Raw genomic sequence first — 56,149 nt, 5'->3', positions numbered from 1 at the left:
GGCCAAGGAAATGGACGCGGTGTTCGGTCTGCTCAAGAACGTGAACACCATCGCCGAGGAAACCAACCTGCTGGCGCTGAACGCTTCGATCGAGGCGGCGCGCGCGGGCGAGGCCGGCCGCGGCTTCGCGGTGGTGGCGGGCGAGATCCGCAACCTGGCCAGTAATTCCAACCAGTTCAACGAGCAGATCGGCAGCCACGTGGAGCGCGCGCGCATCGCGATGGAGCAGCTGCGCGGGCTGGTCGGCGCGATGGCCTCGCAGGACCTGAACATGGCGCTGTCCACCAAGGGCGGCATCGACGCGATGCTGGCCCACGTCACCGAGAGCGACGCGCGCACCAGCCAGGTTGCCGACCAGGTGGTGGAGATCAACCGCGGCCTGGGCAGCGACGTGTCCACCACCATCCGCTCGCTGCAGTTCGAGGACATCCTGAGCCAGCTGATCAACCAGACCCGCACGCGCCTGGTGGAACTGCAGGACGTGACCGCCGAATGCACGCGCGACATCGAGGAGCTGGCCTGCGCCGACATGGAGGCCGCCGCGCTGGCCGAGCACGCGCAGCGCGTGCGCGCCCGCCTTGCCATGCAGCGCGAGAAGGCCCGCCTGCGTTCGCGCGGCCCGGCCCTGCAGAACTCGATGGACGCCGGCGAGATCGAGCTGTTCTGAGCACTTACCAGGAAAGCATGCCCATGAGCCTGACCATCCATCACGACACCGAGCAAGACTGCCTCACCCTGCAGCTGGGCGAGCGTTTCGACTTCACCGTGCACCGCGACTTCCACGATGCCTGCCTGGGCGGCCGCGCCGCGCGCAGCTATGTGATCGACCTGGGCGAGGTGAACCGCATGGACAGCTCCGCGCTGGGCATGCTGCTGCTGCTGCGCGAGCACGCCGGCGGCGAGCGTTCGGAGATCCGCATCGTCAACGCCGGCAGCGAGCTGCGCGGCACGTTGCGGGTGGCGGGCTTCGACAAATTGTTCGTGCTGCACTGAACGGGTAAACCGGTAGTTGGTGAGCGGGGCGGTCTCTGCCGGGGACCGCCTCTTTTTTTGCTTCAGGTTTCTCCGGGCGCAAAAAAAGGCCCCTTGCGGGGCCTCAAAGAAAAGCAATGGTTTCGGTGGGTTTGCGGTGCCGTATTACCAGGTCTTCACTTCGGAAACGCTGACGGTGTAGTCCTGCATGTCCGATTCGTAGCGGAACAGGCGGCCGAGGTCGAAGGTGACCGACTGGCCCGGGCCGATATTGGCGGTGCCGGCCGGCCAGCCCTGCTTGCTCTGCAGCACCTTGCCGCCGGAGTCCTTGGCTTCGATGCGGATCTGGGCGGCGGCGGCCGAGCCGCAATGGTTGGTCAGCTGGCCGGCAAGGCTCAGGCGCATGCCGGTGCCCGAGCCGGAGGACTTCATCTTGAAGTCCGAGATGGCGAAATCGGTGGCGGCGCAGGCCGCGTGCGAAGCGACGGGGGCCAGCAGCAGGGCGACGACGAGGAAGGTTTTCATGGGCGGGTCCGATCGATGGGAAATCGTTGATAAGGAACGACGTCCTAGAGATCGGCGGGGCCGGATGAAACTTTAGGGCAGCACATGGCGTAGGTTGGGGTGAGCCGCGGGCGAACCCCAACAATGCGCGACGTATGAGGTTCGCCATGTTGGGGTTCGCCTGCGGCTCACCCCAACCTACGCCGGTGGATGGGGCTTTCAGGCCTGGGGCCGGCCGTGTTCGATAAACCACAACCCCGCAAACAGCTTCGGATCGATCGAATACCCCTCCGCCGCCCGCGCGAACAGCCAGGCGCCGGCCTCGCGGCGGGGTACTTCGTGCACCACGATGTTCTCGTTTTCGTCGCCGCCGCCGGGGCCGACCTTGATCAGGTCCCAGGCGCGCACGAAGGCGATCATCTCGGTGCTCATGCCGGAGGAGGACGGGCCTTCGTGGATGAATTCCACGCGGGCGCAGCGGTAGCCGGTTTCTTCTTCCAGCTCGCGCTGCGCGGCGATCAGCGCGCTTTCGCCGTGGTGGCCGGCTTCGTCGCCGATCAGGCCGGCGGGCATCTCGATGGTGTGCTTGAGGATGGCCACGCGGTACTGCTCGACGAACAGCACCTTGTCGTCCGGCGTCACCGCCAGGATGATCACCGCGCCCGCGGGGTTGTTGCGCTCGGCGTATTCCCAGCGGCCGCGCTTGCGCAGGCTGAGCCAGCGGCCTTCGTAGAGCGTTTCCACCGGGGCCTGGGCGTCGTTGGGAAGGCGGTCGGTCGAGTGCATGGGGAGCCCGTCATGGAAGGAAGCCCCGCATGGTGCCGCCCTGGCATGACCGCTACAACCGTTCCGGCTCCAACCCTTCCACGGGCACCGGCTTCACCCGCGTCGCCCACGCCACGCCCATCACCAGCAGGCCGATGCCCAGCAGCGTCTGCGCACCCGGCGGCGTGCCGCGCAGCGCGAACGCATAGCTCAGCGCCGCCAGCGTCTCGAACACGATCAGCTGTCCGGCCAGCGCGGTAGGCAGGCGCTGGCTGGCCTCGTTCCAGCACAGCGTGCCGAGCCAGGAAGCGAACAGGCCGATCGCCGCCATCAGTGCGATGAAGAACAGCGGACGCGGGCCGAACGGCATCGGGAACGGGTTGCCGCTGGCGCCCATCAGCAGCCACAGCAGCGCATAGCCGGTCAGCGCCAGCGGCAGCGTGGCCACGCCCTGCGCGGTGGCCCAGGTGCGCGGGCTGCGGCCAGGGTGGTGGCGCAGCCAGTCGGCGTTGCGCAGCGGATACCAGGTCCAGCAGGCCACGGCGCCGAAGGCGAGCAGGGCGCCGGTGGCATAGCGGCTCAGGTTCGCGCCGGACTGCGCCTGCAATGCGGCCAGCTCGGCCTGGTTGACGCAGGCGATGCCGGCGCCGATCAGCAGCAGCGAAGGTGCCAGCCGCGCCCACGGCAGGCGGCCGTCGCGGCGCGCATTGCGCAGGTTGGCGCTGACCGCGATCACCACCGGCAGGGTGCCGATGATCATGGTCGGCAGCGGGCCGCCGGCGCGCTGGATCGCGCTGGCCAGGCACAGGTAATAGAGCAGGTTGCCCACCGCGGCGAGCTTGAGCGCTTCGATCCAGTCCTCGCGCGCGAGCTGGCGCAGCGCGGCGCGGTCCAGCCAGGCCAGCGGCAGCGCGATCAGGCCGAAGGCCAGATAGCGGCCGACCGATTGCAGCGCGGCCGGGTATTCGGGCACCAGCAGCGGGCCGACGAAGACCAGGCCCCACATCAGGCCGGCGACGAGTGCGTAGAGAGTTCCAGTCCACATGCGGCCAGCTTGCGGGCGCGGCGCGCGGCGGTCTTGTACGAGATTGCTATCGCTGCAGCTGGCGCTGGTAGCGCGCGGGCGTGACGCCGTAGCGGCGCGCGAAGGCGCGGGTCAGGTGCGCCTGATCGGCCAGCCCGGTGGCGGCGGCGACCTGCGCCGGTGCTTCGCCGGAGGTAAGGCGGCGCTTGGCTTCGGACAGCCGGAACGCCATCAGCATCTGCTGTGGCGTGGCGTGGTGGCGCGCCTGGAACTGGCGCAGGAAATGGAAGGGGCTGAGGCCGGCGACGGCGGCCAGCTCTTCCAGGGTGAGGCGTTCGGCCAGATGCTCGCGCAGGTAGTCGATCACCGGCTCGAAGCGCGACAGCGCCTCCGTCCGCAGCGGCTGCGGCGTGCGCGCGTGGCGGCGGAATTCCTGCAGCAGCTGCAGCATCAGGCCGTCGAAGGCCAGTGGCTCGCGTGTCTGCCACAGCGCATCGAGCAGCACGGTGATGCGCCGCGCGCCGTCCGCATCCGCGCGCACCGCGTCGCCGAACCACCAGCCCGCTTCACCGGTGATCGCGTCGACCGCGGACTGCTCGACGTAGACCATGCGGTAGTGCCAGCCGCCTTCGGTCTCGGCGCGGCCGGTGTGCAGCTCGTCGGGATTCATCATCACCAGCGAGTCGGGCGGCGCCAGGTGCTCGGCGCCGCGGTAGCGGAAGCGCTCCACGCCGGATTCGATCGCGCCCAGGCCGAAGCCGTCATGCACGTGCGGCTCGAACGCGTGCCGCACGATGTGCGCGCGATAGAGCTCGATGCCCTCGCGGTGGGAGGGCAGGCGGAACTCCGCGCAATCGCGGAGATGCTCGAATGCGTGAGGGACGCCTTGCACGTGGGTCGGGCTCTGCCGGGAAGATTTGGATATATACGCTCTATCGATTCGTTAGGAAATATCAAATGGGCATATCGATGCGGCTTGCGTAGTCTCGGGCAGGAGAGCTGGCAGTGGGAGAGCGCTGCCAAACCCAAGGATAAGAACCCCATGCCATTCCACCGCTACGTACGCGCTCTGGGCGCGTCGCTGCTAGGCCTTACCCTGCTCGTGGCCCACGCCCATGCGCAGAACACGCTGACCCGCGCCAACGGCGCCCCGGTCGGCGACAACCAGAACTCGCAGACCGCCGGCCCGGCCGGCCCGGCCCTGCTGCAGGACGCGCAACTGGTGGAAAAGCTGCAGCACTTCGGCCGCGAACGCATCCCTGAGCGGGTGGTGCATGCGCGCGGCACCGGCGTGCACGGCAACTTCGTTTCCGCCGGCGATTTCAGCGAACTGACTGCCGCCTCGCTGTTCGCCGCCGCCGGCAAGACCACGCCGGTCTTCGTGCGCTTCTCCACGGTGATCCATCCTTCGGGCTCGCCGGAAACGCTGCGCGACCCGCGCGGCTTCGCCACCAAGTTCTATACCGACCAGGGCAACTGGGATCTGGTGGGCAACAACCTGCCGGTGTTCTTTATCCGCGATGCGATCAAGTTCCCGGACATGGTGCATTCGCTCAAGCCCTCGCCGGTGACCAACCGGCAGGACCCGAACCGCTATTTCGATTTCTTCTCGCACGTGCCCGAAGCCACCCACATGCTGACCTGGGTGTACACCGACAACGGTACGCCGGCCTCGTACCGCACCATGGACGGCTTCGGCGTGCATGCCTTCAAGTTCGTCAACGCCAAGGGCGACGTGCATTACGTGAAGTTCCACTGGAAGAGCCACCAGGGCATCAAGAACCTCAGCGGCAAAGAAGCCGAGGCGATGCAGGGCAAGGACTTCAACAACCTCACGCACGACCTCTACGACGCCATCGCGGCGAAGAACTACCCGCAGTGGGATCTGTACGTGCAGGTGCTGAAGCCCGAGCAGCTGGCCGGCTTCGCCTTCGATCCGCAGGACGCCACCAAGGTCTGGCCGAACGTGCCGGAAACCAAACTGGGCACCATGACGCTCGACCGCGTCCCCGCCAACTTCTTCCAGGAAACCGAGCAGGCCGCGTTCGCGCCGGTGCGCATGGTGCCGGGCATCGAGGCCTCGGAGGACCGCCTGCTGCAAGGCCGCTTGTTCTCGTATGCCGACACGCAGACCTACCGCCTGGGCGTGAACAACCAGCAGCTGCCGATCAACCGTCCGCTGGTTCCGGTGCGCGCATATCACCAGGACGGCGCGATGAATGCCGGCGCCACGGATTCGGACGTCAACTACCAGCCCAGCGAAACCGCCGGTGCCTATGCCGACGATGCGCGCTACAAGGCCAGCCAGCTGCCCTTGAGCGGCACCACGCAGCAGCAGCGCATCGCGCGCAGCATGAACTTCGAGCAGGCCGGCGAGCTGTATCGCAGCCTGTCGCCGCAGCAGAAGAGCAACCTGATCGCGAACCTCGCCGGCGATCTCGGGCAGGTGAAGGACGCCCGCGTACGCGACACCATGCTCAGTTATTTCTACAAGGCCGACGCGGACTACGGCACGCGTATCGCCAAGGCCGTCGGCGCCCAGCCGGCACAGATCGAACGCCTCGCGCGAGCACTGTAAGCACTCTCGCTTGCAGTGGCCGCCGGCCCGGGAGTCACGCTCTCAGCTCCCGGGCCGTGCGGCACCTTTGATGGCTCTATGTCCAGGAGATTCGCGATGAAGCGCGCGCTGTTGCTCGCCTGTCTGTTGCTTGCCGCCTGCGGCTCGCCGCCGCCTCCTGCGGCCACGGCGACTGCCGCCACACCGGAAGCCGCGCGCCGCGTGGAAGCCGAGGCGGAACTGAAAACCTATTTCTTCGAAGCGGCGCGCCAGGGCGACGTGGTGCTGCTGCGCGAGTACGTGAAGTCCGGCTTTCCCGTCGACGTGCGCACGCCACAGGGCTACACGGCCTTGATCCTTGCCGCGTATCACGGCCAGGAAGCGGCCGTGCGCGAACTGATCGCACTCGGCGCCGACGCCTGTGCGCGCGACCACCGCGGCAGCACGGCGACCATGGGCGCGGCGTTCAAGGGCGAGCTCGCGGTGGCGAAGCTGCTGCTGGATCAACCCTGCGCGAAGGCGGACGACCGCAACAGCGACGGGCAGACGGCGGCGATGTATGCGGCGCTGTCGGGCAATGCGCGGCTGCTGGATCTGCTGCGCAAGCGCGGTGCGAATTTCGCCATGAAGGATGCGCAAGGGCGCACCGCCGCTTCCATCGCGCACGAGCAGGGCGCCGACGAGGTGGCGCGTTCGATCGAGCGCGCTGCACATTGACGTAGGTTGGGGTGAGCCGCAGGCGAACCCCAACATCGCGACGTTCCAGCGCCCCGATTGTTGGGGTTCGCCTATGGCTCACCCCAACCTACGCTAGCTACGCCAGCGCTTTCAGGCGCTGCCGCGTCAGCGGGCCGAAACGCAGGCGTTCGCTCAGATCGTCGAGCGCTGCCGCGTTCGCGCCGTTCCAGGCCAGTGCATCCGCCGCCATCGACACCGGCGCATCCAGTGCGATGCGCGTGAGGCGCCGGTACAGCAGCGCGGCGTCCTTGTGCTCGCGCAGTTTCTGCGCGCAGCTGGCGGCGCCGCGGATGCGCAGGAACGGCACTTCGTCCACGCGCTCCAGCAGCGCGTCGAGGCTGCCGAAATGCGAGAGCAGGGCGGCGGCGGTCTTGGCGCCGATGCCGGGCACGCCGGGGATGTTGTCGACCGCGTCGCCGCACAGCGCGAGGTAGTCGGCTACCTGGTGCGGATGCACGCCCAGGCGCTCGTGCACGCCGGCCGGGCCCCAGCGCAGGTTGCGCGCGTAATCCCATTGCTCGTCGTGCTCGCCGAGCAGCTGGCCGAAGTCCTTGTCGGCCGACACGATCACGCTGCGGAAACCATGCGAGCGCAGGCTCCACAGCGAGCTGCCGATCAGGTCGTCGGCTTCGTAGCTGTGGTCGATCAGGGTGACCAGGCCCAGCGCCGCGGTGATTTCGCGGCACAGCACGAACTGGTGTTCCAGGTCCGGCGGCGGCAGTTCGCGGTTGGCCTTGTAGGCCGGGTAGATGGCGTTGCGGAACGAGGTGGTGAGCGAGGCGTCGAACGCCACCGCGATATGTTCGGGCTTCGTGCGTTCGAGCAGTTCGCACAGGAAACGGGTGAAGCCGTGCACCGCGTTGACCGGGTGGCCTTCCGTGTCGGTGAACTCGTCCGGCATGGAATGCCAGGCGCGGAACACGTACAGGCTTCCGTCGACCAGATGGGCCGAAGGCGCGCTCATGCCTGCCACGTGCTGAGCAGGTCGTCGAGCGCGGGGCGGTCGCGGTCCGGCACGTCCAGTTGCAGCGTGCCCAGGTGCACGAAGCCGGTGATGTGTTCGTGCGCGGCCAGGCCGAGCATGCCGGCGACTTGTTCGTCGTAGGCGGCCCAGCCGGTCAGCCACTGCGCGCCCAGGCCCAGCTGCGAGGCGCCCAGCAGCAGGTTGTAGGCGACGCAGCCGGCGCTGAGGCGTTGTTCGATCTCGGGCACCTTGCTGCCGGCGTCGATGCGCGCGACCACCACGATCACCAGCGGCGCATAGGTGTAGCGGCGGCGTTCTTTCTCGCGCTTGGAATCGGGCAGGTCCGGATCGCGCGTTTCGGCCAGTGCGGCCAGGCGCTCGCCGAAGCGCAGCTTGTCGTCGCCGCGCAGCTCGATCAGGCGGAACGGCACCAGCTTGCCGTGGTCCGGTACGCGGATGGCCGCCTCCAGCAGGGCGCGCAGCGTGGCCGCGTCGGGCGCCGGTTCGCCCAGCTGGGCGGTGGGCGCGGAGTGGCGTTGCAGCAGCGGCTGGAGCGGGGAGGACATGCGGGATTCCTGCAAAAGCAAAGCGTCCATGCTAACCGCCGGCGACTCGGGAGGCGACTCGCGTTCGCTAGGCGGTGAGCGGCAGGCGGAACGAGCCGGGCAGCAGCTCCTTCACCGTGGTTTCCTGCAGCTTGCCGTGCAGGTTGGCCAGCAGCACGGGCATCGACTGGTCGCACAGCTCGTCCATCACCTGGCGGCAAGCGCCGCAGGGGCTGATCGGGCCTTCGGTGTCGCCGATCACCGCGAGGCGGACGAAATCGCCCGGCTTGCAGCCGGCGGCAATGGCGGTGAACAGCGCGGTGCGCTCGGCGCAGTTGCACAGGCCGTAGGAGGCGTTTTCCACATTGCAGCCGAGGAAATGGCGGCCGTCGCGGGTAAGCAGCGCGGCGCCGACCAGGAAGCGGGAATACGGGGCATAGGCGCGCTCGCGGGCTTCGCGGGCGAGTTCGACCAGGGGATCGGTCACGGGTTGCACAGGCATCGGGATCTCCGGATGGGACCCCCGCGGCAGGCCGGCGCACGGGCGCCGGGTGAACGGCGGTGGGCCAGTCTGCGCCATCCGGCGGCCGAGGGGCAAGCGCGCGCCACCCGCGAGGCCGCTCGCGTAAGATGCGCTGACCTTTCCGCAGGGGATGCACGATGCCGATCACCGTGGCCGCATTGCGAGAGACCGCCGCCGGCGAACGCCGCGTGGCGATCACGCCCGAAGTGGCGAAGAAGCTGCGCGGCAAGGGCCTGCGCGTCCTGCTGGAGCGGGATGCAGGGGCGTCGGCCGGGTTTCCCGATGCGAGCTATGCGGACGTCGATTTCGCCGACGCCTCCACCGTGCTGGCCCAGGCCGACCTGCTGGCCTGCGTGCTGCCGCCGGACGATGCGGTGTGGAGCGGCCTGCGCGAAGGCACCCTGGTGGTCGGCCAGTTGCGGCCCTACGGCGCGGCCTCGCGCATCGCGGCGCTCGGCGCGCGCAAGCTGACCTCGTTCGCGCTGGAACTGCTGCCGCGCACCACGCGTGCGCAGGCGATGGACGTGCTCAGCTCGCAGGCGGCGGTGGCCGGTTATCGCGCCATGCTGATCGCAGCGGAAGCGGCGCCGAAATTCTTTCCCATGCTCACCACCGCCGCCGGCACCATCCGTCCCTCGCGCGTGCTGGTGATCGGCGCCGGCGTGGCCGGCCTGCAGGCGATCGCCACGGCGCGTCGCCTGGGTGCGCAGATCGAGGGCTACGACGTGCGCCCGGAAACGCGCGAGCAGGTGGAATCGCTGGGTGCGAAGTTTCTCGATCTCGGTGTGAGCGCCGCCGGCAGCGGCGGCTATGCGCGCGAGCTGTCGGCGGAAGAGCGCGCAGCGCAGCAGCAGGCGCTGGCCGATCATCTGAAATCGGTCGACGTGATCGTCACCACCGCCGCCGTGCCCGGGCGTCCCGCGCCGAAGATTCTTTCCGCCGCGATGGTGCAGGGCATGAAGCCGGGCGCGCTGATCGTGGACCTCGCTGCGGAAGGGGGCGGCAACTGCGAGCTGACCCGTCCGGGCGAACGGGTGGAGCAGGGCGGCGTGGTGGTGCTCGGTCCGCTCAACCTGCCGGCGGGCGCGCCGCTGCATGCGTCGGAGATGTATGCGCGCAACGTCTACAACTTCGTCGAGCTGCTGGTGAAGGACGGCGCGCTGGCGCCGGACTTCGGCGACGAGCTGGTGGCGAAGAGCTGCGTGACGCAGGCCGGCGAGGTGCGTTTCAACGGATGAGCGCCGCGATCGGCGCGACAAAAAAAGCCCCGCTCGCGCGGGGCTTTTTTTGTCAGTGCTTGTTTTATCAGTGCTTGGGCCCGTGCGGCGGCGGTCCGAAGCCGCCCATCGGCCGTGGCATGCCCGGCGGCGGCGGGCGGTGCGGCGGGATGCCGTGTTCCTGGCGGAACTGGTGCATCAGCTGCTGGCGCTGTTCCTGCGGCAATTGCTGGTAGCGCTTGAAGGCGTCGTGCAGCTGGGCGCGCTGGTCGGGGCTGAGCTGCTGGAACTTGCGCATGTTCTCGCGCGCCTGGTCGCGCTGCTGCGGCGTCATCTGCTGCCACTGCTCGATGCGCTGGCGGATCTCCTGGCGCTTGTCCGGCGGCAGGGTGCTCCACTGGTGCACGCGGTCGAGCATGCGCGCCTGGCGGTCCGGCGGCGTGCTGTTCCATTCGTTGCGCAGCGGGCCGAGCATCTCGCGCTCGGAGGGCGAGAGGCTGTCCCACGAACGCGGCGCGGGCGGCGGGCCATGCGGCCCGCCGGGCGGAGGCGGCGGCAGGCCCTGCTGCGCCCAGGCGGGCGCGGCGAGGCTGCCGAAGAGCAGTGCGGCAAGCAGCAGGAAGCGGGCGATACGGCCTGGATGCATGGATCAGCGGCTCGCCTGGCTGGCGTCGTTGGTGGCCAGCCAATCGTAGAAGTCCAGGTTTTGCATCAGCGACGGATCGGTATTGCTCAGGTCCGGCGGCAGGTCGCCGTCGGCTTCCACCGTCTGCGCGGCGCCGGCGGGCGGCATCGGCACGCTGTCGCGCGGCGAGAACACCATCAGCGCGGCCACGGCGATGGCGGCGAAGGCGCCGGCCGGTACCAGCATGCGGGCGAAGCGTTCGTGCGCCGGCGCGGCCGCGGTGGCCAGCGCCTCGCGGCGGGCGGCGCGCAGCTTGCCGGCGGTGGCCGGGTCGATCTGCCGGCTGGCCTCGCGGTACAGCGCGCGGGCGCGGCGTTCCAGGTTGTCGGGCGCATTCATCGCCAGTCCTCCAATTGGTCGCGCAGGTTGTGCATCGCGCGCGACAGATGGGTTTTCACGCTTCCTTCGGAGCAGCCCATGGCCTGGGCCGTCTCCGCTACGTCCAATCCTTCGAGCACGCGCAGCATGAAGGCTTCCTGCTGGCGCCGCGGCAGCTTGCGCACGGCGGCGGCCATGTCTTCATAAGACTGCGCGTCCTGCAGCCGGTCCAGCGGTCCGGGGCCGTTATCGGCCGGTTCCCATGCCGGCAGCTCGTCGCCGTCGTCGTCGCGGCCTCCGCCCAGCCAGCCGACCACGATGGAGCGCACCTTGCGGCGGCGCTGCAGGTCCACGATGCGGCGGCGCAGGATGCCCCAGAACAGCGGGGTCCATTCCTGCGCGGGCTTGTCGCGGTAGTTGCGGACCAGGCGCAGCATCGCGTCCTGCACCGCGTCCATGGCGTCCTCGCGGTGGCCCAGGCTCATCTCGGCCAGGCGGAACGCGCGGCGTTCCACTTGGGCCAGGAAGGCATCCAGCGAGGTCGGGACTGCCTGGACGTCATTGGCCAGCAGTTCCGCTTCGAGCGTGGAGACGGCGCTGTTCATGGCGCTGTCGTCCGGTTCGTCGGATCGGACATCGGCAGACTCCATCGGTTCGACTCCCCGCCTCAACGCGGCACGCTCGCACGGGTTGACCCGCAACCGTATGATGCGCCGACAACCGCAGGCAGGCAGGGAGGGGTCATGATCGACGGGTTCCTGGCGCTTTACATCTTCATGCTGGCCGCGTTCACCGGCTACGAGATCATCGCGAGAGTGCCGGTGATCCTGCACACCCCGCTGATGTCCGGTTCGAATTTCGTGCACGGCATTGTGCTGGTAGGCGCCATGGTCGCGCTAGGGCATGCGCAGACATCGTTTGAACTTGCGATCGGCTTCATCGGCGTGCTGCTGGGCGCCGGCAACGCGGCCGGCGGCTATGTAGTGACCGAGCGCATGCTGGAGATGTTCAAGACCAGCAAGTCCGCCGGCGGCAAGGAGGCCAAGTGATGGCCTGGCTGCCGACCCTGATCAAGGCCTGCTATTTCCTGGCCGCCCTGCTGTTCATCCTGGGCCTGAAGCGCATGAGTTCGCCGCGCACCGCGCGCGGCGGCATCGTGTGGGCGGGAGTCGGCATGCTGGTGGCGGTGCTCGCCACCTTCGCGCTGCCGGACATGCACAACCGCACGCTGATCCTGGTGGCCGTGCTGCTGGGCGTGTCGGCCGCGTGGTGGTCGGGCCGCCGCGTGGCGATGACGGCGATGCCGCAGATGGTGGCGCTGTACAACGGCATGGGCGGCGGCGCGGCGGCGGCGATCGGCGCGGTCGAACTGATCGGTTACGCCAGCCGCAGCATCACCCTGCTGGACGGCGGCCGCTTCAGCGCCGACGGCGCCGCGCCGGGCACGGCGCAGCTGGTGCTGGCGGTGCTGGGCGCGCTGATCGGCGCGGTGAGTTTTTCCGGTTCGCTGATCGCCTTCGCCAAGCTGCAGGGCTGGCTGGACCGGCGCTTCGTGTTTCCCGGCCAGCGCACGGTGAACATGCTGGTGCTGGCCGCCGCGGTGGCGCTGGGCGTGGCGCTGGCCTGCGGGCAATTGGGTTTCGCGCTGATCGCCGCGTTCTTCGTGCTGGCCCTGCTGTTCGGCCTGATGATGACCTTGCCGATCGGCGGCGCCGACATGCCGGTGGTGATCTCGCTCTATAACGCCTTCACCGGCCTGGCCGTGGCCTTCGAAGGCTTCGTGCTGCAGAACGAGGCGATGATCATCGCCGGCACCGTGGTCGGCGCGGCGGGCACCTTGCTCACCCAGCTGATGGCCAAGGCGATGAACCGCTCGCTGGGCAACGTGCTGTTCGGCAGCTTCGGCGCGGGTGGTGGGGCGGCGCAGGCGATCGACGGCGCGCAGAAGCCGATCGAGCCGGCCGACGCGGCGGTGATGATGGCCTACGCCGAGCGCGTGGTGATCGTGCCCGGCTATGGCATGGCCGTGGCGCAGGCGCAGCACAAGGTGTGGGAATTCGCCCAGCTGCTGATCGCGCGCGGGGTGAAGGTGAAGTTCGCCATCCACCCGGTGGCGGGGCGTATGCCCGGGCATATGAACGTGCTGCTGGCGGAAGCTGGCGTGCCCTACGACCTGATCGCCGACATGGACGACATCAACCCGGAATTCCCGGCCACCGACGTGGCCCTGGTGATCGGTGCCAACGACGTGGTCAACCCGCTGGCCAAGACCGACCCGGCCTCGCCGATCTACGGCATGCCGATCCTGGACGTGGCGAACGCGCGCCAGGTGATCGTGGTCAAGCGCGGCAAGGGCACCGGCTTCGCCGGCATCGAGAACGCGCTGTTCTACGCCGACAACGCCCGCATGCTGTACGGCGACGGCCAGGCGGCCGCGGGCCAGCTGGTGGCCGAGCTGAAGACGCTGGATACCTGAGTCCGGCTTGCCGGCGCGGGCTCAGGCCCGCTTCGGCACCGTCTTCCAGGCCACCCAGGCCGACAGCGCGATACCCAGGGCGAACCACACCAGGTCCAGGCCGGCGAGGTTCAGCCACACCAGGTCGGTCAGCAGCCCGACGCCGGCGGTCTTGATGGCGTCGACCAGGCCCAGCCCCATCAGGCCGGCCACGCGCGCCGCGGCGGTGAGCAGGCATACATAGGCGCAGGAAAGCGCGGTGGCCAGGGCGGCCAGCACGGCGGCGCCGCGCGGTTCGGGGCGGACCCAGCCGCGGATCAGGCGGCCCAGCAGCCAGCCGATCAGCAGGGCCAGCCAGGGCATCACCCGCGAAAAGAACAGGGTCGGCAGCATCCAGACCGCGCCGAAGGCCAGGCCCAGCATCACCGCGCTGACCAGGGCGAAAAGCAGCGAAAACAGCGCGCGCGCGCTCATAGGGGGCGGTGACCGGTAAGCGGGGCTGGCACGTGCGGCTCTTCCCTGAGGGTGAAAGCCCCGAATCATAGCGCGGCCGCATCTTGAGATCGGCTCCCGGCGGCCTGATCTGGGTCAGCGGGCGGCATAATAGGCAGCTTGGCCCGGCCTTGAGCCCGGGTTTTCGACTTTTTCAGGATCGGCATGAGCGGTTTCAGTCTTAGCAGCGAACCTTTCACCCTGGAGCGCGATTGCGACGCCGTGATGGTGCCGCAGGGAGAAACGGTCAACCTGCCGGCCGGGCAGGTCGGCTACATCACCCAGGCGCTCGGCGGCAGCTTCACCGTGTACGTGGAGGGCAACCTGTTCCGCGTTGCCGGCAAGGACGCGGACGCCCTGGGCAAGGAGCCGCCCCCGCCGATCGAGCTGCCCGACGACGCCACCGACGCCGACGTGGAAAAACTGGTGTGGCAGCAGCTGCGCACCGTGTTCGACCCGGAGATCCCGGTGAACGTGGTGGAGCTTGGCCTGGTCTACGACGTCAGCCTCGACGCGGTCGAAGGCGGCGGCCGCAAGGTCTACGTGAAGATGACCCTGACCGCCCCGGGCTGCGGCATGGGCGACATCCTGATCGACGACGCCCGCACCAAGCTGGAGCTGATCCCCACGGTGAAGGAAGCCGACGTCGACCTGGTGTTCGACCCGCCGTGGAATCATTCGATGATGTCGGAGATCGCCAAGCTCGAAACCGGCATGCTCTGACGCACTGCGCTAGGAAAAAGACCTAGGAAAAAAGCGCCCCTTGCGGCGCTTTTTTTGTGGGTCGCGACACGTTTCGCGCGACCAATTCCTGCCTTCGGAAACCGCCCGATAGTCGCGGCTGCAACCATTATTCAGCATTCGTTTATCCATGACGGAAGTCATGCTTGCGGCTGCTTCGTTTCAAACGCAAGAAATCGAGGCGACCATATCGTCATACCGTGCGGGCATGACTTGTCGCCATCACGCATGCGCGTGCAACGCGTGTATGCGCAGGGTCGCGCCGCGCCGCGGCATCGTAAAAAGTTGCTGACGCGAAGGTGTCGGAAATCACTTATTTCCAGGGGTTTTGCGCGCATTGACGAAATCGTGCGCCGCCCCTTAGCGTCAATGAATCCGTCGGCGGGGAGGTTGACGGGTGATGCGTGAGCACAACCGCGGGGCAGCGGTTCGCTCCATAGCAACGCAGAGAGTCAGGCGCGTCTGGGTCAGGAGCGACCAGGGGACAGCGGGCCGGGCGTACACAGGATGGCTGGGCAATCACACACACCAAAGGCGCCGCACCCAAGCGCGGCATTTCCATCATGGGGCCGACCGGCCGCATCGGGTCCGTTCGTGCCTGAAAAATGTCTGGGGAGTCACGGAATGAGCAGTCTGAATCACTCGTGGGGCATGACCAACAAGCTGTATCGCAAGGCTCTTCTGCCGGCCGCCGTTTCACTGGCGATGCTGGCCGGTTCGGCGCAGGCCGCCGACAGCTGGGTCAGCACCAAGACCCATCCGGCGATCGACCGCGCCGGCGCCGGCGTTTCGACCCTTTCCACCGCCGGCAGCGCCGCGCAGTGGACCATCCGCATGCGCGGCAATCCCACCGTGGACAACGCGCTGGTCACCCCGCTGGAGCAGAGCAAGCCGCTGCACATCGCGGTCAGCCTGAAGCTGCGCAACGCCGACCAGCTGCAGCAGTTCCTGCACGAGCTGGCCACGCCGGGCAGCGCGCACTACGGCAAGTACCTCACGCCTGAGCAGTTCAAGGCGGCCTATGCGCCGACCGAGCAGCAGGTGCAGGCGGTGATCGCGCATCTGCGCGCCGCCGGCTTCAACAACGTCACCGTGTCGCCGAACAACCTGCTGGTCGAGGCCGACGGCAATGCCGGCCACGTGCAGGCCGCGTTCCGCACCACCATGAAGACCTTCCAGTTCCGCGGCCGCCAGCGCGTGGCCAATGACGGCGAAGTGCAGGTGCCGTCCTCGCTCGCCGACACCGTCGACGCGGTGCTGGGCCTGCAGGACGTCAGCGTCAAGCACACCATGCACCACGTGCTGAAGCAGCTGACCCCGGCCGAGATCCACCCGAACGCGACCAATGCCACCGTCGCCAGCCACAACCCGAAGGACTTCCCGGCGATCTACGACGTCGGCAGCGTGCCGGCGGCGACCAACACCACGGTCGGCATCGTCACCTGGGGCGCGACCACCACCACCATCAACGACCTCAACACCTTCACCAGCAACGCCGGCCTGCCGACCACCACCACGCAGACGGTGAAAGTGGGCACCGCCGCGCTGTGGGACGACACCGATGGCGACGGCGAGTGGAACCTCGACAGCCAGACCATCGTCGGCACCACCGGCGGCGTGCAGAAGCTGATCTTCTACACGGCGGCCAACGGCACCAACAACGCCTCGCTGACCGACGCCGGCATCACCGCCGCCTACAACAAGGCCGTGACCGACAACGTGGCCAAGGTGGTCAACGTGTCGCTGGGCGAAGACGAGACCGCCGCGCACAACGCCGGCACCCAGCAGGCCGACGACAACGTGTTCCAGCAGGCTGTCGCGCAGGGCCAGACCTTCTCGATCTCCTCCGGCGACGAAGGCGTGTACGAGTCGCAGGGCGGCGTGCTGACCAACTCTTCGGGCACCGTCACGGCCGACCTCACCGCCTACTCGGTGAGCGAGCCGGCGGCTTCGCCGTACGTGGTCGCGGTGGGCGGCACCACGCTGTCGACCAACGGCACCACCTGGGCCGGCGAGACGGTGTGGAACGAAGGCCTGGCCAACGTCAGCTCCACCGACACGCGCAAGCGCCTGTGGGCCACCGGCGGCGGCGTCAGCTCGTTCGAGACCGCGCCGACCTGGCAGACCGCAGCGCTCGGTTCCTCGGTGACCAAGCGCGTGCTGCCCGACGTCGCCTTCGATGCGGCGCAGTCCAGCGGCGCGCAGATCGTCTACCAGGGCAGCGTGTACGCCATCGGCGGCACCAGCCTGGCCTCGCCGATCTTCGTCGGCGTGTGGGCGCGCCTGCAGTCGAACAACAACAACTCGCTGCCGTTCCCGACCTCGAAGTTCTACGGCGACTTCCCGAACCACCCCGAGCTGCTGCATGACGTGACCTCGGGCAACAACGGCTACAGCGGCCACGGCTACAACGCCGCGGCGGGCTGGGACTACACCACCGGCTTCGGCAGCCTGGACATCTCCAAGGTCAACGCCTTCGCGGCGGCGAACTGGGCTTCCGGCGGCACCCCCACCGGCGGCACGCCCACGGCCAACTTCAGCTTCACCACCAGCGGCCTGACCGCCAACTTCACCGACAGCTCCACCGACGCCGGCGGCACCCTCTCGGCGCATTCGTGGACCTTCGGCGACGGCGGCACCTCGACCGCGACCAGCCCCAGCCACACCTACGCGGCGGCCGGCACCTACACCGTCACCGAGACGGTGACCGACAGCGTCAACGGGCACACCAGCTCGAAGAATTCGTCGGTGACCGTGTCCAGCGGCGGCGGCGGTGGTTCCAGCCAGCTGCTCGGCAACCCGGGCTTCGAGACCGGCACGGCCTCGCCGTGGTCGATCAGCTCCGGCGCGCTGTGCAGCAACTCCAGCTGCAGCGGCCAGACCGCCCACGGCGGCACCTGGTTCACCTGGCTGGACGGCTATGGCAGCAGCCATACCGACACCGTCTCGCAGAGCGTGGCCATCCCGGCCGGCAAGACCTCGGCTTCGCTGACGTTCTACCTGCACATCGACACGGCCGAGACCACCACCTCGACCGCGTACGACAAGCTCAACGTGCAGGTGCTCAACAGCAGCGGCACCGTGCTGAAGACGCTGGCGACGTACTCGAACCTCAACAAGGCTTCGGGCTACTCGCTGAAGACGTTCGACCTGAGCGCGTACATCGGCCAGACCGTGACCATCAAGTTCACGGGCACCGAAGACAGCTCGCTGCAGACCTCGTTCGTGCTGGACGACGTCAACCTCAACGTGCAGTGAGAAAAATGAAACGGGCCCGGTCGCAAGACCGGGCCCGTTTCTTTTTCCACGTAGGTTGGGGTGAGCCGGAGGCGACTGCGAAGGCAGGATGCCGTAGCGAACATCCGCGTAGCGGATGGCCCAAAGGGCTGGCTGCTGATGCAGCCAGTAACCCCAACAGACCTACGATTGTCGCGATGTTGGGGTTCGCCTGCGGCTCACCCCAACCTACGCCAAGGTTTTTCTTCAGCCCGCCGATTCCTCGAAACGATTGGCGTCGCGGTTCTTGCGCACCTTGGTCGGATCCCAGATGCGCCCGTTCATGGCGATGTACACGCCGTCCGGCAGGGTCTGCACCGCACCCACCGCGCAGCCGATGTTGAACACCGCGTCCGAACCCTGGAAGCGCGCCGGATTGAGCGCGCCGGTGAGCACGATCACCTTGCCCTTGATCTGAGCCAGTTCGCGCGCGGTCTCCACCATGGTGTCGGTGCCGTGCGTGACCAGCACGTGGCGGTGCGGCTGCGCCTCGATGGCGGAACGCACCAGGGCGCGGTCCTCGGCGCCCATGTGCAGGCTGTCCTTGCGCAGGATCGGGATCACGTCGAACTGGAAGGCGACGCCGAGCTGGCCGAGGATCTCGCCGATCTGCGGCGCGCCGATCTTGTAGTCCGACTTGTCGTCGAAGTAGATCTTGTCGATGGTGCCGCCGGTGGTGACGATGGTCAGGTGCTGCATGGGGAAAGGCCGTGGTGGAGGAAGGGCATTAGTGTAGGTTGGGGTGAGCCATAGGCGAACCCCAACGAGGCGAGGCGTTTGAACGTGGTCATGTTGGGGTTACTGGCCGCATCAGCAGCCAGCCCTTCGGGCCATCCGCTACGCGGATGTTCGCTACGGCATCCTGCCTTCGCAGTCGCCTGCGGCTCACCCCAACCTACGCCAGCAGCGCGGTATCCGCCGCATCCAGCGTGTCCAGCCGGTCCAGCCCGTGGCTGACGAAGCGGCGCAGCGCCGCCCCCGGCCGCAGGTCGCCGCGCTGGCGCTTGGCCCAGGCCGCCTGCCGCGCCAGCAGCGCCGCCGCCGCGCAGCGGGCCAGGGTGAGGGCCAGGCCGCGCGCACCGGCTTCCAGCGCGTCGCGCTGCGCGCCGTGCGTGTCCAGCCAGCGCATGGCCGCGTCCAGCGTGTGCTGCACGGCGCTGGCGGCGTGCATGTCGTCGCTGTCGGCCAGCCAGCGGGCGATGCAGTCGCGCAGCGCGGCGGGCGATTTGCCGGCCAGCGCGCGCAGCGCGTCGAGCGACAGCACGTTGGTGGTGCCTTCCCAGATCGCATACACCTGCGCATCGCGCAGCAGCTGGGGCAGGCCGGTGTCCTCGATATAGCCGGCGCCGCCGAAGCACTCCAGCGCTTCCGAGCAGATGCTTATGGCCAGCTTGCCGGTCCACAGCTTGGCCAGCGGCGTGAGCAGGCGCAGCAGCGCGGCTTCGTCCGGCGTGGCGGCGCGGTGTTCGGCGCGGCCGAGCAGATGCGCCACTTCGAAGCTGAGCGCGAACGCGGCTTCGAATTCCGCCTGCATGCCGGCCAGCGTCTGCGCGTGCAGCGGCCGCTCGGCGAGGCTGCGGCCGAAGGCCTGGCGGCGGCGCGCGTAGTCGCGCGCCAGGTGCAGCGCGCGCGCCATGCTGGCCACCGCGCAGATCGCGTTCCAGCTGCGCGTGACGTTGAGCATCGGCGCCACCTGGCGCACGCCGTGTTCCAGCTCGCCTACCGGCCAGGCGGGCAGGCCGTCGAGATGGATCTCGGCGGTGGGCAGCTCGTGCGTGCCGAGCTTGTCCTTGAGGCGGTCGATGATCAGTTCGGGCTTGCGCTGGCCGTCGTCCATGGTCTCCACGTAGAACAGCGCCAGCGCACCGGCGCCGCTGCCGGCGCCTTCGGGACGGGCCAGCGCCAGGGCGGCTTCGCCGACCACCGCGGAACTGAACCACTTGCGCCCATACAGCCGCCACTGGCCGTCCGCATCGCGGCGCGCGACGGTTTCGGTGTTGCCCACGTCGGAGCCGCCGGCGTTCTCGGTCATCCACTGGCCGCTGAGCCAGAAATTCGCCGGATCGCGGCTGAGGAAATGCGGCAGCGCGCGTTCGATCAGCTGCGCATTGCCGGAAGCCTTCAGCGCGGTCGCGGCGCCGTCGGTCATCGCCAGCGGGCAGGTATAGAACTCGCTGGCCAGGTGATAGAGATAGACGCGGGCGAATTCTTCCACGCGTGCTTCCGGATGCGCTTCATGGCCGGCGGCGAGCACCGCGTGGCGCGTGGTCAGCAGCGGACCTTCCTGCCAGGCGGGCGTCAGCTCGATGCGGTCGACGCGGCGGCCCCAGGCGTCCCACTGCGTGAGCACCGGCTTGCGCCGCGTGGTGCTGCAGACGCGGCGCCAGGCCAGGCGCGCGTAGTCGCCGAGGGCGTCGAGGTCGCTTTCGATGGCGGCGCGGCGATCCGCCGGCAGCACGCGGTCGAGCAGGTCGACCAGCAGGCGGTCGTCGCGGTACGGATGCGCCAGCTGCGGCGCTTCTTGCAGGAATCCCATGCGGCCCTCCCTGGGCTTGAGAATGCCGGGGGAGTATAGGCCGCTGCTTGTTCGGCCTTCGTCAGCGCGCCGGTCTGCGCTGCACGCCCGCGCCCAGCGCGCCGATCAGCAGCAAGGTCAGCACGATCTCCACCAGCGCCAGCCAGCGCTCGCTCGACGAACTCCAGCCCTCGGCGATGCCGTGGCAGAAATAGAACAGCGCCAGGATGCCCACCCACAGCAGCGCGCGGCGCACGTCGCGGCGCAGCGCGAGCAAGGGCAGCAGCAGCGGCACCACGGTGATCAGCAGCACCAGCCACACCGGCATCAGCTGCGCCGGGAACAGCCAGCCGTGCCAGGCGAACTGCAGCAGCACCAGCGCGGCCCACGCGGCCAGGCCGATGCGGTACGCGCGCGGAATCGGCGCCGCGCTCACGTGCCGCTGTCCGCCAGCCGGCGCGCCACGTCAGCCAGCCGCCGGCCCAGCGCGCGCGCCAGTTCGCGCTCATGTTCGCTGATGGCGTTGTCGCCCTGCGCGCCGGACACATGGCTGGCGCCGTACGGCGTGCCGCCGCTCTGCGTGGCGGTGAGCGCGGGCTCCGTATACGGCACGCCGACCAGCAACATGCCATGGTGCAGCAGCGGCAAAGCCATGCTCAGCAAGGTGGATTCCTGCCCGCCGTGCATGGTGCTGGTGGAGGTGAACACCGCGGCGGGCTTGCCGGCGAGCGCGCCGCTGGCCCATTCGGCGCCGGTGTTGTCGAGGAAGTACTTCAGCGGCGCGGCCATGTTGCCGAAGCGCGTGGGGCTGCCCAGCGCGAGGCCCGCGCATTCGAGCAGGTCCTGGCGGCTGGCGTAGGGCGCGCCTTCTTCCGGTTCCGGCGGCTGCGCGGTCTCGGTTACCGGCGCCACCGGCGGCACCTGGCGCAGGCGTGCCTGCAGGCCGGCTTCTTCCACGCCGCGCGCGACCAGCCGCGCCATGCGCGCGGTGTGGCCGCTGCGGCTGTAGTACAGGACCAGGATGTCTCGGCTCATGCCTTGCGCCTTGGGTTGGGGCGTTCGCTGCGGATCGGTTAGTGTACCGTTCCGTTCCGCCCATGTAGCCGCCGCGCCCCTGGCGACGGCAGCCGACGAGGACCCGCATGGCCTGGCGCATCGACCGCGACCGCACCACCAGCTTCAGCCGCTTCCTGTGGCAGCGCTTCATCGACGACAAGTGCTTCGAGACGGCCGGTGCGCTGTCCTACACCACCCTGGTATCGCTGGTGCCCCTGGTGGTGGCGGTGCTGGCGATGTTCTCGGCGTTTCCGGTATTCGCCGAATGGCGCAATACGCTGGTCAATTTCGTCTTCAACATGGTGCCGGCCGCGGCGGAGACGGTGAAGAGCGCGCTGCTGGCCTTCGCCGACAACGCCAGCAAGCTCACCGGCATCAGCGTGATCGTGATGCTGTTCAGCGCGGTGTCGATGATGGTGAGCATCGAGGACCGCCTCAACCGCATCTGGCGCGTGCATCGCCCGCGCGCCTGGGGCTCGCGCCTGCTGCTGTACTGGGCCGCGCTGACCCTGGGGCCGATCCTGGTGGTGGGCGGACTGGCCGCCAGTTCGTACGTCACCGCGCTGCCGCTGATCAAGAGCGCCGCCAGCTTCAACTTCGGCACTTATCTGCTCAGCATGCTGCCGTTCGTGGTGACCTTCGTGACGCTGTGGCTGCTCTACGTGGTGGTGCCGAACCGGCGCGTGTCGCTGAAGCATGCGGCGATCGGCGCGCTGCTCGGCGCGGTGCTGTTCGAGCTGGCGCGCTGGGGTTTCGCGCTGTTCGTGCATCACGCGCAGACCTACCAGCAGATCTACGGCGCGGCGCTGGCGGCGCTGCCGATCTTCCTGCTGTGGATCTATCTTTCGTGGATCATCGTGATCCTCGGCGCTTCGATCGCCGCGTCGATCTCGGCCTACGAGTATCAGATACCGTCCGAATGCCTGCCCGAGGGGTCGGAATTCCTCGGCCTGATGGTGGTGCTGCGGCACTTCGTCGACGCGCAGCGCAAGGGCTATAGCGTCGACCCGGCGATCGTGCGCCTGGAAGAGCCCTACCTGCGCAGCGGTTCCATCGCCGCCTTTTTCGAAGACCTGCAGCGCGCCGACCTGGTCCAGCGCAGCGAATCCGGCGGCTGGCTGCTCAGCCGCAGCCTGGACGCCACCGACCTGCTGCGCGTTTACCAATATGCGGGTTATCGTCTGCCGCTGGACCCGGCCGGCGAGGCGCAATCGCTAGGCATCAAGCTGCCGGACGAACTGCTCCAGCTGCTGTGCTCCGCGGCGAAACTGCTGCGCGAGAAGCTGGACGCCAAGCTCGATCAGGTTTTCCCCGCTACGCAAGAAACTTCGAAGGAAGTGGTCGCATGAATCGTGTCACCGCCATCGTCCTCGCCGCGGCCCTGGCCGCCGGCGTGCCCGCCGCGCAGGCCGCCATGCCGGCGCAGCCCACGCTGAAGATCAGCACGCTCGACGGCAAGCCGTACGATCTCGCGCAGCAGCGCGGCAAGTACGTGATCGTCAATTACTGGGCCACCTGGTGCGTGCCCTGCATCAAGGAGATGCCGGACATCTCGCGCTTCGTCGCCGCCCACAAGGACAAGGTCGCCGCCATCGGCCTGGCCTACGAGGACACCGACAAGGCCGATATCCAGGCCTTCCTGGCCAAGCATCCGGTCAGCTACCCGATCGCCCAGGTCACCCTGGACCAGCCGCCGAAGGATTTCGACGAGCCGCGCGGCCTACCCACCACCTGGCTGATCGCGCCGGACGGCAAGGTGGCCAAGCGCTTCGTCGGCCCGGTCACCGAAGCCTCGCTGGGCGAGGCGATCGGCCTGCCGAAGAGCGGGAAATAAGGCCATGGCCGCGGCCTTGTTCCGGGTGAGCGGCAGGGTGCAAGGCGTCTGCTTCCGCGCCTGCACCCGCGAGCAGGCCCTGGTGCGCGGGCTGACCGGCTATGCCCGGAACCTGCCGGACGGCGGCGTCGAAGTGCTTGCCTGCGGCAGCCCCGTCGCCATCGATGCGCTGGAGCAATGGCTGCGCAAGGGGCCGCCGGCGGCGCGCGTCGACGAGGTCGCGCGCAGCGAGTGGAACGGTGAAGAGCCGGAGGATTTCCGCACGGGCTGAGCGCCCGTGCCGCTCACTCGTCCGCGAACGTATCCGGCACCCACTGCGCCTTGTCGGTGACGTGCTCGTGCCGCGGCTTGCCCTTGAGTTTGGGCAGCTTCACTTCCGGAATGCTGGTCTCCTTGCGCGGGATATGTTCCAGCAGGTGGCGGATCAGATTGACGCGGCCGCGCTTCTGGTCGTTGTAGTCGACCACGAACCACGGCGCGTACGGCCGGTTGGTGCGTTCGATCATCTGGTCGCGCAGCTGGCCCATCTCCGCGTATTTGTTGCGCGAGGCCAGGTCCACCGGCGAGAGCTTCCAGCGCTTGAGCGGGTCATCCGCGCGTTCGGCGAAGCGTTCTTCCTGCTTTTTCTGGTCCACCGCCAGCCAGTACTTGATCAGGATGATGCCGTCGTCGGCCAGCAGCTTCTCGAAGTGCGGCACGGCGTGCAGGAAGTCCTCGCGCTGCTGCTCGGTGCAGAAGCCCATGGCCGGCTCCACCACCGCGCGGTTGTACCAGCTGCGGTCGAACAGCACGAGTTCGCCGGCCGCCGGCAACTGCGCCACGTAGCGCTGGAAATACCACTGCGCCGCTTCGGTCTCGGTCGGCTTGCCCAGCGCGGCAATGCGGTAGCCGCGCGTGTCCATCGACTGGGTGATGGCCTTGATGGTGCCGCCCTTGCCGGCCGCGTCGCGCCCTTCGAACAGCACCACCACGCGATGGCCGGTGCGCTTGAGCCAGCGGTGCAGGCCGGCCAGCTCCAGCTGCAGTTCCTCCATGGTTTTCCGGTAGCCCTTGTCCGCCTTGCCCATGTCGGTGCTCCTCGCTGAGTGAAGGTCTAGAGATCCAGATCGGTCGGCGGCCGCCCGATGCGATGGCGCGCGCCCATGGCCTGGATGGCGCGGCGCAGGTCGTTGGCGAAGCCTGCGGTATCGAACACCGGGCTGTCGGCGCGCGCGTCGTGCAGATGGCGGCGCAAGGTGTCCAGCGCCTCGCGGTCCTTGCCCAGGTGCACGGCCATGGAGACGAACGAGTCTTCGTCGTCCGCCACCAGCTCGGGCAGGCCGGCATGGAACAGCAGGCTGGCGCCCTGGCGGCCGGCCAGGGTGCGGCCGATCCAGCTCAGCACCGGACAGCCGGCCCACAGCGCGTCGGCCGCGGTGGACTGCGCATTGCAGGGCAGGGTGTCCAGGAACAGGTCGGCATGCGCCAGCCGCGCCAGGTGTTCGGCATGCGGCAGGCGCGGCATGAAGACCAGGCGGTCCGGGTCCACCTCCATCAGGCCGGCGGCCTGGCGTAGGCGCTGGTCGGTGCCGTCGTTGCCGGAATACAGCCACAGCACGCTGTCCGGCACCTGCTGCAGGATCAGCATGAAGCGCGCGAAGCTGGCCGGATTGAGCTTGTGATGCCCGTTGAAGCTGGCGAACACGGTGCCGCTTTCGGGCAGTCCGCAGTCGGCGCGCGAAGGTGGCGCGGCAACGGGCGTGCCGTCGTCGAACGGCAGCGCGCAGCGCGACAGCCGCACGATCTTTTCGCTGAAGCCCTCGCGCAGCGGCGCGGGCAGGGCCACGGCGTCGGTCAGCAGGTAATCCGTCCAGGCCGCGCCGGAGGTGGCCGGATACGCCAGCCAGTTGACCTGCACCGGCGCGGGGCGGAATTCGAACAGATCGCTGTTGGCGCCGCCGCCATAGCTGCGCAGGTCGAACAGCACCTCGATGCCGGCGGCGTGCACGCGGCGCGCCACTTCCATCGGGGCCAGGCCGGTGACGTCGTGCACGGTGGTGCGGGCAGCCAGGCGCTGGCGGATCGGGCCGCCGTCGTCGGGCACCAGGCAGAACACGTGGACGTCCAGCCGTTCGTCGCCGAGTTTTTCCAGCACGCCGGTGAGCAGCTGGCCGATCGGCCGCTCGCCGAAGCCGTTGGAGACGAAGCCCACGCGCAGCGGATCGATGGCCGTGCGCTGCACGGGTTCGAAGGCGAGCACGTTGCGCCACGGTGCGGCGATCTTTTCCACGCCCGCGGCAAAGGTCGCCGCGCAGCGGCGCTGCTCGGCGGCGCTGGCGTCCTCGGCGAGAAACGCGAACGGCATGACGCCGTCGCGGCCTTCGGCCACCGCGCGATGCAGGCGTTCGCTCAGCTCATCGAGACCGCGCCAGTCGCACAGGCGGCGCTTGGCGAAGACCAGCATGGCGAGCGCGGCGCCGGAGGCGGCGTCCAGGCGCAGCGCGCGCTCGAAGGCTTCGGCGGCGGCGGGCAGGTCGCCGGCATCGTCCAGCAGCAGGCCGGCGTGGAAGGGGTAGAGCGCTTGTTCCGGTGCACGGCGTTCGGCCTGCAGCCAGGCCTCGGCCGCTTCGTCGACGCGGCCCATCGCATGCAGCACGCGGGCGCGCATGGCGTAGGCGCCGTCGTAGTCGGGCGCCAGCTGCAGGCCTTCGTCGGTGTGCTGTGCCGCTTGTTCGAGATTGCCCAGTTCCAGTTCGGCCGCGGCGAGATTGAGCCGCAGCCCGGCATGCTGGGGCGCGCCGTGCGTGGCCATGGCGTAGGACTCGCGCGCCTGCGTATAGCGCCCCACCGCCATCAGCGCATTGCCCAGCGCCAGCAGGATGGCGGCGTGGCCGGGCTGCTTGCGCAGCGCGGCGCGCAGGCGCGCGATGGCGCCTTCGGCATCGCCTTGTTCCAGCTCCACGGCGGCCAGGTTGCATTGCACTTCGACGCTGTCCGGCGCCAGCTCCGCCGCGGCTTGCAGTGCGGCGCGCGCCTCGTCGGCGCGGCCGAGCTGGAGCAGGGCCAGGCCGTGCAGGCGGGCGAGCTCGACGTCCTGCGGCGATTCCGTGCGCGCACGCGCCGCCAGCGCCTCGGCGCCGGCCGCGTCAGCGCGGTCGAGCAGACGGGCCAGCTGGTGATGGAGGGCGAGGAGTTCGGATCGTGAAGCCTGCTTCATCCGCGCACGCTAACCCACGCTGCCTGCACTGCCAATCGCCGGGTGCGTGACACCGTAAGCAGGCTCAGGCCAAGGCCTTGAGCTGGTCCGCCTGGTGCTCGCGCAGCAGCGTCGCGACCAGTTCGTCCAGGTCGCCCTGCATGATCTCGGGCAGGCGGTACAGGTCCAGGCCGATGCGATGGTCGGTGACCAGGTTGTCCTTGTAGCGATAGGTGCGGATGCGCTGGCTGCGGTCGCCGCTGCCTACCTGCAGGCGGCGCGACTGCGCCTGTTCGGCGGTCTGCTTGGATTGCGCTTCGTCGAGCAGGCGGGCCTTGAGCAGGCTCATCGCGCGGGCGCGGTTCTTGTGCTGGCTGCGTTCGTCCTGGCACTCGACCACGATGCCGCTGGGCAGGTGGGTGATGCGGATGGCCGAGTCGGTCTTGTTGACGTGCTGGCCGCCGGCGCCGGAGGCGCGGAAGGTGTCCACCTTCAAATCGGCCGGCGCGATCTGGATCTCTTCGATGTCGTCCAGCTCCGGCAGCACCGCCACGGTGGCGGTCGAGGTGTGCACGCGGCCCTGCGCCTCGGTGGCCGGCACGCGCTTCACGCAGTGCACGCCGGATTCGAATTTCAGCCGCGAATACACACCCACGCCGTTGACGATCGGGCCTTCCACGCGCGCCACGATTTCCTTGTAGCCACCGTGCTCGCCGGCATGCTCGCTCAGAATCTCCACGCGCCAGCCCTGGCGCTCGGCGTAGCGCGCGTACATGCGGAACACGTCGCCGGCGAAGATCGCCGCCTCGTCGCCGCCCGCGCCGGCGCGCACTTCCAGGAACAGGTTGGCTTCGTCGCGCGGGTCTTTCGGCAGCAGCAGGATCTGCAGCTCGGCGTCGAGTTCGGCCAGGCGAGCTTCCAGGCGCGCGACGTCGTCGGCCGCCAGTTCGCGCATGTCGGGGTCGGCCAGCATGGCGCGCGATTCGTCGAGTTCGCGCTGCGCCTGCTCATGTTCGCGCAGCGCGCCGACCACCGGTTCCAGCTGCGCGTACTCGCGCGACAGATCGCGGAAGCGGCCGCCATCGGCGAGCACGTCCGGCTGCGCGAGCAGCAGGCCCACTTCTTCGTGGCGTTCGGCGAGGGATTCGAGTTTGCGGCGGATCGAGGGAGTCATGGGCGGACGCAAGAAGAGGGAAGGGACGCGGCCGGTGCGGCCATGAAGCAGCGGTGTTGGATAAGCCCGCTAGCCTTCGGCGTCCGGTTCTTTCTCGTCCAGCCCGTAGAGGCGTCCGGCCGCATGCAGCAGATCCATGTCGCCGGCCAGCGCGGCTTCGCGCAGGCGGGCGCTGGGATGGTGCAGCAGCTTGTTGGTGAGGGTGTTGGCGAGAAAAGCCAGCGCCTCGTCCGGCGACCTGCCGCGGGCGAGCATGGCGCGCGCCTTCTCCAGCACTTCGTCGCGGTGCGCTTCGGCGTGCTGGCGCATGTCCACCGCCGGATTGCGCAGCGTGAGCGCGCGGCGCCAGGCCATGTAGCGGTCGACCTGCAGGTCGATGATGGCGTCCGCCTCGCGGGCGGCGGCCTCGCGCGAGCGGCGGTTGTCGTCGATCACCTGGCGCAGGTCGTCGATGCCGTAGAGGAATACGTCTTCCAGCTCGCCCACCGCCGGCTCGATGTCGCGCGGTACGGCGATGTCCACCATGAACATCGGCTTGCGCCGGCGCGCGCCGATGGCTTTCTCCACCATCGGCCGCGTCACGATCGGCAGCCGCGCGGCGGTGGAGGAAATCACGATGTCGGCTTCGGCCAGGTGCTGCGGCAGGTCGTGCAGGCCGATGGCGTAGCCGCCGTGGCGGCTGGCCAGTTCCTGCGCGTTTTCCAGCGTGCGGTTGGCCACGATCAGGCGCCGCACTTTCTTGTCGGCCAGATGCCGCGCGGCCAGCTCGATGGTGTCGCCGGCGCCGATCAGCAGCACGCAGGCCTGTTTCAGGTCGGTGAACACCTGCTCGGCCAGGCGCACCGCGGTGAAGGCCACCGACACGGTATGCGCGCCGATGCGGGTGTCCGTGCGCACGCGCTTGGCCACGGCGAAGGTGTGCTGCAGCAGGCGGTCCATCGGCGCGCGCAGGGTCTGCGCGTCGCGGGCTACCTGGTAGGCGTCCTTCACCTGGCCGAGGATCTGCGGCTCGCCCAGCACCATCGAGTCCAGGCCGGTGGCCACGCGGAACATGTGGCGGACGGCGTCGTCTTCGTCGTGGCGGTAGAGGAACTCGTCGAGCTTGCCGGGAGTCAGCTGATGGTGCCGGCTCAGCCATGCTTCCGGCACGGCTTCGGCGCCGGAGGCGACGCTGACGTAAAGCTCGGTGCGGTTGCAGGTGGAGAGGATCATCGCCTCTTCCACGCCGGGCTGGCTGGTCAGCTCCTGCAACGCGGCGCCGGCGTTCGACTCGTCGAACGCCACTTGCTCGCGCAGCTGGACCGGCGCGGTGAGGTGATTGAGCCCAAGGGCGATCAGCGGCATGGTGAGGATCGTTTGGGAGCGGCAGGCATCCGCGGCGTAAACTAGGCCGCGATACTGGCCGTTCCCGAGAGCGGCGGCTATATGACGAATGAACGGAGAATAGTGTGCTGAGCAGGTCGGCCAAGTTCAAGCAACTGCGGCATTTTGCGATCGGCGCCATCGGCCTGGCCGTACTGGCCGGATGCGCCTCGGTACCGGGCCAGCAGGCCGCCAAGCCGGCATCCGCGCAGCCCCTGGACCACCTGGCGGTGGTCACCCCCGATGAAGACCACGACCTCACGGCCCAGTTGCTGGCCGGCGAGATGGCGATCGTCCGCACCGACCTCAAGGCTGCCGCGGCGTCTTACGCCAAGGCCATGGGCCTGAGCAACGACCCGCGCGTGGCCCAGCAGGCCACCGAGCTGGCCACCGCCATCCACGATCCCGTGCTGGCCGGCCGCGCCATCGAGCGCTGGCAGCAGCTGGGCGCCAAGCCGGCCGACCTGGCCACGGTCCGCGCCCAGCTGGCGCTGGACCGCGGCGACACCGACGAAGCCCAGAAGCAGCTGGACGCCCTGATCTCCAGCGGCGACCCGGACGCCTGGCGCCAGTTCGGCCGCGTGCTGCTGGGCAGCCGCGACACCGCGGTTTCCGCCCGCCTGCTGGAGGCGCTGGCCACCCCGAAGCGCCTGCCGTCCGACCCGCAGGCCTGGCTGGCCATGAGCGAGCTGGGCGACAAGCTCGGCCGCCATGCCTACGCGCAGCAACTGGCCGATGCCGCGATCAAGCGCTTCAACAGCGCCGAGACCTACGCCTGGGCCGCCCAGCTGAAGTACCGCAACGGCGACCACGCCGGCGCGCAGGCCATGTTCCAGAAGGCGCTGGGCCGCGAGCCGAAGAACGCCAGCCTGCGCATGGCCTACGCCACCCTGCTGGGCCAGGCCGGCGACTACGCCGGGGCGACCAAACTGCTCGACAACGGTCCGCAGAACACCGAGACCTACGCCCTGCGCGCCACCCTGGCCGCGCGCGCCAACGACAGCAAGGCGATCGCCCGCATCTACGCCCAGCTGCAGCGCGCGCCGCGCGACGTGCGCGACAGCAACAACTTCCTGCTCGGCACTCTGGCCGAAATGCTGGACAAGAACGAGGAAGCGCTGGACTGGTACAACCAGGTGCCGGACGAGGACGACCACGCCTTCGACGCCGACCTGCGCAGCGCCATCCTGCTGCACAAGATGGGCCGGACCCCGGAATCCCACGACGTGCTGACCCAGATGCAGACCGACTACCTCGACCAGCCGGCCCAGCTGCGCCGCGCCTACGAGGCCGACGCCAGCCTGTATATGGCCGACCAGAAGTTCGCCCAGGCCGAGGCGGCCTTCAGCCGCGCGCTGCAGGTGGTGCCGGACGACCCGGAACTGCTCTACGGCCGCGGGCTGGCCTACGCCGAGACCGGCGACACCGACAAAGCGGTGGCCGATTTCCGCCGCCTGCTGCAGCTCAAGCCGGACGACATCGACGCCACCAATGCGCTGGGCTACACCCTGGCCGACGCCAACCGCGACCTGCCGGAAGCCGAGCAGCTGATCCAGACCGCGCGCAGCGCCAAGCCGAACGACCCGGCCATCGCCGATTCCTGGGGCTGGCTGCAGTACCGCCTGGGCCACCTGGACCAGGCCGAGCAGACCCTGCGCACCGCCTGGCAGGCGCGCAAGGACGCCGACGTCGGCGTGCACCTGGGCGAAGTGCTGTGGAAGCAGGGGCGCCAGGCCGACGCGCGCCGCGTATTCGACGAAGTGCACCGCATCGACCCGCACAGCAGCACCCTCCACGACACGCTCAAGCGACTGAATCCATGAGGACTTTCCTGCGTATCGCGGCGGCGGTCCTGCCGCTGCTGCTCGCCGCCTGCGTGTCCAGGCCGGCCGTGCGGATGAAGGGCGACGCCGCCCTGCTCAACGAACAGGAAGCGCGCGAGCACGTCCTGGCCGGCACCGACCACTGGGTGCTGCAGGGCAAGCTGGGCATTTCCGACGGCAAGGACGGCGGCAGCGGCACCCTGAACTGGTCGCAGGACGGCGAGCACTACGAATTCACCGTGCGCTCGCCGGTGGTCGGCAAGAGCTTCCGCCTCAGCGGCGGCCCCGATGGCGCGCTGCTCGAAGGCGTGGACGGCGGCCCGATCCGCGGGCCGGACGCCGAATCGCTGATGCTCAAGGCGCTGGGCTGGGACGTGCCGCTGCGCGAACTGCGCGCCTGGGTGCTCGGCCTGCGTGCCGACGGCGGCCCGGCGGAACTGAGCTTCGGCACCGACCGCCTGCCGTCTTTGCTGCAGCAGGACGGCTGGAACGTCGACTACCGCGAATGGGACGCCACCCGGCAGCCGCCGGTGCCGAAGAAGGTGTTCGCGGAAAAGCCGCCGTACCGGGTGCGGCTGTCGATCGACTCCTGGACGTTTCAGTAAGACCGCTCCGCGGTTAGGCTTGGCGCCCCCGCGGCCGGGTGCCGTCAGCCGGAATCGACATGAGCTATAGCATCCAGCGCGCGCTGCCGGAGCAGGTGGAGGCGCTGTGCGCCATCGAACGCGAGGCCATGGAATTGTTCCGCGGCCATCGCGCCTGGCGCTTCTACGCACCGGTGGTGATGCCGCCCGAGCTGCTGCGGCTGGCGATCGAGCGTGGCCTGGTATGGGTCGCGCTGAGCGACGCGGGCGGCGAGCCGGTGGGCTTCGTCTGGCTGGACACCGAGGACGAGGCCGGCATCGGCCTGGCCGAGATCGACGTGCTGCCGGACTGGGGCGGCCAGGGCATCGGTGCGGCGCTGCTGGAGCATGCCTGCGCCTGGGCCCGCGCCGCCGGCTATCGGCAGATCACCCTGGGCACCCTGGCCGACGTGCCGTGGAATGCCCCGTTCTATGCCAAGCATGGCTTCGTCGAGGTCGACAAGCGCGATCCGGCCTTTGCCTTCGCCCGCGAGCGCGACCTGGAGAACGGGTTCCCCGACGACCTGCGCGTGTTCATGAGCCGCAGCTTCGAGGCGCCCGGGGCGGAGGATTGGACGGTCTGGCCGGCGCCGGCCAAGCTGAACCTGTTCCTGCGCATCACCGGGCGGCGTCCCGACGGGTACCACGAGCTGCAGACGGTGTTCCGGCTGCTGGACTGGGGCGACGAGGTCCGCCTGCGCCCCCGCCGCGACGGCGTGGTGCGGCGCCTCACGGACGTCCCCGGGGTGCCGGAAGAACAGGACCTGGCGGTCCGTGCCGCCCGCCTGCTGCAGCCGCATGCGCCGGCCGGTGCCGGCGTGGATATCGAGCTGGAGAAGCGCATCCCGATGGGCGGTGGCCTGGGCGGCGGCAGTTCGGATGCGGCCACGGCGCTGGTCGCGCTCAACCATCTCTGGGGCACGGGCCTGACCGAGGACGCGCTGGCCGAGCTGGGCCGCCAGCTCGGCGCCGACGTGCCGGTCTTCGTGCGCGGACGCTCGGCCTGGGCCGAGGGCGTGGGCGACCGGCTGCAGCCGATCGTGTTGCCGCAGCGCTGGTATGTGGTGGTCGATCCGCACGAACACGTGCCCACCGCCGAGCTTTTTCAAGCGTCTGAATTGACACGAAATGCTCAGCCAGCCACAATTTCATCCTTTGCTTCGGGCGAAACAGCCGAGAACGCCTTCGAGCCGGTCGTACGCGCGCGCCACCCCCGGGTGGCTGCGGCGCTGGGCTGGCTGAACAAGTTCGGCTGGGCAAGGCTTTCCGGCAGCGGCGGTTGCATCTTCATCGAGACCAAGTCGCAGGAACGGGCGGAATTCGTCGCCGGGCAGTGCCCATCTTCATGCTCGGCCCATGTGGCCTACGGCGTGGAGCGCTCCCCGTTGCTGGAGGCACTGGCGCGCCATCGCGGCGCCGCCTGAGCCGCAAGAAACAGGTCCCGGCCCGCCGCGAGGCGGGGCCGGGACAAAAAAATTCACTGGGGCGTCGCCAAGCTGGTTAAGGCACGGGATTTTGATTCCCGCATGCGCAGGTTCGAATCCTGCCGCCCCAGCCACTTCGAAATCGAGATGGCCAAAGGCTCACTGCAATGACCGTGGACACGTCCACCCCGATGCTCTTTACCGGCAATGCGCACCGCGCCCTCGCCGAGGATGTCGCCACGCGCCTGGGCGTGCCGCTGGGCAAGGCGCTGGTCGGCCGCTTCAGCGACGGCGAGACGCAGATCGAGATCGAAGAGAACGTCCGCCGGCAGGAAGTGTTCGTGATCCAGCCGACGGGCGCGCCCAGCGCGGAGAACCTGTTCGAGCTGATGACCCTGGTGGACGCGCTCAAGCGCGCCTCGGCGGCCAGCGTGACCGCGGTGATGCCGTACTTCGGCTACGCCCGCCAGGACCGCCGCCCGCGTTCGGCGCGCGTGCCGATCACCGCCAAGATGGTGGCCAAGATGATCGGCACCGTCGGCGTCGACCGCGTGCTGACGGTGGACCTGCACGCGGACCAGATCCAGGGCTTCTTCGACATCCCGGTGGACAACGTCTATGCCTCGCCGCTGCTGCTGGCGGACATCTGGCGCAACCACTCGATGGACAACCTGATCGTGGTGAGCCCGGACGTCGGCGGCGTGGTGCGCGCCCGCGCCCTGGCCAAGCGCCTGGACGACGCGGATCTGGCCATCATCGACAAGCGCCGCCCGAAGGCGAACGTGGCCACGGTGATGAACATCATCGGCGACGTGGACGGCAAGACCTGCGTGCTGGTCGACGACATCGTCGACACCGCCGGCACCCTGTGCGCGGCCGCTGCGGCTCTGAAGGAGCGCGGCGCCCGCAAGGTGGTGGCGTACTGCGTGCATCCGGTGCTGTCCGGTGCGGCGATCAGCAACGTGGAGAACTCCCAGCTCGACCAGCTGGTGGTGACCAACACCTTGCCGCTGCGCCCGGAAGCCCAGGCCTGCGCCAAGATCCGCCAGCTTTCGGTGGCCGAGCTGCTGGCGGAGACCATCCGCCGCATCGCGTTCGGCGAATCGGTCAGCTCGCTCTACGTGGATTGATCCACAAAGTTTCCGGCTCCCTTGGTCGCGAGGGAGTCACTCAAACCGCCGCGAGGCGGATCACAACCTGAAGTAGGAATCGCCAACATGGCACAGATTCATGAAATCAAGGCCGAGAGCCGCAAGGACGAGGGGAAAGGTGCGAGCCGCCGCCTGCGTCGTGCGGACTTCGTGCCGGCCGTCGTCTACGGTGCGGGCCAGCCCCCGGAAAGCATCCAGATCTTCCACAACACCATCCTGCTTGCCGCCAAGCATGAGTGGTTCTTCTCCTCGGTGCTCGACCTGAACATCGACGGCAAGGTGCAGAAGGTGCTGGTGCGCGATTGGCAGAAGCACCCGTTCAAGCAGCAGATGCTGCACATGGACTTCCTGCGCATCAACGAGAACGAAGCCGTTCGCGTGAATGTGCCGCTGCACTTCCTCAACCAGGAAAAGTCCCCGGCCGGCAAGACCTCCGGCGTGGTGATCTCGCACAACCTGACCGAAGTGGAAGTTTCCTGCCTGCCGAAGGACCTGCCGGAGTTCATCGAACTCGACCTGGCCAGCCTGAAGCCGGGCGAGATCGTCCACCTGTCGCAGCTGTCGCTGCCGAAGGGCGTGGAAATCCCGGCCCTGCACCTGGGCGCCGATCACGACATCGCCGTGGTCACCGCCAACACGGTGAAGGAAGAAGTCGAAGAGGCTCCGGCCGAAGGCGAGGCCGCTCCGGCCGCCGACGCCGGCAAGGACGCCAAGAAGTAAGTCGCACGGCGATCCGCGCCTTCCTGGCGCGGGTCGCCGCCGCGTGCTTGCCGGCGATCCATGGCGGGTCTGCGCCTCATTGTCGGGCTGGGTAATCCCGGTGCCGAATATCTCCGAACCCGGCATAACGCCGGGTTCTGGTTTGTTGACGCCCTCGCGGCGGGGCAGGGCGAGCGCTGGGGCTTCGACGGCAAGCTGCACGGCGAAACCTGCAAGGTTCGCATCGGCGGCGAGCCGGTGTGGCTGCTCAAGCCCGCCACCTTCATGAACAAGAGCGGCCTCGCCGTCACGGCGGCGCTGCGCTACTACAAGATCGAGCCGGCCGAATGCCTGGTCGCCCATGACGAGCTGGACCTGGACGCCGGCACCGTGCGCCTGAAGTTCGATGGCGGCCACGGCGGCCAGAATGGCCTGCGCGACACCATCGCCCACCTCGGTCACGCCAAGTTCCATCGCCTGCGCATCGGCATCGGCCATCCCGGCCACCGGGACCAGGTCACGCCCTGGGTACTGGGCCGCCCCTCCGCCAAGGACGAGGACGCCATCCTGGATGGCATCGCGCGCGCGCTCAATGTGCTGCCGCTGGCGGTCGACGGGCAGTTCGACAAGGCCATGCAGCAGTTGCACACGCCGGCCAAGTGAGCCGGGCAGGGCGGGCGCCCTGGCCTTACAATTCACCGTTTTCCCCATCTCCAATTCGCGGATCTTTCCATGGGTATCAAATGCGGCATCGTCGGCCTGCCTAACGTCGGCAAGTCCACCCTGTTCAACGCGCTGACCAAGGCCGGCATCGCCGCCGCCAACTTCCCGTTCTGCACGATCGAGCCGAACGTCGGCGTGGTGCCGGTGCCGGACGCGCGCCTGCAGGCGCTGTCGGACATCGTCAATCCGCAGAAGGTGATTCCCACCGCGGTCGAATTCGTCGACATCGCGGGCCTGGTCGCCGGCGCCTCCAAGGGCGAAGGCCTGGGCAACAAGTTCCTGGCGCACATCCGCGAGGTGGATGCGATCGCCCACGTGGTGCGCTGCTTCGAGCACACCGACATCATCCACGTGGCCGGCAAGGTCGACCCGATCGCCGACATCGAAACCATCGACACCGAGCTGGCCCTGGCCGATCTCGATTCGGTGGAAAAAGCGCTGAACCGCGCCGAGCGCGCAGCCAAGGCCAACGACAAGGAAGCCGTGGCCAAGAAGCCGGTGCTGCAGAAGCTCGCCGCCGGCCTCAACGAAGGCAAGAGCGCGCGCAGCCTGGGCCTGGACGAAGAAGAAAAGGCGCTGGTGCGCGACCTGTTCCTGCTCACCTTGAAGCCGCTGATGTACATCGCCAACGTGCGCGAGGACGGCTTCGAGAACAATCCGCACCTCGACGCCGTGCGCGCCCGCGCCGTGCAGGAAGGCGCCGAAGTGGTGCCGGTATGCGCCGCCATCGAAGAGGAGCTCTCGCAGCTCGAAGACGCCGACCGCGACGAATTCCTTAAGGACCTGGGCCTGGACGAGCCGGGCCTCAACCGCGTGATCCGCGCCGGCTACACCCTGCTCAAGCTGCAGACCTACTTCACCGCGGGCGTAAAGGAAGTTCGCGCCTGGACGATCAAGCGCGGCTTCACCGCCCCGCAGGCGGCCGGCGTGATCCACACCGATTTCGAGCGCGGCTTCATCCGTGCCGAGACGGTGTCGTACGACGACTTCATCCAGTTCAAGGGCGAGACCGGCGCCGCAGCAGCGGGCCGCCTGCGCAAGGAAGGCAAGGACTACGTGGTGAAGGACGGCGACGTGCTGCACTTCCTGTTCAACGTCTGACCGGAATCTTCCGTAAGAACGGCGGCGGCACCTCGCGGTGTCCGCCGCTTTTTTGTTTCCGGCGCCGGCGCTGCCAGACTGTGCGCAGAGTCCTGGGAGAGCGGCATGTCCGGCGAAAACCATCCATTGCGCCTGCGCCTGGGGCGCCCCGCGGACGCCCGCGCGATCGGCCTGCTGGTGCGCCGGGTGGCCCGCCGCTGGGTGGTGCCGGACCAGCCGAAGGCGGTAGGGCGGGCGATGCTGGCGCGCTTCAGCGCCCGCGGTTTCCGCGAGCGGATGCTGGCGGGGCAGCGCTTCCACCTGGCCTTCCTGGGGCCGGTGCTGGTGGGCGTATCGGGCATGCGCGACGACAGCCACCTGGTGCAGCTCTTCGTCGGCACGCGCTACCACGGCCGCGGCATCGCCCGGAAGTTGTGGCAGCGGACCATGGATGACGCCATCCGCCGTGCCGGCACCCGCCGCTTCACCCTCAATGCCTCGCGCTGCGCGGTGCCGGTCTATCTGCACCTGGGCTTCGTGCCGATCGGGCCGGAAGGGCGCTCGCCCAAGGGCGTGGTCAGCACGCCGATGGCGCTCGCCTTAGGCCGCGCCGGGGCGCGCAAGCCGGCGGCATAATAGGCGTCCTTTCACCAGCCGGAGCCTCCATGTCGGGCACGCAGCACGAAGTCAGTTTCCGTTTCCTGGCCCAGCCCACCGACGTGAATTTCGGCGGCAAGGTGCACGGCGGCATGGCGATGAAGTGGATCGACCAGGCCGGCTATGCCTGCGCGGTGGCCTGGAGCGGGGCGTATTGCGTCACCGCGTCGGTGAGCGGTATTCAGTTCGTGGCGCCGATCCTGATCGGCGACCTGGTGACCGTGCGCGCGCGCCTGATCCACACCGGCCGCTCCAGCATGCACATGGCGGTGGACGTGCTGGCGCGCGACCTGCGCAAGGACGAGCACCGCCTGGCGACCAGCTGCGTGATGGTGTTCGTCGCGCTCGACAGCCCCGACGGCAAACCCACGCCGGTGCCGGTATGGGAGCCGCGCGACGAGGCCGAGCGGCAGCTGCAGGCGCAGGCGAAACGCCTGATGGATCTGTCCAAGGAGATGGAGCAGCTGATCGACGCGAAGGGGCATTCGGACGTCTGAGCGCGGCGCTGCGCGAGGCTTGATTCGCCGGCCCCGCACACGTATTTTTTGCGTGCTCGGGTGTTGACAGAGCCAGGCTCGATCCACACAATAGCCGTTCTTTGTTGGAGGAATACCCAAGCGGCCAACGGGGGCAGACTGTAAATCTGCTGGCTTACGCCTTCGGTGGTTCGAATCCACCTTCCTCCACCAGACGAGTTCCGCACAGGCGGGAGTAGTTCAACGGTAGAACCTCAGCCTTCCAAGCTGATGGTGCGGGTTCGATTCCCGTCTCCCGCTCCATTGATCTTGCTCCAGATAGAACCTGTACGTAGAGAACCTGGTCTGGCAGTTTTCGTGCTCATGTAGCTCAGTCGGTAGAGCACTTCCTTGGTAAGGAAGAGGTCGCTGGTTCGATTCCAGTCATGAGCACCACTTAGTTGGTCTTCGCGGTTATCGCTCTCCACTTTTTCGTTATCTGACTCCATCGGGGTTTAGCGCGCATGGCAAAGGGTAAGTTCGAACGCACCAAGCCGCACGTCAACGTCGGCACGATCGGTCACGTGGACCACGGCAAGACGACGCTGACGGCGGCGCTGACGAAGGTGGGTGCCGAGCGATTCGGCGGCGAATTCAAGGCTTATGACGCGATCGACGCGGCGCCGGAAGAAAAGGCGCGCGGTATCACGATCTCGACGGCGCACGTGGAATACGAATCGCCGAACCGCCACTACGCGCACGTGGACTGCCCGGGCCACGCCGACTACGTGAAGAACATGATCACGGGTGCGGCGCAGATGGACGGCGCGATCCTGGTGTGCTCGGCCGCTGACGGTCCGATGCCGCAGACGCGTGAGCACATCCTGCTGTCGCGCCAGGTGGGCGTGCCGTACATCGTGGTCTTCCTGAACAAGGCGGACATGGTGGACGACAAGGAGCTGCTCGAGCTGGTCGAGATGGAAGTGCGCGAGCTGCTGTCGAAGTACGAGTTCCCGGGCGACGACACCCCGATCATCGTGGGTTCGGCGCGTGCGGCGCTGGAAGGCGACCAGTCGGACATCGGCGTGCCGGCGATCATCAAGCTGGTGGAAGCGCTGGACACGTACATTCCGGAGCCGGTGCGTACGCTGGACAAGCCGTTCCTGATGCCGGTGGAAGACGTGTTCTCGATCTCGGGCCGCGGCACGGTGGTGACCGGTCGTATCGAGACGGGCATCATCAAGGTGGGCGAGGAAATCGAGATTGTCGGTATCCGCCCGACCGTGAAGACGACCGTGACCGGCGTGGAAATGTTCCGCAAGCTGCTGGACCAGGGCCAGGCGGGCGACAACGTGGGTCTGCTGCTGCGCGGCACGAAGCGTGACGAAGTGGAGCGCGGCCAGGTGCTGGCCAAGCCGGGTTCGATCACGCCGCACACGGACTTCGAGGCCGAGGTGTACGTGCTGTCGAAGGACGAGGGTGGCCGTCATACCCCGTTCTTCAAGGGCTACCGCCCGCAGTTCTACTTCCGCACCACCGACGTGACCGGCGCGATCGAGCTGCCGGAAGGCGTGGAGATGGTGATGCCGGGTGACAACGTGAAGATGAAGGTGACCCTGATCGCGCCGATCGCGATGACGGACGGCCTGCGCTTCGCGATCCGCGAAGGTGGCCGCACCGTCGGCGCCGGCGTCGTCGCCAAGGTCACCAAGTAAGTAGTATCATTGGGAGTCGCCCGCCGTGCGGGCTGCAGGATGCCAGACCGGCATCCCGCAGCAGGCCAGGCGCGCGGCTCCACTGATTTTCAAACGTACGCCAGTAGCTCAATTGGCAGAGCAGCGGTCTCCAAAACCGCAGGTTGGGGGTTCGAGTCCCTCCTGGCGTGCCACCTTCCCGAGGACCGAAGACGGGTGGCGAGTGGTATCTGGGGCTTCGGGGCCCGGGTGCCGGCTCCTATCCGATCGCTTGCATGAATACCAAGGCAGAACAGCCCAAGGGCGCTAACCTCAAGGAGGCGGGCGCCGCCGACATCGCCAAGCTGGTGCTTGCCGTGCTGGTGCTGGTCGCCGGTGTCTTTGCGTACTCCTGGTACAGCAACGATGCGAGCGTCCCCGGCTCGGTGCGCCTGGTCGGCGTGCTGGTGGCCCTGGTCGCGGCGCTCGGCATTGCTGCCACGACCGCGCTCGGCCGCCGCGTCCGCTCCTTCCTGGGCGAGTCCCAGTTCGAAATGCGCAAGGTGGTCTGGCCCAAGCGTGACGAGACGCTGAAGACCACTGGCATCATCATCGTCGTGGTGGTCGTTCTCTCCCTGCTGCTGGGCGTGATCGACCTCATCCTCAAGTCGGTCGTGCTCGACTGGCTGCTCAAGCTGGGTTCGTGAGGTAAAGAGCATGAGCAAGCGTTGGTATGTGGTGCACGCCTATTCGGGCTTCGAAAACCAGGTGCGCAAGTCGCTGGTCGAGCGCATTCAGCGCGCCGGCATGGAAGAGCGCTTCGGCGAAGTGCTGGTCCCGACCGAGGAAGTGATCGAGATGCGCGGCGGCCAGAAGCGCCGCAGCGATCGCAAGTTCTTCCCGGGCTACGTGCTGGTGCAGATCGAGACCGACACCGAGGGCAAGGCTCCCCGGATCGACGACGAATGCTGGCATCTGGTCAAGGAAACCCCCAAGGTGATGGGCTTCATCGGCGGTACCGCCGACCGCCCGCTGCCGATCCGCGACAGCGAAGCCGACAACATCCTCAGCCGCGTCCGCGAGGGCGTGGAGAAGCCGAAGCCGAAGGTCTTGTTTGAGCCGGGTGAAATGGTCCGCGTGACCGACGGCCCGTTCAACGACTTCAATGGCGTGGTCGAGGAAGTCAACTACGAGAAGAGCCGCCTGCGCGTCGCGGTGCTCATCTTCGGCCGTTCGACCCCGGTCGAGCTCGAATTCGGACAGGTCGAGAAGGCCTGACGCAAGCCCCGGCACGGGGCTTGCTTAAAACTTGATCACTCCGTAAACTACGCGGTTCACGCCGGGGCATTTCGCTCGGCGTGTCCGTATTTCTCGGTTCGCTGGAGCGCGGACCGCCCTACATCCAGGGAATGTGCACTGCGAGGAGCCGCAAGGCGCCCGAACTCGCGAGGAAAATCCAATGGCAAAGAAAGTCGTCGGTTATATCAAGCTGCAGGTCAAGGCCGGCCAGGCCAACCCGTCGCCGCCGGTGGGCCCCGCCCTCGGCCAGCGCGGCCTGAACATCATGGAATTCTGCAAGGCGTTCAATGCCGCCACGCAGAAGATGGAACCGGGCATGCCGATTCCCGTGATCATCACGGCCTATTCGGACCGCAGCTTCACCTTCATCACCAAGACCCCCCCGGCCTCCGTGCTCATCAAGAAGGTCACGGGTATCGCCAAGGGTTCGTCGAAGCCGAATACCGACAAGGTCGGCAAGATCACCCGCAAGCAGCTGGAAGACGTTGCGAAGCAGAAGGAGCCGGATCTCACGGCTGCCGATCTGGATGCCGCCGTGCGCACCATCGCCGGCAGCGCGCGCAGCATGGGCTTCGTGGTGGAGGGTTAAGACATGGCAAAGATCACCAAGCGTTTGAAGGCCGCCCAGGCGGCGGTGCAGCCGGGCAAGCTCTATGGCCTGGAAGAAGCCCTGAAGATCGTCAAGGACAACGCCAAGGCCAAGTTCGCCGAGTCGGTGGACGTGGCGGTGCGCCTCGGCATCGATGCGAAGAAGTCCGACCAGGGCGTGCGCGGCTCCTCGCTGCTGCCGCACGGCACCGGCAAGACCATCAAGGTCGCCGTGTTCGTGCCGGCCGGTGAGAAGGCCGAGGCCGCCAAGGCCGCCGGCGCCGACGCCGTCGGCATGGACGACCTGGCCGAGCGCATGCAGGCCGGCGATCTCGACTTCGGTCGCGTCATCGCCACGCCGGACGCGATGCGCGTCGTCGGCAAGCTGGGCCAGCTGCTCGGTCCGCGCGGCCTGATGCCGAACCCGAAGGACGGCTCGGTCACCGCCGACGTCGCCACCGCGGTGAAGAACGCCAAGGCTGGCCAGGTGAAGTTCCGCAACGACAAGGCGGGCATCATCCACGCCACCATCGGCAAGGCCAGCTTCGAGGCCGCGCAGCTCGCCGACAACCTCAATGCGCTCATCGCCGACCTGCTGAAGGCCAAGCCTTCCACGGCGAAGGGCCAGTACCTGCAGAAGATCGCCCTGTCCAGCACGATGGGCGTGGGCGTTCCGGTCGACACCTCCACCGTGGCTGTGTCGGCCAAGTAAGTCATCAAGTCCTGCGCCGGCGATGCCGGCGCAGGCACGTTTTTGAGGGCAGGTGGCGTTCTTCCCGAACGTCGCCGCCGTCAAAGACCGCAGGCGCGATCAGCGCGCGACGACGACGAGCAGGGAGCTCGTATTGGCATGGAATCGCCGTCGTCGGCAGCGGGGTCGCTTAATCGGTTCCCTTGCGGATCCGGCCTGCGCAGATGGTGCTGCCCCTTCTGGAATTTGTTCTGGAAAGGCCACCACCCGGGATCCCTCAGGATCCCCGACGTCACGGAAGGCGTCGCCCAGGACCGCAAGCGGCAGGAGTCGCAAGCGGATTTCAAAGTGGAGGAGTGATATGGCTCTGAATCTCTCTCAGAAGCAAGAAGTAGTCGCCGAACTGGCAGAAGTTGCCGCGAAGGCTCACTCCTTGGTCGCTGCCGAGTACGCGGGCACCACGGTCGAACAGATGACCGCGATGCGCAAGAAGGCTCGTGAATCCGGTGTGTTCTTGAAGGTTGCCAAGAACACGCTCGCTTCGCGCGCCGTGGCTGGTACCGAGTTCGAGGTCGTCAAGGACGTCCTGACCGGTCCGCTGCTGTATGCGTTCTCGACCGAGGAGCCCGGCGCTGCCGGTCGCCTGATCAAGGAATTCGCCAAGACCAACGACAAGCTCAAGGCCAAGGTCGTTTCCGTGGAAGGCAAGCTGTACCCCGCCGCCCACGTGGAAGTCCTGGCCTCGCTGCCGACCCGCGAAGAAGCCCTCGCCATGCTGGCCCGTGTGCTGGCCGAGCCCGCTGCGATGTTCGCCCGCGCCGTCAAGGCCGTGGCCGACAAGCAGGGTGGCGGCGAAGCGGCTCCGGCCGAGGCCGCGGCTGAAGCTTGATCGCTCAGTTCGACGAAATTTCTAACCGAATCAATTTCCAGAGGTAATCAAAATGTCCCTGACCAACGAACAGATCGTTGAAGCCGTCGCCGCCAAGTCGCTGATGGAAGTGATGGAGCTGGTGAAGGCCATCGAAGAGAAGTTTGGCGTGTCCGCCGCCGCCCCGGTCATGATGGCCGCCGGCCCGGCCGCCGCTGGCCCGGCTGCCGAAGAGCAGACCGAGTTCGACGTGATCCTGAAGAGCGCCGGCGAGAAGAAGGTCGACGTGATCAAGGCCGTCCGCGCCATCACCGGCCTGGGCCTGAAGGAAGCGAAGGACCTGACCGAGGCCGGTGGCGTCGTGAAGGAAGCCGCTTCGAAGGATGACGCTGCGAAGTTCAAGAAGGACCTCGAAGCTGCCGGCGCCACGGTCGAACTGAAGTAATCGGCGCTCTTGCGCGCCGTCAGTTTGATCTAGCGTCAAGCAAGCCTGGGAGCGAAAGCTCCCGGGCTTTGCCTGCTTAAGCAGGCAGCGGTACCCGAGGGAGGCAAGGCATGGAGCATGGCGAGTCGGCGGCAGGCCGAATCCTCATGCTCGATTCCTTCGAATCCCTGCAAATCCATTCAGCCGGTGTGTGCACCACCGGCGTCACTGCGAACCGAGGCGGTACCCACCATGACCTACTCGTTTACCGAGAAGAAGCGCATCCGCAAGGATTTCGGCAAGCGTCCCCCTGTACTGGGCGTGCCGAACCTGCTGACCATCCAGACCGATTCCTACAGGGAGTTCCTGCAGGAGCAGGTCGCGCCGAAACAGCGCGACGACAAGGGTCTGCACGCCGCGCTGAAGTCGGTCTTCCCGATCGTCAGCTATTCCGGCAATGCGGCTCTGGAGTACGTCGACTATCGACTGGGCGAGCCCGCGTTCGACGAGCGCGAATGCCGTAACCGCGGCATGACCTTCGGCGCGCCGCTGCGCGTCACCGTGCGCCTGGTCATCTACGACAAGGACAGCCCGGCATCGAAGAAGGCCGTCAAGTACGTGAAGGAGCAGGAGGTCTACATGGGCGAGATTCCGCTCATGACCGACACCGGCACCTTCATCATCAACGGCACCGAGCGCGTCATCGTCTCGCAGCTGCACCGTTCGCCGGGCGTGTTCTTCGACCACGACCGCGGCAAGACGCACAGCTCGGGCAAGCTGCTGTTCTCGGCCCGCGTGATCCCCTACCGCGGCTCCTGGCTGGACTTCGAGTTCGACCCGAAGGACGCGCTGTACACCCGTATCGACCGTCGCCGCAAGCTGCCGGTGACGGTGCTGCTGCGCGCGCTGGGCTACTCCAACGAAGAGATGCTCGACATCTTCTTCGAGCACAACGTGTTCCACCTGGGCAAGAAGGGCGGCACCACGCTGGAGCTCGTCGCCGAGCGCCTGCGCGGCGAAACGCTGACCTTCGACCTGGTCGTGGGCGACAAGGTGCTGGTGGAAGCCGGCAAGCGCATCACCGCGCGCCACGTCCGCCAGCTGGCGGCCGAGAACATCACCGCGCTGGAAGTGCCGGACGACTACCCGGTCGGCCGCATCCTGGCGGTCGACATCGTTGACTCCAAGACCGGCGAGCTGCTGGCCTCGGCCAACGACGAGATCACCGCCGACCAGCTCGAGAACTTCCGCAAGGCCGGCATCGAGACGGTGCCGACCCTGTACGTGAACGACCTCGACCGCGGCGCCTACGTCTCGCACACCCTGCGCATCGACAACACCAAGACGCAGCTCGAGGCGCTGGTGGAGATCTACCGCATGATGCGCCCGGGCGAGCCGCCGACCAAGGACGCCGCGCAGAACCTGTTCTACAACCTGTTCTTCACCTTCGACCGCTACGACCTGTCGGCCGTCGGCCGCATGAAGTTCAACCGCCGCGTCGGCCGCAAGGAGATCGTCGGTCCGGGCGTGCTGTACGACCACAAGTACTTCGGCGAGCGCAAGGAAGAGGAAGCGCAGAACCTGGTGCAGTCGCAGGGCGACAGCTCCGACATCCTCGACGTGCTGAAGGTGCTGATCGACATCAAGAACGGCCACGGCACGGTTGACGACATCGACCACCTGGGCAACCGCCGCGTGCGTTCCGTGGGCGAAATGGCGGAGAACACCTTCCGCATCGGCCTGGTGCGCGTCGAGCGCGCCGTGCGCGAGCGCCTGTCGCTGGCCGAGTCCGAGGGCCTGACCCCGCAGGAACTGATCAACGCCAAGCCGGTCGCGGCGGCGGTGAAGGAGTTCTTCGGCTCCTCGCAGCTCAGCCAGTTCATGGACCAGAACAACCCGCTGTCGGAAGTAACGCACAAGCGCCGCGTCTCGGCCCTCGGCCCGGGCGGCCTGACCCGCGAGCGCGCCGGCTTCGAAGTGCGCGACGTGCACCCGACCCATTACGGCCGCGTCTGCACCATCGAAACGCCGGAAGGCCCGAACATCGGCCTGATCAACTCGCTGGCCGTGTACGCCCGCACCAATGCCTACGGCTTCCTGGAGACGCCGTACCGCAAGGTCGAGAACGGCAAGGTCACCGACAAGGTGGACTACCTCTCCGCGATCGAAGAGGGCGACCACGTGATCGCCCAGGCGAACTCGCCGTTGAAGGACGGCCGCTTCGTCGAAGACTTCGTGTCCTGCCGCTTCCGCGGCGAGTCCGAGCTGCGTCCGGCGGCCGAAGTCGGCTACATGGACGTGTCGCCGATGCAGACCGTGTCGGTGGCGGCGGCGCTGGTGCCGTTCCTGGAGCACGACGACGCCAACCGCGCGCTGATGGGCGCGAACATGCAGCGCCAGGCCGTGCCGACGCTGCGTTCGCAGACCCCGCTGGTCGGTACCGGCATCGAGCGCGCCGTGGCGCGCGACTCGGGCGTGATCGTCACCGCCAAGCGCGGCGGCGTGATCGACCAGGTCGACGCCGGCCGTATCGTGGTGCGCGTCAATGAGAGCGAAGTCGGCGACAACGACGCCGGCGTCGATATCTACACGCTGACCAAGTACACCCGTTCCAACCAGAACACCAACCTCAACCAGCGTCCGCTGGTAAACGTGGGCGACGTGGTGGCGAAGGGCGACACGCTGGCCGACGGTTCGTCGACCGACCTGGGCGAGCTCGCGCTCGGCCAGAACATGCTGATCGCCTTCATGCCGTGGAACGGCTACAACTTCGAAGACTCGATCCTGCTGTCCGAGCGTGTCGTGCAGGAAGACCGCTACACCTCGATCCACATCGAGGAGCTGGCCTGCATCGCGCGCGACACCAAGCTGGGTGCCGAGGAAATCACCGCCGACATCCCGAACGTGGGTGAGCAGGCGCTGGCCCGCCTCGACGAATCCGGCATCGTGTACATCGGCGCCGAAGTGAAGGCGGGCGACATCCTGGTCGGCAAGGTCACGCCCAAGGGCGAAAGCCAGCTGACCCCGGAAGAGAAGCTGCTGCGCGCGATCTTCGGCGAGAAGGCTTCGGACGTGAAGGACAGCTCGCTGCGCGTGCCCCCGGGCATGGACGGCACCGTCATCGACGTGCAGGTCTTCACCCGCGACGGCATCGAGAAGGACAAGCGCGCGAAGCAGATCGAGGAAATGGAAGTCAAGCGCATCCGCAAGGACCTTGACGACCAGTTCCGCATCCTCGAGGGCGCCATCTACAACCGCATGCGCACGCAGCTGGTCGGCAAGATCGCCAACAGCGGCCCGGGCGGCCTGAAGCGCGGCGCCGAAGTCACCGACGCCTACCTGGACAGCCTGAAGAAGGACGACTGGTTCAAGGTCAACGTCAAGGACGAGGACGTCACCGAGTTCCTCGAGCGTGCGGCCGACCAGGTCAAGCGCCATCGCGAGGAGTTCGACAAGCGCTTCAAGGAGAAGCAGGGCAAGATCACCCAGGGCGACGACCTCGCGCCGGGCGTGCTGAAGATGGTCAAGGTGTTCCTGGCCGTGAAGCGCCGCATCCAGCCGGGCGACAAGATGGCCGGCCGTCACGGCAACAAGGGCGTGGTGTCCAACGTGGTGCCGGTCGAAGACATGCCGTTCATGGCGGACGGCACCTCGGTCGACATCGTGCTGAACCCGCTGGGCGTGCCCTCGCGTATGAACATCGGCCAGATTCTGGAAGTGCATCTTGGCTGGGCCGCGAAGGGCCTGGGCAAGAAGATCCAGAAGATGCTCGAAGCGCAGGCCAAGGTGGCGCAGATCCGCGAATTCCTGGATCAGATCTACAACCACCATGTGGCTGGCGCCGTGCAGCACGTCGACCTGAAGTCGCTGACCGACGAAGAAATCTTCACCCTGGCCGACAACCTGCAGGAAGGCGTGCCGATGGCAACGCCGGTGTTCGACGGCGCCGAAGAGTCCGAGCTGAAGGCGATGCTGCGCCTGGCGGATCTGCCCGAGTCGGGCCAGACCACGCTGTTCGACGGTCGTACCGGCGAAGCGTTCGACCGTCCGGTCACCGTCGGCTACATGCACTACCTGAAGCTGAACCACCTGGTCGACGACAAGATGCACGCGCGTTCCACCGGTCCGTACTCGCTCGTCACCCAGCAGCCGCTGGGCGGCAAGGCGCAGTTCGGCGGTCAGCGCTTCGGCGAAATGGAAGTCTGGGCGCTGGAAGCCTACGGCGCGGCCTACACCCTGCAGGAAATGCTGACGGTGAAGTCCGACGACGTGCAGGGCCGCAACCAGATGTACAAGAACATCGTCGACGGCAACCACGAGATGGCGGCCGGCATGCCGGAGTCCTTCAACGTGCTCGTGAAGGAAATCCGCTCGCTCGGCATCGACATCGACCTGGAAGAGATCAAGTAACCCCTGGGTTACAGGAGCTTATGCAATGAAAGATTTGCTCAATCTGTTCAACCAGCAGCGCGCCACGCCCGATTTCGATTCGATCAAGATCGCGCTGGCCTCGCCGGAGTTGATCCGTTCCTGGTCGTACGGTGAAGTGAAGAAGCCGGAGACCATCAACTACCGCACCTTCAAGCCGGAGCGCGACGGCCTGTTCTGCGCCGCCATCTTCGGCCCGGTGAAGGACTACGAGTGCCTGTGCGGCAAGTACAAGCGCATGAAGCACCGCGGCGTGGTCTGCGAAAAGTGCGGCACCGAGGTCACCCTGGCCAAGGTGCGCCGCGAGCGCATGGGCCACATCGAGCTGGCCAGCCCGACCGCGCACATCTGGTTCCTCAAGTCGCTGCCGTCGCGCATCGGCCTGATGCTGGACATGACCCTGCGCGACATCGAGCGCATCCTGTACTTCGAAGCCTTCGTGGTGATCGATCCGGGTCTGACCGCGCTTGAGCGCGGCCAGCTGCTGAGCGAAGACCAGTACCTCGAAGCCGTGGAAGAGCACGGCGACGAGTTCGACGCGCGCATGGGCGCCGAGGCGGTGTACGAGCTGCTGAAGTCGCTCGACCTGCCGGGCGAAGTGGTGCGCCTGAAGGAAGAGATCTCCTCGACCAACTCCGAGACCAAGCTCAAGCGCCTCACCAAGCGCGTGAAGCTGATCGAGGCGTTCCTGGAGTCGGGCAACCGTCCGGAGTGGATGGTGTTGACCGTGCTACCGGTGCTGCCGCCGGACCTGCGTCCGCTGGTTCCGCTGGACGGCGGCCGCTTCGCGACCTCCGACCTCAACGACCTGTACCGCCGCGTCATCAACCGCAACAACCGCCTCAAGCGCCTGCTCGAGCTCAATGCGCCCGACATCATCGTGCGCAACGAGAAGCGCATGCTGCAGGAATCGGTCGATGCGCTGCTCGACAACGGCCGCCGCGGCCGTGCCATCACCGGCACGAACAAGCGCGCGCTGAAGTCGCTGGCCGACATGATCAAGGGCAAGCAGGGCCGCTTCCGCCAGAACCTGCTCGGCAAGCGCGTGGACTACTCCGGTCGTTCGGTGATCGTGGTGGGCCCGACCCTGCGCCTGCACCAGTGTGGCCTGCCCAAGAAGATGGCGCTCGAGCTGTTCAAGCCCTTCATCTTCGCCAAGCTGCAGGCGCGCGGCGAAGCGACCACCATCAAGGCCGCCAAGAAGCTCGTCGAGCGCGAGGAAGGCCAGGTGTGGGACATCCTCGAGGACGTGATCCGCGAGCATCCGGTGCTGCTGAACCGCGCACCGACCCTGCACCGCCTGGGCATCCAGGCGTTCGAGCCGGTGCTGATCGAAGGCAAGGCGATCCAGCTGCATCCGCTGGTCTGTACCGCCTTCAACGCCGACTTCGACGGCGACCAGATGGCCGTGCACGTGCCGCTCTCGATCGAGGCGCAGCTGGAAGCGCGCGCCCTGATGATGTCCTCGAACAACATCCTGTCGCCCGCCAACGGCGAGCCGATCATCGTGCCGACCCAGGACGTGGTGCTGGGCCTGTACTACATGACCCGCGAGCTGGTGAACGTGAAGGGCACCGGGATGGTGTTCTCGAGCATCAGCGAGGTGCGCCGCGCCTATGACAACCGTGCGGTGGAACTGCACGCGAAGATCAAGGTGCGCATGAACGTCACCCAGATCGACGAGGAAGGCAACCGCAGCAGCTCCGTGCAGCTGGCGGATACCACCGTCGGTCGCGCGCTGCTGGTCGAGATCCTGCCGGAAGGCCTGCCGTTCTCGCTGGCCAACACCGAGCTGACCAAGAAGGCCATCTCGCGCCTGATCAACTCCAGCTACCGCCTGCTGGGCCTGAAGGACACCGTGGTGTTCGCGGACAAGCTGATGTACACCGGCTTCCGCTTCGCGACCCGCGCCGGCATCTCGATCGGCATCGATGACATGATCATCCCCGAGCAGAAGAAGCCGATCCTGGAAGAGGCCGAGAAGGAAGTGGTCGAGATCCAGGAGCAGTACCAGTCGGGCCTGGTCACCGCCGGCGAGCGCTACAACAAGGTGGTCGACATCTGGTCGCGCACCAACGAGCTGGTGGCCAAGGCGATGATCGACGGCATCGGCACCGAGAAGGTGACCAATGCCAAGGGCGAGATCGTCGCCCAGAAGTCGATGAACTCGCTGTACATCATGGCCGACTCCGGCGCGCGTGGTTCGGTCGCGCAGATCCGCCAGCTGGCCGGCATGCGCGGCCTGATGGCCCGTCCGGACGGCTCGATCATCGAGACCCCGATCAAGGCCAACTTCCGCGAAGGCCTGAACGTGCTGCAGTACTTCAACTCCACCCACGGCGCCCGTAAGGGCCTGGCGGATACGGCGCTGAAGACCGCCAACTCGGGTTACCTGACCCGCCGCCTGGTGGACGTGGCGCAGGACGTGGTGATCACCTCCCTCGACTGCGGTACCGAGGAAGGCGTGATCATGCAGCCGATCGTGGAAGGCGGCGACGTGGTCGAGCCGCTGCGCGAGCGCGTGCTGGGCCGCGTGGTGGTCGAAGACGTCTACGGCCCGGGCGAGGACAACGAGCCGATCGTCACCCGCGACACCCTGCTGGACGAAGCCTTGGTCGAGAAGCTCGACAAGGCCGGCGTGCAGTCGATCAAGGTGCGCTCGCCGATCACCTGCCAGGCATCGCATGGCGTGTGCGCGCTGTGCTACGGCCGCGATCTGGCCCGTGGCCACCTGGTCAACATGGGCGAGGCCGTGGGCGTGGTTGCCGCGCAGTCGATCGGCGAACCCGGCACCCAGCTGACCATGCGTACGTTCCACATCGGTGGTGCGGCTTCGCGTGCGGCGGCGGTGGACAACGTGACGGTGAAGACCACCGGCACGCTGAAGTTCAACAACCTCAAGACCGTGCAGCACGCCCAGGGCCACCTGGTGGCGGTGTCGCGTTCGGGCGAAGTGTCGGTGATCGACGCCAACGGCCGCGAGCGCGAGCGCTACAAGGTGCCGTACGGCTCGACCATCGCGGTCAAGGACGGCGATCCGGTCAAGGCTGGCCAGACCGTGGCCAACTGGGATCCGCATACCCATCCGATCGTGTCGGAAGTGGCCGGTACCGTGCGCTTCATCGACTTCATCGATGGCGTTACCGTGCAGAGCCAGACCGACGAGCTGACCGGCCTGGAGTCGGCGGTGGTGACCGATCCGAAGCGTCGCGGCACCGCGGCCAAGGACCTGCGCCCGATCGTCCGCCTGGAAGACAGCAAGGGCCGCGAGCTCAAGCTGCCGGGCACCGACGTGCCGGCGCAGTACATGCTGCCTGCCGGCGCGATCGTGTCGATCCAGAACGGCGCCGAAGTGGGCGTGGGCGACGTGGTTGCCCGTATCCCGCAGGAAACCTCCAAGACCCGCGACATCACGGGTGGTCTGCCCCGCGTGGCCGACCTGTTCGAAGCGCGCAAGCCGAAGGAGCCGGCGATTCTGGCCGAGCGCTCCGGCGTGGTCAGCTTCGGCAAGGACACCAAGGGCAAGCAGCGCCTGATCATCAAGGACTCCGACGGCAACGAGCACGAGGAGCTGATCCCGAAGTGGCGCCAGGTCATCGTGTTCGAAGGCGAGCACGTGGAGAAGGGCGAAACCGTGGTGGACGGCGAGCCGAATCCGCACGACATCCTGCGCCTGCTGGGTGTCGAGCCGCTGGCTTCGTACCTGGTCAAGGAAATCCAGGACGTCTACCGCCTGCAGGGCGTGAAGATCAACGACAAGCACATCGAAACGATCATTCGCCAGATGCTGCGCAAGGTTGAGATCACCGAGGCGGGCGACAGCCATTACCTTCGTGGCGAGCAGGTCGAGCGTGTCCGCATCAATGCGGAAAACGACCGCGCCAGCTCGCGCAACGAGCGTCCGGCGGACTTCCAGTCGGTGCTGCTGGGCATTACCAAGGCGTCGCTGGCGACCGAGTCGTTCATCTCGGCCGCTTCGTTCCAGGAGACCACCCGCGTCCTTACCGAGGCGGCGGTCCGTGGCACGCGCGACACCTTGCGAGGCCTGAAGGAAAATGTTATTGTCGGCCGTCTCATCCCGGCAGGTACGGGTTTGGCGTACCACGCGCAGCGTCGTCGCCAGGGCGGTCTTACCGCCGCGGAGCTGGATACCCTTTCCGGCACCGCTTCCCCGGTCTCCTTCGCGGAAGCCACCGTCGGTAGCGACAATGGTTCGGAGTAAGCCCCGTCGGGGACTTGCTCGCTGACATACGAAATGAGGCGCAAGGATTGCGCCTCGTGTTCGAGTCATGGAGGGCAGGGCGTCAGCTTGTCTGTGACGAGCTGCCCATGTTAAATTCCCGCTTCTTGGCAGACCGAGCTGATTCGGTCTGCCTTTATGTTTCTCAGGAAAAGTTACGCATGTCGACTATCAACCAGTTGGTGCGCAAGTCCCGCAGCCCGAAGAGCTACAAGAGTGCTTCTCCGGCCCTGCAGAACAGCCCGCAGCGCCGCGGCGTTTGCACGCGCGTCTACACCACCACCCCGAAGAAGCCGAATTCGGCCCTGCGTAAGGTTGCCAAGGTGCGCCTGACCAACGGTTACGAAGTCATCAGCTACATCGGCGGCGAAGGCCACAACCTGCAGGAGCACTCGGTGGTGCTCATCCGCGGCGGCCGCGTCAAGGATCTGCCGGGTGTGCGTTATCACACGGTGCGCGGCAGCCTCGACTGCGCCGGCGTCACCAAGCGCCGTCAGTCGCGCTCCAAGTACGGCGCCAAGCGCCCGAAGAGCTAAAGAGCTAAAGGACAACGAGAAATGTCGCGTAAAGGTTCCCATCCCGCCCGCCTGGTCCTGCCGGACCCCAAGCACGGCAGCCAGCTGATCGCCCGCTTCATCAACATGGTGATGAAGAGCGGCAAGAAGTCCGTGGCCGAAGCCATCGTCTACGGTGCGCTCGATCACCTGGGCGAGAAGCACGCCGAGCCGGTCTCGCTGGTCGAGAAGGCGCTGAACAACATTGCTCCCGCGGTCGAGGTTAAGTCCCGCCGCGTCGGTGGTGCCACTTACCAGGTGCCGGTCGAAGTGCGCTCCGGTCGCCGCATGGCGCTGGCCATGCGCTGGGCCATCGAGTCCGCCCGCAAGCGCGGCGAGACCTCGATGCCGCGCAAGCTGGCTGCCGAGCTGCTTGAGGCTTCCGAGAATCGCGGTGGCGCGATCAAGAAGCGCGAAGAGACGCATCGCATGGCCGAGGCCAACAAGGCGTTCTCGCACTACCGCTGGTAAGCAAAGTACAGATTCGAGGTTACTACCGTGGCACGCACCACCCCCATCGAGCGCTACCGCAACTTCGGCATCATGGCCCACATCGATGCCGGTAAGACCACGACCACGGAGCGCATCCTGTTCTACACCGGCGTCAGTCACAAGATTGGCGAGGTGCATGACGGTGCGGCAACCATGGACTGGATGGAGCAGGAGCAGGAGCGCGGCATCACCATTACGTCGGCGGCAACGACGGCGTTCTGGAAGGGTATGGATCGTTCCTTGCCCGAGCATCGCTTCAACATCATCGATACTCCCGGGCACGTCGACTTCACCATCGAGGTGGAGCGTTCGTTGCGCGTGCTCGATGGTGCGGTGTTCGTGCTTTGCGCCGTGGGTGGTGTGCAGCCGCAGTCGGAAACCGTGTGGCGCCAGGCCAACAAGTACCACGTGCCGCGCCTCGCGTTCGTCAACAAGATGGACCGCACGGGTGCCAACTTCGAAAAGGTGGTCGAGCAGCTGAAGGCGCGCCTGGGTGCGAACCCGGTGCCGATGCAGGTGCCGATCGGCGCCGAAGACAACTTCGAGGGCGTGATCGACCTGCTCAAGATGAAGTCGATCGTCTGGGACATGGAGTCCCAGGGCATGAAGTTCGAGTACCAGGACATCCCCGCCAACCTGAAGGAAAAGGCCGCCGAGGCCCATAGCTTCATGGTCGAGGCGGCTGCGGAAGCGTCCGAAGACCTGATGAACAAGTACCTGGAAGAGGGTGACCTCTCCGAGGAAGAAATCATCAGCGGTCTGCGCGCGCGCACGCTGTCCAGCGAGATCATCCCGGTGTTCTGCGGTACCGCGTTCAAGAACAAGGGCGTCCAGGCGATGCTCGACGCGGTGGTGAACCTGCTGCCGTCGCCCGCCGACCGCCCGCCGGTGGCCGGCATGGACGAGGACGACAAGGAAGCCACTCGCAGCGCCGACGACAATGCGCCGTTCTCCGCGCTGGCGTTCAAGATCATGACCGATCCGTTCGTCGGCTCGCTCACGTTCTTCCGCGTCTACTCGGGCACGCTCAATGCCGGCGATCAGGTGTACAACCCGATCAAGTCGCGCAAGGAGCGCATCGGCCGCATCCTGCAGATGCACGCGAACGAGCGTCAGGAAATCAAGGAAGTCCGCGCCGGCGACATCGCCGCGGCGGTCGGCCTGAAGGACGTGACGACCGGCGATACGCTGTGCTCGCAGGACCACGTGATCACCCTGGAGCGCATGACGTTCCCGGAGCCGGTGATCTCGATGGCGGTGGAGCCGAAGACCAAGTCCGACCAGGAAAAGATGGGCATCGCGCTGGGCCGCCTGGCCGCCGAGGATCCGTCCTTCCGCGTGCGTACGGACGAGGAATCCGGCCAGACCATCATCTCCGGCATGGGCGAGCTGCACCTGGACATCATCGTCGACCGCATGCGTCGCGAGTTCAATGTCGAGGCGAACGTCGGCAAGCCGCAGGTGGCCTACCGCGAAACCATTCGCAAGAGCGACGTCAAGGCGGACTACAAGCACGCCAAGCAGTCCGGCGGTAAGGGCCAGTACGGCCACGTCGTGCTCGAGCTGTCGCCGATGTCCGACGAGGACAAGAAGAGCCCGAACGTCAAGGACGATTTCCTTTTCGTCAACGAGATCTCCGGCGGTGTGATTCCGAAGGAATTCATCCCGGCGGTTGAAAAGGGTCTGCGCGAAACCATCTCCAGCGGTCCGCTCGCCGGCTATCCGGTGGTGGGCATCAAGGTGAAGCTGGTGTTCGGCTCGTACCATGACGTCGACTCGTCCGAAACCGCGTTCAAGATCGCCGCGTCGATGGGCTTCAAGGAAGGCTTCCGCAAGGCCGATCCGGTCCTGCTCGAGCCGATCATGAAGGTCGAGGTGGTAACGCCGGAGGACTACGTCGGTGACGTGATGGGCGATCTGAGCCGTCGTCGCGGCCTGCTGCAGGGCCAGGACGACACGCCGTCGGGCAAGACCATCAATGCGATGGTGCCGCTCGGCGAGATGTTCGGCTATGCGACCACCATCCGCTCGCTGACCCAGGGTCGCGCTACCTTCACGATGGAGTTCGACCATTACGCCGAGGCGCCGAACAACATCGCCGAGCAGGTCATCAAGAAGGCCTGATAAGGTCTTCCTCCTTCTACAACACAGTTCTTTCAGAGGTTTGAGACATGGCAAAGGGTAAGTTCGAACGCACCAAGCCGCACGTCAACGTCGGCACGATCGGTCACGTGGACCACGGCAAGACGACGCTGACGGCGGCGCTGACGAAGGTGGGTGCCGAGCGATTCGGCGGCGAATTCAAGGCTTATGACGCGATCGACGCGGCGCCGGAAGAAAAGGCGCGCGGTATCACGATCTCGACGGCGCACGTGGAATACGAATCGCCGAACCGCCACTACGCGCACGTGGACTGCCCGGGCCACGCCGACTACGTGAAGAACATGATCACGGGTGCGGCGCAGATGGACGGCGCGATCCTGGTGTGCTCGGCCGCTGACGGTCCGATGCCGCAGACGCGTGAGCACATCCTGCTGTCGCGCCAGGTGGGCGTGCCGTACATCGTGGTCTTCCTGAACAAGGCGGACATGGTGGACGACAAGGAGCTGCTCGAGCTGGTCGAGATGGAAGTGCGCGAGCTGCTGTCGAAGTACGAGTTCCCGGGCGACGACACCCCGATCATCGTGGGTTCGGCGCGTGCGGCGCTGGAAGGCGACCAGTCGGACATCGGCGTGCCGGCGATCATCAAGCTGGTGGAAGCGCTGGACACGTACATTCCGGAGCCGGTGCGTACGCTGGACAAGCCGTTCCTGATGCCGGTGGAAGACGTGTTCTCGATCTCGGGCCGCGGCACGGTGGTGACCGGTCGTATCGAGACGGGCATCATCAAGGTGGGCGAGGAAATCGAGATTGTCGGTATCCGCCCGACCGTGAAGACGACCGTGACCGGCGTGGAAATGTTCCGCAAGCTGCTGGACCAGGGCCAGGCGGGCGACAACGTGGGTCTGCTGCTGCGCGGCACGAAGCGTGACGAAGTGGAGCGCGGCCAGGTGCTGGCCAAGCCGGGTTCGATCACGCCGCACACGGACTTCGAGGCCGAGGTGTACGTGCTGTCGAAGGACGAGGGTGGCCGTCATACCCCGTTCTTCAAGGGCTACCGCCCGCAGTTCTACTTCCGCACCACCGACGTGACCGGCGCGATCGAGCTGCCGGAAGGCGTGGAGATGGTGATGCCGGGTGACAACGTGAAGATGAAGGTGACCCTGATCGCGCCGATCGCGATGACGGACGGCCTGCGCTTCGCGATCCGCGAAGGTGGCCGCACCGTCGGCGCCGGCGTCGTCGCCAAGGTCACCAAGTAAGTA

Annotated in this window: 53 protein-coding genes and 5 tRNA genes (1 of these 58 cut by a window edge); 39 read left to right on the top strand and 19 right to left on the bottom strand. The window is 67.3% G+C overall.

Going from position 1 to position 56,149, the window contains the following annotated elements; translation table 11 throughout:
* Both KK141_RS00290 and KK141_RS00285 read left to right on the top strand, forming a co-directional pair.
* A protein-coding gene (locus KK141_RS00290; RefSeq protein WP_214569506.1) for a methyl-accepting chemotaxis protein crosses the window boundary here: on the top strand, positions 1–667 show its 3' portion. The gene continues 515 nt to the left of window position 1, outside the view; only the last 667 of its 1,182 coding nucleotides appear in the window; its start codon lies off the left edge, out of view; it ends in the stop codon at positions 665–667.
* A gap of 23 nt (positions 668–690) precedes the next feature.
* Positions 691–993, top strand: a complete 303-nt coding sequence (locus tag KK141_RS00285) for an STAS domain-containing protein (protein ID WP_214569505.1) — start codon at positions 691–693, stop codon at positions 991–993.
* A gap of 144 nt (positions 994–1,137) precedes the next feature.
* Here the strand turns inward: KK141_RS00285 and KK141_RS00280 are convergent, their stop codons facing one another.
* From KK141_RS00280 to KK141_RS00265, 4 genes are all read right to left on the bottom strand, one after another.
* Positions 1,138–1,497, bottom strand: a complete 360-nt coding sequence (locus KK141_RS00280) for a hypothetical protein (protein ID WP_214569504.1) — start codon at positions 1,495–1,497, stop codon at positions 1,138–1,140.
* Positions 1,498–1,695: 198 nt separating this feature from the next.
* The gene (locus KK141_RS00275; protein ID WP_214569503.1) at positions 1,696–2,262 is read right to left on the bottom strand and encodes an NUDIX hydrolase; all 567 of its coding nucleotides are present in this window, start codon (positions 2,260–2,262) and stop codon (positions 1,696–1,698) included.
* A 52-nt stretch (positions 2,263–2,314) separates the two neighbouring features.
* Complete coding sequence (locus KK141_RS00270) at positions 2,315–3,286, bottom strand: DMT family transporter (RefSeq protein ID WP_214569502.1); 972 nt, start codon at positions 3,284–3,286, stop codon at positions 2,315–2,317.
* A gap of 46 nt (positions 3,287–3,332) precedes the next feature.
* Positions 3,333–4,157, bottom strand: a complete 825-nt coding sequence (locus KK141_RS00265) for an AraC family transcriptional regulator (protein WP_214569501.1) — start codon at positions 4,155–4,157, stop codon at positions 3,333–3,335.
* Between the two features lie 150 nt (positions 4,158–4,307).
* Between KK141_RS00265 and KK141_RS00260 the strand changes: the two genes are divergently transcribed.
* Together KK141_RS00260 and KK141_RS00255 are read left to right on the top strand one after the other, a co-directional pair.
* Entirely contained in the window at positions 4,308–5,843 is a 1,536-nt protein-coding gene (locus KK141_RS00260; RefSeq protein WP_214569500.1) for a catalase, read from the top strand.
* A gap of 96 nt (positions 5,844–5,939) precedes the next feature.
* A complete protein-coding gene (locus KK141_RS00255; RefSeq protein WP_214569499.1) occupies positions 5,940–6,539 on the top strand; it encodes an ankyrin repeat domain-containing protein in 600 nt (199 codons plus the stop codon).
* A 97-nt stretch (positions 6,540–6,636) separates the two neighbouring features.
* On the opposite strand, the gene KK141_RS00250 is transcribed toward KK141_RS00255, so the two are convergent.
* From KK141_RS00250 to cdd, 3 genes are all read right to left on the bottom strand, one after another.
* Positions 6,637–7,524 (bottom strand): 5'-3' exonuclease H3TH domain-containing protein, encoded by an 888-nt coding sequence (locus tag KK141_RS00250; protein ID WP_214569498.1) that lies wholly within the window; start codon positions 7,522–7,524, stop codon positions 6,637–6,639.
* Positions 7,521–8,090 (bottom strand): nitroreductase, encoded by a 570-nt coding sequence (locus tag KK141_RS00245; RefSeq protein WP_214569497.1) that lies wholly within the window; start codon positions 8,088–8,090, stop codon positions 7,521–7,523. Before KK141_RS00245 ends, KK141_RS00250 begins: the two co-directional genes overlap by 4 nt.
* A gap of 67 nt (positions 8,091–8,157) precedes the next feature.
* Complete coding sequence (gene cdd / locus KK141_RS00240) at positions 8,158–8,571, bottom strand: cytidine deaminase (protein WP_167256746.1); 414 nt, start codon at positions 8,569–8,571, stop codon at positions 8,158–8,160.
* Positions 8,572–8,729: 158 nt separating this feature from the next.
* On the opposite strand from cdd, the gene KK141_RS00235 reads away from it, so the two are divergent.
* Positions 8,730–9,830, top strand: coding sequence for an NAD(P) transhydrogenase subunit alpha (locus tag KK141_RS00235; protein WP_214569496.1), 1,101 nt, complete (start codon positions 8,730–8,732; stop codon positions 9,828–9,830).
* Positions 9,831–9,897: 67 nt separating this feature from the next.
* On the opposite strand, the gene KK141_RS00230 is transcribed toward KK141_RS00235, so the two are convergent.
* The 3 genes from KK141_RS00230 to KK141_RS00220 are packed head-to-tail and all read right to left on the bottom strand — an operon-like array spanning position 9,898 to position 11,417.
* Positions 9,898–10,455, bottom strand: coding sequence for a DUF3106 domain-containing protein (locus KK141_RS00230; RefSeq protein WP_250901459.1), 558 nt, complete (start codon positions 10,453–10,455; stop codon positions 9,898–9,900).
* A 3-nt stretch (positions 10,456–10,458) separates the two neighbouring features.
* Positions 10,459–10,833, bottom strand: coding sequence for a hypothetical protein (locus KK141_RS00225; protein ID WP_214569495.1), 375 nt, complete (start codon positions 10,831–10,833; stop codon positions 10,459–10,461).
* On the bottom strand, positions 10,830–11,417 hold the full coding sequence (locus tag KK141_RS00220) for an RNA polymerase sigma factor (RefSeq protein ID WP_167256786.1): 588 nt from the start codon (positions 11,415–11,417) through the stop codon (positions 10,830–10,832). The genes KK141_RS00225 and KK141_RS00220 overlap by 4 nt, the downstream gene beginning before the upstream one ends.
* A gap of 138 nt (positions 11,418–11,555) precedes the next feature.
* Between KK141_RS00220 and KK141_RS00215 the strand changes: the two genes are divergently transcribed.
* Complete coding sequence (locus KK141_RS00215; RefSeq protein WP_167256750.1) at positions 11,556–11,861, top strand: NAD(P) transhydrogenase subunit alpha; 306 nt, start codon at positions 11,556–11,558, stop codon at positions 11,859–11,861.
* Positions 11,861–13,288, top strand: a complete 1,428-nt coding sequence (locus KK141_RS00210) for an NAD(P)(+) transhydrogenase (Re/Si-specific) subunit beta (RefSeq protein ID WP_214569494.1) — start codon at positions 11,861–11,863, stop codon at positions 13,286–13,288. Before KK141_RS00215 ends, KK141_RS00210 begins: the two co-directional genes overlap by 1 nt.
* 21 nt (positions 13,289–13,309) lie before the next feature.
* Here KK141_RS00210 and KK141_RS00205 read toward each other — a convergent pair whose 3' ends face one another.
* A complete protein-coding gene (locus KK141_RS00205; protein ID WP_214569493.1) occupies positions 13,310–13,741 on the bottom strand; it encodes a hypothetical protein in 432 nt (143 codons plus the stop codon).
* Positions 13,742–13,924: 183 nt separating this feature from the next.
* Here KK141_RS00205 and sufT point away from each other — a divergent pair, with 183 nt between their 5' ends.
* A complete protein-coding gene (gene sufT, locus KK141_RS00200; RefSeq protein WP_214569492.1) occupies positions 13,925–14,482 on the top strand; it encodes a putative Fe-S cluster assembly protein SufT in 558 nt (185 codons plus the stop codon).
* 642 nt (positions 14,483–15,124) lie between these two features.
* Positions 15,125–17,758: a protease pro-enzyme activation domain-containing protein gene (locus KK141_RS00195; RefSeq protein ID WP_250901458.1), complete on the top strand. Its 2,634-nt coding sequence runs from the start codon at positions 15,125–15,127 to the stop codon at positions 17,756–17,758.
* A gap of 225 nt (positions 17,759–17,983) precedes the next feature.
* Here the strand turns inward: KK141_RS00195 and KK141_RS00190 are convergent, their stop codons facing one another.
* The 4 genes from KK141_RS00190 to wrbA form a co-directional block, all read right to left on the bottom strand.
* A complete protein-coding gene (locus KK141_RS00190; protein WP_214569491.1) occupies positions 17,984–18,475 on the bottom strand; it encodes an asparaginase domain-containing protein in 492 nt (163 codons plus the stop codon).
* Positions 18,476–18,671: 196 nt separating this feature from the next.
* Positions 18,672–20,312 carry an acyl-CoA dehydrogenase family protein gene (locus KK141_RS00185; protein WP_214569490.1) on the bottom strand — a complete coding sequence of 547 codons (1,641 nt, stop codon included), beginning with the start codon at positions 20,310–20,312 and terminating at the stop codon, positions 18,672–18,674.
* 61 nt (positions 20,313–20,373) lie between these two features.
* Positions 20,374–20,727, bottom strand: coding sequence for a DUF2069 domain-containing protein (locus KK141_RS00180; protein WP_214569489.1), 354 nt, complete (start codon positions 20,725–20,727; stop codon positions 20,374–20,376).
* A complete protein-coding gene (wrbA, locus tag KK141_RS00175) occupies positions 20,724–21,326 on the bottom strand; it encodes an NAD(P)H:quinone oxidoreductase (RefSeq protein ID WP_214569488.1) in 603 nt (200 codons plus the stop codon). Before wrbA ends, KK141_RS00180 begins: the two co-directional genes overlap by 4 nt.
* 107 nt (positions 21,327–21,433) lie before the next feature.
* On the opposite strand from wrbA, the gene KK141_RS00170 reads away from it, so the two are divergent.
* From KK141_RS00170 to yccX, 3 genes are read left to right on the top strand one after another with little or no spacing between them, the layout of a single operon-like run.
* On the top strand, positions 21,434–22,696 hold the full coding sequence (locus KK141_RS00170; RefSeq protein WP_214569487.1) for a YihY family inner membrane protein: 1,263 nt from the start codon (positions 21,434–21,436) through the stop codon (positions 22,694–22,696).
* Positions 22,693–23,181, top strand: coding sequence for a TlpA disulfide reductase family protein (locus tag KK141_RS00165; RefSeq protein WP_214569486.1), 489 nt, complete (start codon positions 22,693–22,695; stop codon positions 23,179–23,181). Before KK141_RS00170 ends, KK141_RS00165 begins: the two co-directional genes overlap by 4 nt.
* Positions 23,182–23,185: 4 nt before the next feature.
* Positions 23,186–23,452, top strand: a complete 267-nt coding sequence (gene yccX / locus KK141_RS00160; protein ID WP_214569485.1) for an acylphosphatase — start codon at positions 23,186–23,188, stop codon at positions 23,450–23,452.
* Positions 23,453–23,465: 13 nt separating this feature from the next.
* Here the strand turns inward: yccX and ppk2 are convergent, their stop codons facing one another.
* The 4 genes from ppk2 to hemA form a co-directional block, all read right to left on the bottom strand.
* A complete protein-coding gene (gene ppk2, locus KK141_RS00155; protein ID WP_214569484.1) occupies positions 23,466–24,248 on the bottom strand; it encodes a polyphosphate kinase 2 in 783 nt (260 codons plus the stop codon).
* Between the two features lie 26 nt (positions 24,249–24,274).
* Complete coding sequence (locus tag KK141_RS00150; RefSeq protein ID WP_214569483.1) at positions 24,275–26,377, bottom strand: tetratricopeptide repeat protein; 2,103 nt, start codon at positions 26,375–26,377, stop codon at positions 24,275–24,277.
* Between the two features lie 64 nt (positions 26,378–26,441).
* Positions 26,442–27,530, bottom strand: a complete 1,089-nt coding sequence (gene prfA / locus KK141_RS00145; RefSeq protein WP_214569482.1) for a peptide chain release factor 1 — start codon at positions 27,528–27,530, stop codon at positions 26,442–26,444.
* A 69-nt stretch (positions 27,531–27,599) separates the two neighbouring features.
* A complete protein-coding gene (gene hemA / locus KK141_RS00140; protein ID WP_214569481.1) occupies positions 27,600–28,874 on the bottom strand; it encodes a glutamyl-tRNA reductase in 1,275 nt (424 codons plus the stop codon).
* 104 nt (positions 28,875–28,978) lie between these two features.
* Between hemA and KK141_RS00135 the strand changes: the two genes are divergently transcribed.
* From KK141_RS00135 to tuf (KK141_RS00005), 27 genes are all read left to right on the top strand, one after another.
* The gene (locus tag KK141_RS00135) at positions 28,979–30,715 is read left to right on the top strand and encodes a tetratricopeptide repeat protein (protein ID WP_345777546.1); all 1,737 of its coding nucleotides are present in this window, start codon (positions 28,979–28,981) and stop codon (positions 30,713–30,715) included.
* Complete coding sequence (gene lolB / locus KK141_RS00130; RefSeq protein WP_214569480.1) at positions 30,712–31,320, top strand: lipoprotein insertase outer membrane protein LolB; 609 nt, start codon at positions 30,712–30,714, stop codon at positions 31,318–31,320. Before KK141_RS00135 ends, lolB begins: the two co-directional genes overlap by 4 nt.
* Positions 31,321–31,379: 59 nt before the next feature.
* The gene (ispE, locus tag KK141_RS00125; protein WP_214569479.1) at positions 31,380–32,762 is read left to right on the top strand and encodes a 4-(cytidine 5'-diphospho)-2-C-methyl-D-erythritol kinase; all 1,383 of its coding nucleotides are present in this window, start codon (positions 31,380–31,382) and stop codon (positions 32,760–32,762) included.
* Positions 32,763–32,819: 57 nt separating this feature from the next.
* A tRNA-Gln gene (locus KK141_RS00120) sits at positions 32,820–32,896 on the top strand.
* Between the two features lie 57 nt (positions 32,897–32,953).
* On the top strand, positions 32,954–33,892 hold the full coding sequence (locus KK141_RS00115; RefSeq protein WP_214569765.1) for a ribose-phosphate diphosphokinase: 939 nt from the start codon (positions 32,954–32,956) through the stop codon (positions 33,890–33,892).
* Positions 33,893–33,979: 87 nt separating this feature from the next.
* Complete coding sequence (locus KK141_RS00110) at positions 33,980–34,633, top strand: 50S ribosomal protein L25/general stress protein Ctc (RefSeq protein WP_214569478.1); 654 nt, start codon at positions 33,980–33,982, stop codon at positions 34,631–34,633.
* Positions 34,634–34,693: 60 nt separating this feature from the next.
* Entirely contained in the window at positions 34,694–35,275 is a 582-nt protein-coding gene (gene pth, locus KK141_RS00105; protein ID WP_214569477.1) for an aminoacyl-tRNA hydrolase, read from the top strand.
* 69 nt (positions 35,276–35,344) lie between these two features.
* Positions 35,345–36,436, top strand: a complete 1,092-nt coding sequence (gene ychF, locus KK141_RS00100; RefSeq protein ID WP_214569476.1) for a redox-regulated ATPase YchF — start codon at positions 35,345–35,347, stop codon at positions 36,434–36,436.
* 105 nt (positions 36,437–36,541) lie between these two features.
* Positions 36,542–37,051: a GNAT family N-acetyltransferase gene (locus KK141_RS00095; RefSeq protein WP_214569475.1), complete on the top strand. Its 510-nt coding sequence runs from the start codon at positions 36,542–36,544 to the stop codon at positions 37,049–37,051.
* Between the two features lie 29 nt (positions 37,052–37,080).
* Positions 37,081–37,569 carry an acyl-CoA thioesterase gene (locus KK141_RS00090; RefSeq protein WP_214569474.1) on the top strand — a complete coding sequence of 163 codons (489 nt, stop codon included), beginning with the start codon at positions 37,081–37,083 and terminating at the stop codon, positions 37,567–37,569.
* 106 nt (positions 37,570–37,675) lie between these two features.
* Positions 37,676–37,761 (top strand) — tRNA-Tyr (locus KK141_RS00085).
* Between the two features lie 16 nt (positions 37,762–37,777).
* Positions 37,778–37,851, top strand: a tRNA-Gly gene (locus KK141_RS00080).
* A gap of 56 nt (positions 37,852–37,907) precedes the next feature.
* Positions 37,908–37,983, top strand: a tRNA-Thr gene (locus KK141_RS00075).
* 68 nt (positions 37,984–38,051) lie between these two features.
* Entirely contained in the window at positions 38,052–39,242 is a 1,191-nt protein-coding gene (gene tuf / locus KK141_RS00070) for an elongation factor Tu (RefSeq protein ID WP_214569469.1), read from the top strand.
* Positions 39,243–39,339: 97 nt separating this feature from the next.
* Positions 39,340–39,415 (top strand) — tRNA-Trp (locus tag KK141_RS00065).
* An 81-nt stretch (positions 39,416–39,496) separates the two neighbouring features.
* Positions 39,497–39,907 (top strand): preprotein translocase subunit SecE, encoded by a 411-nt coding sequence (gene secE, locus KK141_RS00060; protein WP_167258782.1) that lies wholly within the window; start codon positions 39,497–39,499, stop codon positions 39,905–39,907.
* A gap of 10 nt (positions 39,908–39,917) precedes the next feature.
* The gene (gene nusG, locus KK141_RS00055; protein WP_026633438.1) at positions 39,918–40,478 is read left to right on the top strand and encodes a transcription termination/antitermination protein NusG; all 561 of its coding nucleotides are present in this window, start codon (positions 39,918–39,920) and stop codon (positions 40,476–40,478) included.
* Between the two features lie 181 nt (positions 40,479–40,659).
* Positions 40,660–41,088 (top strand): 50S ribosomal protein L11, encoded by a 429-nt coding sequence (rplK, locus tag KK141_RS00050; protein ID WP_167258784.1) that lies wholly within the window; start codon positions 40,660–40,662, stop codon positions 41,086–41,088.
* 3 nt (positions 41,089–41,091) lie between these two features.
* A complete protein-coding gene (gene rplA / locus KK141_RS00045) occupies positions 41,092–41,799 on the top strand; it encodes a 50S ribosomal protein L1 (RefSeq protein ID WP_167258786.1) in 708 nt (235 codons plus the stop codon).
* A gap of 340 nt (positions 41,800–42,139) precedes the next feature.
* On the top strand, positions 42,140–42,667 hold the full coding sequence (gene rplJ / locus KK141_RS00040; protein ID WP_214569473.1) for a 50S ribosomal protein L10: 528 nt from the start codon (positions 42,140–42,142) through the stop codon (positions 42,665–42,667).
* Positions 42,668–42,719: 52 nt separating this feature from the next.
* On the top strand, positions 42,720–43,091 hold the full coding sequence (gene rplL, locus KK141_RS00035; protein ID WP_131153102.1) for a 50S ribosomal protein L7/L12: 372 nt from the start codon (positions 42,720–42,722) through the stop codon (positions 43,089–43,091).
* Positions 43,092–43,322: 231 nt separating this feature from the next.
* Positions 43,323–47,480: a DNA-directed RNA polymerase subunit beta gene (gene rpoB, locus KK141_RS00030; protein ID WP_214569472.1), complete on the top strand. Its 4,158-nt coding sequence runs from the start codon at positions 43,323–43,325 to the stop codon at positions 47,478–47,480.
* A gap of 25 nt (positions 47,481–47,505) precedes the next feature.
* Positions 47,506–51,720 carry a DNA-directed RNA polymerase subunit beta' gene (rpoC, locus tag KK141_RS00025; protein ID WP_214569471.1) on the top strand — a complete coding sequence of 1,405 codons (4,215 nt, stop codon included), beginning with the start codon at positions 47,506–47,508 and terminating at the stop codon, positions 51,718–51,720.
* 179 nt (positions 51,721–51,899) lie between these two features.
* Entirely contained in the window at positions 51,900–52,274 is a 375-nt protein-coding gene (rpsL, locus tag KK141_RS00020) for a 30S ribosomal protein S12 (protein ID WP_026633431.1), read from the top strand.
* Between the two features lie 21 nt (positions 52,275–52,295).
* Positions 52,296–52,763 (top strand): 30S ribosomal protein S7, encoded by a 468-nt coding sequence (rpsG, locus tag KK141_RS00015; RefSeq protein WP_167258796.1) that lies wholly within the window; start codon positions 52,296–52,298, stop codon positions 52,761–52,763.
* 27 nt (positions 52,764–52,790) lie between these two features.
* Complete coding sequence (gene fusA / locus KK141_RS00010) at positions 52,791–54,908, top strand: elongation factor G (protein ID WP_214569470.1); 2,118 nt, start codon at positions 52,791–52,793, stop codon at positions 54,906–54,908.
* A 47-nt stretch (positions 54,909–54,955) separates the two neighbouring features.
* Entirely contained in the window at positions 54,956–56,146 is a 1,191-nt protein-coding gene (gene tuf, locus KK141_RS00005) for an elongation factor Tu (protein ID WP_214569469.1), read from the top strand.
* Positions 56,147–56,149 lie beyond the last annotated feature (3 nt).

Origin of the sequence: Dyella sp. LX-66 (assembly GCF_018599165.1) — a bacterium.
In the GTDB taxonomy this organism is placed as follows: Bacteria; Pseudomonadota; Gammaproteobacteria; order Xanthomonadales; family Rhodanobacteraceae; genus Dyella_D; species Dyella_D marensis.
Note: the sequence above shows the minus strand (reverse complement) of the source record. Positions and strands in the feature narration are given on the sequence as shown.

Coding starts and splice junctions, on each gene's coding strand:
- KK141_RS00260 (WP_214569500.1), top strand. CDS start 4,308: ATGCCATTCCACCGCTACGTACGCGCTCTGGGCGCGTCGCTGCTAGGC.
- yccX (WP_214569485.1), top strand. CDS start 23,186: ATGGCCGCGGCCTTGTTCCGGGTGAGCGGCAGGGTGCAAGGCGTCTGC.
- tuf (WP_214569469.1), top strand. CDS start 54,956: ATGGCAAAGGGTAAGTTCGAACGCACCAAGCCGCACGTCAACGTCGGC.
- KK141_RS00205 (WP_214569493.1), bottom strand. CDS start 13,741: ATGAGCGCGCGCGCGCTGTTTTCGCTGCTTTTCGCCCTGGTCAGCGCG.
- KK141_RS00245 (WP_214569497.1), bottom strand. CDS start 8,090: ATGTCCTCCCCGCTCCAGCCGCTGCTGCAACGCCACTCCGCGCCCACC.
- KK141_RS00150 (WP_214569483.1), bottom strand. CDS start 26,377: ATGAAGCAGGCTTCACGATCCGAACTCCTCGCCCTCCATCACCAGCTG.
- wrbA (WP_214569488.1), bottom strand. CDS start 21,326: ATGAGCCGAGACATCCTGGTCCTGTACTACAGCCGCAGCGGCCACACC.
- cdd (WP_167256746.1), bottom strand. CDS start 8,571: ATGCCTGTGCAACCCGTGACCGATCCCCTGGTCGAACTCGCCCGCGAA.
- rpoB (WP_214569472.1), top strand. CDS start 43,323: ATGACCTACTCGTTTACCGAGAAGAAGCGCATCCGCAAGGATTTCGGC.
- KK141_RS00170 (WP_214569487.1), top strand. CDS start 21,434: ATGGCCTGGCGCATCGACCGCGACCGCACCACCAGCTTCAGCCGCTTC.
- KK141_RS00165 (WP_214569486.1), top strand. CDS start 22,693: ATGAATCGTGTCACCGCCATCGTCCTCGCCGCGGCCCTGGCCGCCGGC.
- prfA (WP_214569482.1), bottom strand. CDS start 27,530: ATGACTCCCTCGATCCGCCGCAAACTCGAATCCCTCGCCGAACGCCAC.
- pth (WP_214569477.1), top strand. CDS start 34,694: ATGGCGGGTCTGCGCCTCATTGTCGGGCTGGGTAATCCCGGTGCCGAA.
- KK141_RS00225 (WP_214569495.1), bottom strand. CDS start 10,833: ATGAATGCGCCCGACAACCTGGAACGCCGCGCCCGCGCGCTGTACCGC.
- KK141_RS00110 (WP_214569478.1), top strand. CDS start 33,980: ATGGCACAGATTCATGAAATCAAGGCCGAGAGCCGCAAGGACGAGGGG.
- KK141_RS00250 (WP_214569498.1), bottom strand. CDS start 7,524: ATGAGCGCGCCTTCGGCCCATCTGGTCGACGGAAGCCTGTACGTGTTC.
- secE (WP_167258782.1), top strand. CDS start 39,497: ATGAATACCAAGGCAGAACAGCCCAAGGGCGCTAACCTCAAGGAGGCG.
- KK141_RS00285 (WP_214569505.1), top strand. CDS start 691: ATGAGCCTGACCATCCATCACGACACCGAGCAAGACTGCCTCACCCTG.
- KK141_RS00090 (WP_214569474.1), top strand. CDS start 37,081: ATGTCGGGCACGCAGCACGAAGTCAGTTTCCGTTTCCTGGCCCAGCCC.
- KK141_RS00095 (WP_214569475.1), top strand. CDS start 36,542: ATGTCCGGCGAAAACCATCCATTGCGCCTGCGCCTGGGGCGCCCCGCG.
- lolB (WP_214569480.1), top strand. CDS start 30,712: ATGAGGACTTTCCTGCGTATCGCGGCGGCGGTCCTGCCGCTGCTGCTC.
- KK141_RS00195 (WP_250901458.1), top strand. CDS start 15,125: ATGAGCAGTCTGAATCACTCGTGGGGCATGACCAACAAGCTGTATCGC.
- KK141_RS00230 (WP_250901459.1), bottom strand. CDS start 10,455: ATGCATCCAGGCCGTATCGCCCGCTTCCTGCTGCTTGCCGCACTGCTC.
- KK141_RS00210 (WP_214569494.1), top strand. CDS start 11,861: ATGGCCTGGCTGCCGACCCTGATCAAGGCCTGCTATTTCCTGGCCGCC.
- KK141_RS00275 (WP_214569503.1), bottom strand. CDS start 2,262: ATGCACTCGACCGACCGCCTTCCCAACGACGCCCAGGCCCCGGTGGAA.
- KK141_RS00115 (WP_214569765.1), top strand. CDS start 32,954: ATGCTCTTTACCGGCAATGCGCACCGCGCCCTCGCCGAGGATGTCGCC.
- rplL (WP_131153102.1), top strand. CDS start 42,720: ATGTCCCTGACCAACGAACAGATCGTTGAAGCCGTCGCCGCCAAGTCG.
- KK141_RS00280 (WP_214569504.1), bottom strand. CDS start 1,497: ATGAAAACCTTCCTCGTCGTCGCCCTGCTGCTGGCCCCCGTCGCTTCG.
- KK141_RS00270 (WP_214569502.1), bottom strand. CDS start 3,286: ATGTGGACTGGAACTCTCTACGCACTCGTCGCCGGCCTGATGTGGGGC.
- rplA (WP_167258786.1), top strand. CDS start 41,092: ATGGCAAAGATCACCAAGCGTTTGAAGGCCGCCCAGGCGGCGGTGCAG.
- sufT (WP_214569492.1), top strand. CDS start 13,925: ATGAGCGGTTTCAGTCTTAGCAGCGAACCTTTCACCCTGGAGCGCGAT.
- ychF (WP_214569476.1), top strand. CDS start 35,345: ATGGGTATCAAATGCGGCATCGTCGGCCTGCCTAACGTCGGCAAGTCC.
- KK141_RS00190 (WP_214569491.1), bottom strand. CDS start 18,475: ATGCAGCACCTGACCATCGTCACCACCGGCGGCACCATCGACAAGATC.
- rplK (WP_167258784.1), top strand. CDS start 40,660: ATGGCAAAGAAAGTCGTCGGTTATATCAAGCTGCAGGTCAAGGCCGGC.
- hemA (WP_214569481.1), bottom strand. CDS start 28,874: ATGCCGCTGATCGCCCTTGGGCTCAATCACCTCACCGCGCCGGTCCAG.
- KK141_RS00235 (WP_214569496.1), top strand. CDS start 8,730: ATGCCGATCACCGTGGCCGCATTGCGAGAGACCGCCGCCGGCGAACGC.
- KK141_RS00255 (WP_214569499.1), top strand. CDS start 5,940: ATGAAGCGCGCGCTGTTGCTCGCCTGTCTGTTGCTTGCCGCCTGCGGC.
- rplJ (WP_214569473.1), top strand. CDS start 42,140: ATGGCTCTGAATCTCTCTCAGAAGCAAGAAGTAGTCGCCGAACTGGCA.
- rpsL (WP_026633431.1), top strand. CDS start 51,900: ATGTCGACTATCAACCAGTTGGTGCGCAAGTCCCGCAGCCCGAAGAGC.
- KK141_RS00185 (WP_214569490.1), bottom strand. CDS start 20,312: ATGGGATTCCTGCAAGAAGCGCCGCAGCTGGCGCATCCGTACCGCGAC.
- KK141_RS00220 (WP_167256786.1), bottom strand. CDS start 11,417: ATGAACAGCGCCGTCTCCACGCTCGAAGCGGAACTGCTGGCCAATGAC.
- rpoC (WP_214569471.1), top strand. CDS start 47,506: ATGAAAGATTTGCTCAATCTGTTCAACCAGCAGCGCGCCACGCCCGAT.
- KK141_RS00215 (WP_167256750.1), top strand. CDS start 11,556: ATGATCGACGGGTTCCTGGCGCTTTACATCTTCATGCTGGCCGCGTTC.
- rpsG (WP_167258796.1), top strand. CDS start 52,296: ATGTCGCGTAAAGGTTCCCATCCCGCCCGCCTGGTCCTGCCGGACCCC.
- nusG (WP_026633438.1), top strand. CDS start 39,918: ATGAGCAAGCGTTGGTATGTGGTGCACGCCTATTCGGGCTTCGAAAAC.
- ppk2 (WP_214569484.1), bottom strand. CDS start 24,248: ATGGGCAAGGCGGACAAGGGCTACCGGAAAACCATGGAGGAACTGCAG.
- ispE (WP_214569479.1), top strand. CDS start 31,380: ATGAGCTATAGCATCCAGCGCGCGCTGCCGGAGCAGGTGGAGGCGCTG.
- tuf (WP_214569469.1), top strand. CDS start 38,052: ATGGCAAAGGGTAAGTTCGAACGCACCAAGCCGCACGTCAACGTCGGC.